A 56435-nucleotide genomic window follows, 5' to 3' on the forward strand; every position below is an offset into this window, starting at 1 on the left:
CGCGCCGATGATCGAGGATTCCATGCCCTGCGTAATGCCTTCAGCAGTCATCGGATCGACAAATGCCCCGGCATCCCCAACCAGCAATCCGCCAGCAAAGTGGTTGCGCTGAATTCCCCCATACATATGCACAGCGCCGCCCAATGGCTTGGTCATCATCGTGGCGTTGGCGCATTGCGGGTGGCGGTACTTCAACCGATCCATACTTTCGCGGAAACATTGCTGGACCGAGATATCAAAGCGTTCGCACGTCTCGCTAAGCATGCCCATTCCGGCATTGGCGCGGCCGCCGCCCGTGGGGAACACCCAGCCATAACCGGGGTAATGATCATCATCGAACCAGATACAGGCCTCATCCTCATCCATCTCGACACCTTCGAGATAGACCCGCTGCGAGACACCAATATGCCGTTTATCATCGCGGCGGAGGCCGAAGGCATTGCCGACAACAGACTGAACACCATCGGCACCAACGACGACTGGCGCAACGAGCTCTCCAGCGCCCTTTTTGGTCTTTGTCTCAACATAGACCAATCCGTCCTCGCGCTGGACCGATTTGACCGACGTGCCATAGAATACCGTTGCGCCCATCTTCGCCGCATTCTCAAGCAAGCCATGATCGAGCTGATCACGCGGCACGATATGTCCGTGCGGCGGCATACCCGCTTCGCCTTCATAATAGGCTACATCGTTTTGATAGGCGATATGCGGGCCGTAATAGGTGCGCACCTTATCAATAGCCGGGCGATCTTTTAGACCCAGCGCATCAGCGCAGCCCATCCGATCAATGATCCGGAGGCCAGCGGGCTCGACAAAATCGCCGCACACTTTCTCACGCGGGAAGACGCTGCGTTCGATCACCGCGACCTTGATGCCGCGCTTCGCAAGAGCCCATGCCATCGCCGCGCCCGAAGGGCCGCCACCCACTACGATGACATCAAACCTGCCCAAAGCTTTCATCGATTGTCCCCACTCGGCAGTTGACCTGTCGAATTTTTTACAATGCTGACTTGGAGGCTCGACGAATGCAAGTGCTGATCGCTGCAAGCGCGCACTTTATTTGGGAGAACCCCCCATTACTCGAAGTTTCTCGCTTAGTACTTGAAGGCGATGCTCGGAGAGCGCCGTGCTAGCCAACGGCAAATCTGTTTGGCACAAGGTCTCGATTTCTCAGAGATTCCGCGTCCTAACCAGCAAATAAGGAACTTTATGTCCGACCCGATCAGGCAACAGGGCGAGTACGAGGAATTTCCAAAGTCACATACGAGTGCTGGCCGTTCCGCGGGAATGATCTGGGCGCTCAGGGCAGCGGGCCCAATTGGCGCGCTGCTCGTATGGCTCGCACTCGGCAATTCGTCCGACCTTTCTAACGATGCGCGCTTTGTCGCCGCCATCGGCACGCTGATGGCCATTTGGTGGATCAGCGAAGCCATTCCGCTTGCCGCCACATCACTGCTGCCAATCGTGCTGATCCCTGCGCTGACAGAACGCACTGTCGGCGAGGCTACCGCGCCCTATGCCAGTTCCATCGTATTCCTGTTCTTGGGCGGATTTCTAATCGCGATTGCGATGGAGAAATGGAATCTCCACCGCCGCGTCGCGCTAATCACCTTGAAGCAGGTCGGCGTTGCGCCTCGCCGGATTGTGTTGGGCATGATGATCGCGACTGGCTTCCTTTCGATGTGGGTTTCCAACACCGCGACGACGCTGATGATGCTACCGATTGGCTTCTCTGTCTTGGCGCTCGTCACGGGCAAAATGCGCGCTGGCGGACCCAATATTTCGGGAGAGATGGCCGCACATAGTGACGAGCCACTTGATCCCAATATCGCGCGTTTCGGCACATGTTTGGTTTTGGCGATTGCTTGGTCGGCCAGCGTGGGCGGGCTTGGCACTTTGCTTGGCAGTCCGCCCAATGCGATCATCGCAGGCTATGCGGCTGATGAGCTAGGCCGTGACATCGGCTTTCTCGAATGGATGCTGCTGGGCGTTCCACTGGCAGTGACATTCATCATCATCGGCTGGCTGCTGATGACGCGTGTGCTTTACCGTTTCGAGATCGACGAAATCCCCGGCGGCGAGACAATGATCCAAGGCGAAATCGCCAAATTGGGCAATCCTAGCCAAGGCGAGAAGATGGTCGCGCTGGTATTCGGCGGCGCAGCGTTCATGTGGGTCGTACCCGGTTTGCTGGCGACAATCCCCAGCGTAAATGCGCAGTTCGGCTGGCTCGGTGAACTCAATGACACTGCCATCGCCATCGCCGCAGGTCTCGCCATGTTTATACTGCCCGGCAAAGGCCGGACCGAAATGGTGCTGAATTGGAAAGATGCCGAGGACGGTTTGCCATGGGGCGTGTTGCTGCTTTTCGGCGGCGGTCTCAGCCTGGCCAGTGCGGTGGCATCGACCGGTCTCGACAGCTGGTTCGGTCAGCAAGTCTCCGGCCTTGCTTCGCTACCGGCCATCCTGATCGTCGCCAGCGTCGTGATGTTGATACTGTTCCTGACCGAAGTAACCAGCAATACTGCCACGGCCGCCACTTTTATTCCGATCTTGGGCGGGGTTGCGGTTGGTATCGGGATGGACCCGATGACGCTGCTGATACCCGCGGCGTTCGCCGCAACCTGCGCCTTTATGCTGCCAGTGGGCACACCGCCCAATGCGATTGTGTTCAGCACAGGGCGCGTAACCATCGCGCAGATGGCGCGCGGCGGGTTCGTGCTCAACATTGTCGGCGTGATGCTGATTACGCTGTTCGTTTATGCGCTGGGCGGCTGGGCGCTAGGCCTCGTCCTTTAACACAGTGGACTAAAATGCAGCGAGTATTCATAGAGCGCTGCTTACGGAGCAGCATTCCGCACACCTTATCCGGAGCACATAATGGCCGATAGCCCCCCAGCGACCACCGCACCAAAGCGCAATGCCTTCACGCGGTTTCTGGACGGCGTCGAATGGTTGGGGAATTTGCTGCCCCATCCGGTGACATTGTTTGCGTTGCTGGCGGTCGGAATCGTCTTCTTGTCCGGCCTGTTTGGCTATCTTGAAGTCGCCGTTCCCGACCCCCGCCCAGCGGGAGCAAAGGGCGTAGCAGAGGATGGCATGATCCGCGCGGTTAGTCTGATGGATGGCGACGGGGTGCGGCGAATTTTCACCGGGCTGGTCGGCAACTTTACGGGATTTGCCCCGCTTGGCGTGGTGCTGGTCGCTATGCTCGGCGTCGGTGTTGCGGAGAAATCTGGGCTACTATCTGCCGCTGTCCGTAGCATGGTTCTGGGCGCGCCAAAGCATCTCGTGACGGTCGCCATCGTCTTCGCGGGGATCATTTCAAACACAGCATCCGAGGTCGGATATGTCGTGTTGATCCCGCTTGCAGCAGCGATCTTCTATGCGCTGGGAAGGCATCCACTGGCCGGTATGGCCGCGGCCTTTGCCGGAGTGTCGGGTGGCTATAGCGCCAATCTGTTGATCGGAACTATCGATCCGCTGCTGGCTGGGATCACGCAGGAGGCAGCGCGTCTACTCAATCCAGATTATGTCGTGGTGGCCACAGCCAATTGGTACTTCATGGTCGCGTCGACCTTCCTGATCACGCTGATCGGTTCGCTGGTGACGATCTATATCGTCGAGCCGAAACTGGGTGAATATGATGCGTCCCGCGCGGACCCTACTGTTCTCGACGATTCGATGATGAACCAGATCGAAGATCGCGAGCGCAAAGGTCTTCGCTGGGCCGGTATCGCGCTCCTTGGTGTGCTGGCGCTGATGGCATTGACGCTGCTGCCTGAATGGGGCGTCCTGCGAAATCCTGAAACCGGCGACCGGATCAACGCGCCCTTCTTCAAAGGGTTCGTGGTGTGGATCTTGATCTTCTTTATCGCCACCGGTTACGCCTATGGCCGCGCGGCGGGTACGATGAAGTCGGACCGCGATGTGATTGATGCGATGGCTGCGGCGCTGTCTTCGCTGGGTCTTTATATCGTGCTGGTGTTCTTCGCGGCGCAGTTCGTGGCGTTTTTTGGCTGGACGAACCTGGGCGCGATTACTGCGGTCACCGGCGCGACATTCTTGCAAGAAACCGGGCTAACCGGCCCAGCGCTGTTCTTCCTGTTCATTCTGGTGTGTGCAGTGATCAATCTGTCGCTTGGCTCTGCCTCCGCGCAATGGGCGGTGACCGCCCCGATCTTTGTGCCGATGCTGATGCTGATCGGTTATTCGCCCGAGGTTATTCAAGCGGCCTACCGCATCGGCGACTCTACCACCAATATCATCACGCCGATGATGAGCTATTTCGGGCTGATCCTTGCGTGGGCGACGCGTTACGATAAAAATTTGGGAGTGGGTACGCTGATTGCGATGATGCTGCCTTACACCATCTTTTTCCTGACGCTGTGGTCGCTGTTCTTCTTCCTGTGGACCTTTGTGCTGGGTATTCCGGTGGGACCAGGATCGCCAACTTATTATACGAGTTAGCGGGCAGGTCGGGATCGGCGGAGGGATTGTTTTGCGCTTCGCTTCAAACGCCTTTGGCTCGGCCGCAGCTTCGCTCTGGCCGTCTACGGCGCAGTGCGCCTTCGACTCCGAACCCTAGGGTTCTCAGCCCAGCCATCGCGACCATAAAAAGGGGCCGCTTAAGCGACCCATTTTAATGGCGGAGACGGAGGGATTCGAACCCTCGATAGGTTGCCCTATACACGCTTTCCAAGCGAGCGCGATCGACCACTCTGCCACGTCTCCGCATCGCCGTCTGGCCTGAGCCTTGGGCGAAGCAGCGCCTCTAGCTTTGTAGGGGGGCTTTCGCAAGACGGTTTCGGGTGGCAGAGTACGGACATGAAGAAACAACTCCTGCTGGCCGCAACAACGTTCGCCCTTACCCTCCCCGTAACTGCCCAAGAAACCGAGCCAGCAGGCGCACCATCACCCAGCCAGATCGTTGATGCCGCACCGGAAGAAGAGTGGGTGAGTATACCCGCTGAAGACCTGCTCATCATGGAGCTCTCGCCCGATGCGAATGACGAGCCTCGCTACGTCACCATCCAACTGATGCCAGCGCCGTTCAGCCAAGGCTGGGTAGAGAACATTCGGACCTTCGCCCGCGCCAAATGGTACGACGGCATCACCGTCAACCGCGTTCAAGACAATTACGTCGTCCAATGGGGCGATCCGAATTACGACAATCCCGAGGCTGAGGGTGAGGCGAAACCGTTGCCCGAGGGGCTGAAGGTTATGGATGAAAGTGAGTACGTGACAAGCAAACTCCTCTCTATCCCCGATCCTCGCGGACGCCCACGTATCAACTATACGCTGGGCGCTATTATGATCCGCAATGCAATGATCTCGAAGTCGGGTACGACTGATCCGTCGCCTGCCTTTATCACTGCAATGGAGGAGGCGCTAGAGAATCCAGAAGCACCACCGCCAGACTTGCCAGAACCTGATTTTAGTGACCGATACTCAGGTTTGACTTCCCTTGTTTTGGGATGGCCGATCGCTGGCAATGAGGGCGGGGAAACAAAGGCTGAGTTTTGGCCCGTCCACTGCTACGGCATGGTTGGCGTAGGTCGGAATTACTCACCTGATACCGGCTCAGGCGCAGAACTCTACACCGTGATCGGCCACGCCCCCCGCCACCTGGATCGCAATATTGCGCTTGTCGGACGTATTATCGAAGGCATGGAGCATCTTTCCAGCCTACCGCGCGGTTCAGGCGCTCTCGGCTTCTACACCAAGGAAGAAGAGGGCAAGCGCACACCGATCCTGTCGGTTCGCGTAGCGAGCGATTTGCCCGAGGACGAACAGCCGCTATTTGAATATCTCTCCACCGAGGGCGAAACTTTCGCCAAATATGCTGAGGCACGCGCCAACCGCCGCGATCCGTTCTTTCTCGTGCCTGCTGGCGGGGCGGATATCTGCAACATTCCAGTACCAGTACGGCACACACCGAATGGCTGAAACACTGAACTGCACACTGCCGCTCACCCGTTGGGAAGGTGATCGCGGCACGTATCATCTCGTGTCAATCAAAGGCGACGATGCCGAAACAATCGCCATGCACGCGCGCATTGAGAAGCTGGAAATGGGATCGCGGCGCGGCTTCGGATCGGTCAAAGTGATGGCGCGTATTGGCGATACGATATGGAAAAGCTCTGTCTTCCCGCAGAACAAATCCAGCGAGTGGATCTTGCTCGTCAGCAAGAAAGTGATGAAGGCTGAAAATATCGTCAAAGGCGACGATGTGAACCTAGAGCTAGAACTTCTCTAAATCCGCTCCGCATGCGCCACCGCATCGCTCGCTCTCAATGCGCTGAGAATGCGGGTTAGATGCGCAATATCCTGCACGTCCAGATCGACTTCATAGATACCGAAGGGATGTTCATTCTGTGACAATGTGAGCATGCGGATATTCGCTACGTTTTGCGCAAAAATACCGGCCATTTCGGCGAGTGCCCCTGGCCGATCATATAGCGTCGCCCTGATCCGCCCAACCGCACCTTTGGATTTCTGGCCCCATGACAGGTCGAGCCAATCAGCATCGACCCCGCTCGCGAGTTCGAAGCAATCGATTGCATGAACCAACACGCCCGGACCTTGCTTGCGTAGCCCCACGATCCGGTCGCCAGGCACAGGGTGACAGCATTCGGCAAGCTGGAAGCCCACGCCCGGTGTCAGACCTTTGATCGAAATCGCCCGCTCTTGGCGGGACCATTTCTCCGGCTCTTCCATATCGGAAGTGCAACCGGGCACCAACGCCTCCATGACATCGCGATCTTCGATCTTCGCTGCGCCGATCGCGTACATCAGCGCTTCCTCATCCTCGAGTTCAAGCCGCTTCACCGCTGCTTTTATGGCTTTCTTGCCGATCTTCGCCGGAACGCGCCCCGATATCTCTTCGAACAGCTTGCTGCCAATCTCGGCGACTTCGGCCCGCTCTTTCAATCGCACCGAACGGCGGATCGCCGCACGCGCTTTCCCCGTCACCACAAAACCGAGCCAGCTCAGTTGCGGCACGGCTTTCTTACCTTTGATGATCTCCACCACATCACCATTATTCAGCGGCGTACGCAGCGGCATGTGACGCCCATTGATCTTTGCGCCAACGGTCTGCGCGCCCAAATCGGTATGCACTGCAAAGGCAAAATCGACCGGCGTCGATCCCTTTGGCAGTTGGTGCAACGCGCCCTTGGGGCTGAAAGCAAATATCCGATCCTGATAGATCGCCATGCGCGTATGTTCGAGCAACTCCTCCGCATCGTGGCTGGCATCGACAATCTCGATCAAATCGCGCAGCCATCCAACTGCACCGTCCGGTCGGTCGCCTTGCTTATAGGCCCAATGCGCCGCCAGCCCGAACTCGTTGGTCTGGTGCATATTGCGCGTACGGATCTGCACCTCGACCCGCATCGAATTCTCATAAATCAGCGAAGTGTGAAGCGAACGGTATCCATTGTTCTTCGGCGTCGAGAGGTAGTCTTTGAATTTGCCGGGAATGAACTGCCACGTCGTATGTAAATTACCGAGTGCGGCATAGCAATCTGCCTCACTCTCGGTGATCACGCGAAAGGCCATGATGTCGGTCACCTGCTCGAACGATACATGCCTTTCGGCCATCTTCTTCCAGATGGAGAACGGGTGTTTCTCCCGCCCGGACACCTCGACTTGCAGCCCTGCCTCGGCCAGCGATTGCTTGATCGCAAGCGCAATAGCATCGACTTGGCCACCATCCTGTTTGCGGATTTGCTCCAGCCGCCCAGTAATGGTCTTAAACGCTTCCGGCTCTAACTGCTCAAACGCCAGAAACTGCATCTCACGCATATATTCATACATGCCCACGCGCTCTGCCAGCGGGGCGTAAATATCCATCGTTTCGCGCGCGATCCGCCGGCGTTTCTCCGGATTCTTGATGAAATGCAACGTGCGCATATTGTGCAGGCGGTCAGCAAGCTTGACCAACAACACGCGGATATCTTCGGACATGGCCAGCAGGAATTTGCGCAAATTCTCCGCCGCGCGCTCATCCTCCGGCATCGCTTCGATCTTGCTGAGCTTGGTCACACCATCGACCAGCCGCGCCACGTCTCCGCCGAAATTGGCTTCGATATCCTCAATGGTGGCGAGGGTGTCTTCGACCGTATCGTGAAGCAGCGCAGTGATGATCGTTTCCTGATCAAGCTGCAAATCGGTCATCAGCCCGGCGACTTCTACCGGATGGCTGAAATACGGATCACCGCTGGCGCGCTTCTGGCTGCCGTGCTTCTGCACCGTATAGACATAGGCTCGGTTGAGCAGCGCCTCATCAGCGTCAGGGTCGTAATCAAGGACCCGCTCTACAAGTTCATACTGGCGCAGCATCAGTCGCGAGTGTGCGTGTTAGTTCGACCAACCGCAAGAAAAATAGACGATATACCTACGCTGTCCGCTCATTTTGCTCACAATCTCGAAACGATCCAAAACGACTGAAGAACGATGTAGCCGATGAACAGCCAACCCAACCAGCTTATTCCATCTGCTTCTTGAATATCAGATGCCGGTTCAATGGGCGCATAGGGAAGCCAACTTGCCACAACCCGCGGATCGAATTCATCTTCAACTCCGGGATTGAAGCGCCTGAGGCTCCTGACCAAAACTCCAACAGGTCCGCCTTTTTTTACGCGCTCATGATAGGGCAGATCATCCGCAGGGCCCGCCTTCAGTGTCTGAAATGCCTCGTGCCACTGATGACTGGGTTTCGATAATCGCGCCAAACATTCGACATCACTCAAACGTTGCGCAGCGCCCAGTGCGAACCATTTGGGGTTTGCCTTCTCCAATTCGTCTCGCCATGCAAATTCATCATCCGCCAGTTTTATGACGCTATCTGATCGCGGAATTGCAGCGCTCAAAATGCCAGCCAAGAATTCCTCTGCTGCTGCGGCATGACTGAGCTCGTGCATCTTTTCGTCATCGAGAATATCACGCACAATCGCGTTCGCGCCGTTCTCTTCTGTTTCACCGTATTCATTCCCGAAAAGCAATTTATGCAAAGCAATGGCTCGCGGCGAAACCTCAGCCCGATCAAATTCGGGGAGATCCACATGACCAGAGGATTGCAGCGCGCTGGCGGCAAAGTCAGCGTGCAATATGCCGCTCTGACCCGCTTTCACATCGTCCTGATCGAGAGTTGCCTGCTGATCTCGGACATCAGATTGCGCGACGTTCAGAGCCAATCGCAGTTGCTGGAAACTTTCAATGTCTTCATCAGGAACAATGGCTTTAAGCTGGATTGCGTACGCGCGCTTGATGGCAGCCACATCATCGCATGGCGTAAGTCCAAGAATTTCCCATGCTTGGTCAGGCGACATCCTCAGCATTCTACACGCCTAACCTATGCGATTATGCTTAGAACCGTACCGCACGCGATGATGAACAGGCGGTCAACCCGCGCGCGACCGGATTACGTGTCCGCGCCGGCAGAATCCTTGTATCCCAGCGTTTCATCGACATTGCCGCGCGTATAGGCATGATATCCGCCGCGCGTTTTGGCGTAGATACGCTGTGCTATCGGCTTGCCCCATGCAGTTTCATTGAGCGCGGTGAATAGCGGGCTGACGAACTTGTTACGCCCGACCCGCGCAAGAAACTGCTCAGCCTGCGGGACCGCCGAGGCGTATTGATTGCGCAGCGCCGCTTCCAACCACAGGAACAGCACTTCGTTGTTGCCCGTCTTGGACAGGCCCAATGTGTTGTCGAGCGCAGTAAGCTGCTCTGCCGTAAGGGCCTGCGGAAGCTCCTCGAGGAAACGGCGTTGCTCTGCCGCCGTCCAGCCGGACCAAGCTTCAGTATCCGGCAAAGTCGCATCGCGTGCGTATGCAGCCACTGCACTGTCCACCGCAGCAAATGCCTTGGCGTCGGGCTTGGAGGCATTGTCCGGCAGGCCAGTGCCATAGACCCATTCGTCCAGCATCAAGCGCTGTTCCAGCTTCTCGTCACCATCGACCAGCTTTTCCCGCAGATCGGCGAGGAACATTTCCGATGTAACCGCCTCGAACGCATGATTGTCGAACCACTGGGTCAGCCAGGTATCGAAGGTCTCGCGTCCAATGATGTTCTCCACCGTGCGCAGGAATACAGTGCCCTTGTCATAAATCGCGACGCCCTTTGTATCGAATGGGTTGATTTCATCGGGCGAGCGCATGGCAGTAGCGGGACTGTCAGCCCCGGCTTCCTCGATGCCCTTGACCAGTGAGGCATAGCTAAGCGCATATTCCTGCTCGGCCCGGTCCTTGCCATAGACTTCCTCGACGATGCGATTTTCGAAATAGGATGTCACGCCCTCGTTCAGCCAGCCATCGCGCCAGCTGGAATATGTCGTAAGATTGCCCGACCAGCTATGCGCCAGCTCATGCGCGATGAGCCCGTTATTCGAACGGTCTCCCGCGATGAAAGTTGGAGTGAGGAAAGTCATCACCGGGTTTTCCATACCGCCATAGGGGAAGGCTGGCGGCAGTACGATCATGTCGTAGCGGCCCCAGCGATAATCGCCGAACAGCTCGATACCTGCATCGATCATCTCTTCGGTATCACCCACTTCCTGCGCGGCAGCGTCGATCACTTCGGGTTCAGCCCATACGCCGGACCGCGGGCCGAGTTCGCGGAATTCAATATCGCCCGCCGCGATGGCGACCAGATAGGGAGCAACCGGCTTGTCCATCTCGAAGGTAAAGGCACGCTTGCCCTCTTCAACGACCTCCGGATCCCCTTGCGACAGTCCGGACATAACCACTGTCAGCGCTTCTGGCGCAGTGATGCGCGCCGACCAGGTCTGGCGAACACCGGGGCTGTCCTGCGTAGGAATCCACGTGCGGTTGTTGATCGCCTGTCCCTGACTAAACAGGAAGGGATACTCGCCGCCTGAAGTCTGTTCGGGTGTCAGCCATTGCATCGCCTCGGCGTCTTTGGCCGAGTAGGTAATGGTGATTTCACGCGCATCGCCCATCTCGACGGAAAGCGGTGCGCCCTTGCCGTCCTCGACTTCGCCGATCTCGTACTCAAGCGATTTGCCCTCGCCATCAGTGATCGCATCGATCATCAACCCGTTATTGTCGAGAATGACAGTGTCGACCCCCTTTTCGGCGATAATATCCAGCATAGCAGTGCCAGTGACGGTTTGTGTTTCGAAATCGAGGTCCAGATCGAGATCAAAATGGTTCACTCGCGCTTCCAGTGGTTTGGCGAATGTCTGATCGTCGAACGCTTCGGCGCTATCGAGTATCGGCGCGACTTTAGGAGCATTGGTATCGCCGCTTTCGGACAATCCGCAGGCGGAAAGAAATAGCAGGCTAGCAGCAGCGAGAAAACGCATTGGAGAACTCCGAGGTCGGTATTTGAATGTTGGCCTTCGAATGGCCGATCATTCACCAATGAACAAGTGCCCATCGACCAACCGAATGGCTGGAGGTGTAGGTAAGTTGCCGCAGCGGCCCTCTTGCTCGACTCCATCAGACAGGGCGAAACGATAGGCATGCCATGGGCAGGCAATCACTCCGTACTCATCGATATCGGCATCACCCAGCGGCCCCAACATATGCGGACACACTGCCGCATGGGCGATCCATTCGCCTTTGTGGTGGCGTACGACAAAACGGCCCGTGGACAGTTCGACCGGTTGGGATTTATCACGATGCAACTCTGCCTCGGGTCCGAGATCGACAGTTTGCGGCGCGGCTTTACTTGGAGCTTTGCGCAAGTCCAGCGCATCTTGACGCGCCGACATCAGCGCTTCGTCCTCATCATACAACGTCTTATACTGCGCCTGTAGATAGCCGAGGATTATCGCTGATTGCTCATCCGTTTCAGGTGCTTGCGGCAAATAGAACCGCACATCGACCTCGATGGCACGAGAGTCATCGGCGCCTTTCTGAGTCGCTTGCGTATGGATTTGCACGCCCTCGCCGGTGCCCTCCAGCACAGTCGTCGCCCAATAATGATTGGGCCGGTCGACCAACAGTTCCACAACTTGCTCTCCGCCGCCAGCAGCGGGCGGCAGCGTAGTCTTGCACCGCCAACCCCACCCGCCTTCGTCGATCAGCTCAATCGATGCAAAGGAAGACGGATGGACGAAAGGAAGATGCTCCCAATCATAGGCGTTCTCCATCATCCGGTTGAGGGAAACGGGAATGTCGCGAGTGTAGTTGCCGAGGAAATGGAGGTCAGTCGGCTCGTTGATCACGTCCAAACCGCTTCAGGCGGCAGGCTCATCAAAATTGCGTCGATATTGCCGCCCGTTTTCAGGCCGAACAACGTCCCGCGATCATACACCAAGTTGAACTCGGCATAGCGACCGCGCCACTCCAACTGTTGTAGCTTGTCCGCATCGGTGAAATCGGATTCCATCCGGCGGCGGACAAGTTTGGGGTAGATGTCGAGGAAGGTCTTGCCGACATCCTGTGTGAAGGCGAAATTACGCTCAAACGCTGCATCATCGTCGCACTCGAGATGGTCGTAGAAAATCCCACCTACACCGCGATGGCATTGGCGGTGCGGGATGTAGAAATACTCATCCGCCCATTTCTTGAAGCGGTCGTAATAGGTCGGGTTATGCCCGGCGCAGGCTGCGCGGAAGGCAGCGTGAAAATCGTCCGTGTCCTCATCATATGGAAGTGGCGGATTGAGGTCAGCGCCTCCACCGAACCATGCTTTCTCGGTCGTCAGGAAACGCGTGTTCATGTGAACGGCGGGCACATGCGGGTTGGCCATATGTGCGACCAGACTGATACCCGTTGCCGTGAAGCCCGGGTTCTCCGCACTCGCTCCGTTCACGCTTGCCGCAAACTCGGGCGAGAAACTGCCGCTTACGGTCGAGACATTGACGCCGACTTTCTCGAACACTTTGCCTTTCATCAGGCCTTGGACACCGCCGCCAGGATCATCATTGCCCTCTTCTTCCCGGTCCCATGGCGTGAACTCGAATGAGGCATCGCTGCCTGCCTCGCGTTCAACCGCCTCAAACTCGTTGCAAATATCGGTGCGCAGAGTTTCGAACCATTCTTTGGCGCGGGCTGTGTGGTCGGTGTGATCGGTCATATTTCTCAATCTATTGTGGAGCGAAAAGAAGCGCCGCTCTCGCGACAGGATGTCCTGCGCTTACCATGACTGAGTGCCGCATAGTTTGATGCAAATCAACTGTTTCAAATGGCCTTGCAAAGCGTGCGTCGCTGCTGCACACGCATCGCATGGTTCCCCTTTCGTTCGCCAATCAAGAATTTGCACTGACAACCAGTGGCGCGCTGTTTTGGCGTGCGGAATCGGCATTGCTGGTGGCTGATTTGCATCTGGAGAAAGCCAGCTTCTACGCGAAGCACGGCCAGATGTTACCGCCCTATGATAGCCGCGAGACGCTGGAGCGGGTGGCCGAAGCTATTCGCGAGACCGGTGCGCGGCGGGTCTTCACTTTGGGTGACAATTTCCACGATAGCGAAGGATCAACGCGTTTGGAGCCGCACGCAGCCGGGATGCTGTCGGCGCTGACTCGCGCTGTCGACTGGGTGTGGATCACCGGCAATCACGATCCACATATGGATACGCCCAAAGGATCAGCGACGTCTGGCGGCGCGATCGCTGAGGAGCTTGAAGTGGCAGGCATGATCCTTCGCCACCAAGCCAAGGCGGGAGAAACTCGGCCCGAATTTTCCGGCCACTATCATCCACGCCTGCAACTTCATGTTCGTAAACGCTTCATCCGTCGCCCCTGCGCTGTGGTTAGCCAAGGCGGAGGCGGCGGAAGAATGATTCTGCCAGCGTTCGGTGCGCTCACCGGTGGAATGGATGCGAAAGATCCGGTGATCCTAGACGCGATGCAGCCCGCTGACCGGATCGACGCTGTGCTGCCTGCCGCTGGAAAGCTCGCGCAGTTTCCTTTGTGGCGGAAGGCGGCGTAGTTTTTTGTTTAACCTCAATCGCCGGGTGCCGACATCCGTCGTCTTGGCTACCTCGCATACGCCCGATCGGCCTTGCGGTCAGCTAGACGCTGACCGGACCATTCTAAGCCATCATTTTTTGTGCTGAAACTTGGTCGCGGCTGCCAGAGGGCGACCGCGCGACGCGCGGTCAGCGCGAAAGCCAAGTGTCCGGATGGACACGCTGGCGCTTGAAGCCGAACAAAAGACTCTTCCTCCCCCTAGCGCTCGCGGCGATTCCTCCCTAGGTAACCCTCGCAACAAAGACTGACCAAGGAGAACACCCCATAGCCCGTCCACCTCGGCGCATGAACACCCCGCCCACCAAGAGCGGCCCGCGCTACGATAATTTCATCCAAAGCGAAAAAGTTCGCGTAATTGACGACCAAGGCGAGAACCTTGGCGTTATGTACACCAGAGAAGCGATCGAGCAGGCGGCAGAAGTCGGCCTGAATCTCGTTGAGGTCAGCCCCAACGCGGACCCGCCAGTGTGTAAGTTCCTCGATGTCGGCAAGTACCGCTTTGAAGCGCAGAAGAAAGCGAATCTCGCGCGCAAAAGCCAGAAAACGCAGGACATCAAAGAAGTCAAAATGCGCCCCAATATCGACACGCATGATTATGACGTGAAGATGCGCAATGTCTTCAAATTCATCGACAATGGCGACAAGGTGAAAGTTACCCTGCGCTTCCGTGGACGTGAAATGGCACACCAAAACTTGGGCATGGATCTGCTCAAGCGCGTTCAAGACGATACGGCTGAAGTCGCCAAGATCGAAGCATTCCCGCGCCTCGAAGGCCGCCAAATGCTGATGGTGCTCTCGCCTAAATAGGCTCAGTTCAGATCGAACAATCAGAAAGGGCGCGGTGAAAACTGCGCCCTTTTTTGCAAATAGAGGCGGATATTTTTCACTGATTTGCGCAAATCGGCATTTCATGGCATGTTATATCCTATGAAAAACAAATTGATACTCTCATCGGCGGTCATTGCTCTTCTGAGTTCTGGCAGCGCTACGGCGCAAAACACACCCGCAACTGCAGCGGTGGCAATGTCCCAACAGACGGAACCGCAATTTGCAAAATTTGCGCCTCGTGAAGCCACCGACTCGACCCGGATCGATTACGCATTCTGGGATGAAGCGCTTGAGTATTTCGTGTTCCGCATGGGCCGATCGATTAGAGAAGGCGCACCGCGCGTCGATGCCAGCACCGGGACTCGTATGGTTTATGGCCACGACTCGCGCTACCGACTGGAAGGCAATCGGGTCATCTTCTCTTATTTGAATGATGACATTGTCAGTTCGCTCACAGCCTATCGTGAAGATCTGGAGCGTACCGCAGAGCAAGTCGATATTGCAGCGCTTTCACGCAACGAGCAACTCGCCTTCTGGATGAACCTGCATAATGTCGCAGTGATCGAACAGATCGCTATCAACTATCCGCTCAGCCAACCTTCGAAGCTCAAGCTTGGTACTAAGGGTGCGCCATTGGATGAAGCCAAGATCATCACAATTGATGGCGTTGCAATGAGCCCAAGCGACATTCGGACCAAGATCGTCTACCCCAATTGGCGGGATCCGCGCGTGATGTATGGCTTCTTCCGCGGAGAAATCGGTGGACCTTCGATCCAGCCTGATGCGTTCAACAGTCAGAACTTGAGCCAGCTCTTGAACAAATCGGCGCTGGATTTCGTAAACTCGCTGCGCGGGACTGAAAAGCGCGGGAAGACGCTCCACGTTTCGAAAATCTACGAAGAAGGGCGGCCGTTCTATTTCAACACGTGGCCGACCTCTATCCAACAGCATCTGCGCAAATACAGCACCAATGATGTGCGCGAGCTGGTTGACCGTACACAGACCGTGAGCGCGACGATTTACGAACCTGATTTATCGGACTTGGCCAAGGGCGAAGTTGATCCGGAATATGGCCATCTTGAATCTACCAACGATCTATCCCTGTACGGCACCGGCGCGAGAACGGCGCATCAGGCGATCACCCCGCCGCGCGGTGTACCACGCGCCATTGGCCGTCTGATCAAGGAACAGTACGAGAAGTTCCAGAAAATCAACCGCCGCGCTGATCGCAGCGGTGAGGTCTTCATGCTCGATGAAGAGCAGCTCGAAGAGCTCCAGAAAGATAGCGAGATTATAGAATAGGCTTTCCCTCTCCGCCGGTCTGTGGTTCTAGTCACGACCGGAAAGGGAGAGGTTTGTGACAGCGCGCCGCATTGGGTTTGTTCTCGGCTTAGCCGCCTTCGCGCTTACCCTGATTGTCCCTGCTCCTGCTGGAATGCCGCGAGAGGCATGGCTAGTTGCCGGTCTCGTTGTGTGGATGGCCGCATGGTGGATGACTGAAGTAATTCCGCTGACCGCCACTGCGCTGCTTCCCTTTATAGTCCTACCTTTTTCTGGCGTTCTCACGGCCAAGGAAACCGCGAGCGCATATTACGCTCCGATCCTGTTTCTAATTCTGGGCGGTGCGTTTATCGCGCTGGCTATCGAGCGGACCGGACTGCACCGGCGCTTGTCCCTAGCAATCTTGAGCACCGTTGGCGGAGGGCAAGCACTACCTGCCAGAACGTCACGATGGTTGCTGGCGATTATAATCAGCACGTCACTGCTCTCTATGCTGATCTTCAATGCACCGATCAGCTTGCTGGTCATGGTACTCGCGATAGCGATCATTGCCGGATTGATGTTGGCCAATGCAGAGAAACTGCTGCTCGCCTTTATGGTCAGCGCGGCGGTTCTCTCGATGTTGATTTCCAACACCTCCACCACGCTGATTATGATGCCGATGGCGCTTGCGGTGCTTGCAGGGGGCGGATTGGCTGACGAGGATCGTAGTGGTTTGGCAGGCGCATTGCCGATGGGAATCGCCTTTGCAGCATCGATCGGCGGACTGGGCACGATCGTAGGATCACCCACCAACGGTATTGCAGTAGCGCTCCTCGACAGCATGATCGGTGTGCAAATCGGCTTCGCGGAATGGGCTGCCTTCGGGATACCTATCGTTATTGTCGGCGTGCCGATTGCAGCCATGATAATTGCGCGGGTCCAGAAGGTGTCGGCATATCACTTCGACGTCGACGCAGCCCGCGAGGCCATTGCCACCAATGTGAAATGGAGCGCGCCCGAACGCCGCCTGCTGCCGATCATCGCCATTACATTCCTGCTTTGGATGTCAGGGCCGTGGCTGAAACCGATGCTGCCAGCCGGCGCACTAACCGACGGCACTATCGCTATCGCAGCAGGCATCGCGCTGTTTATCCTACCCGATGGCACAGGTCGCCCTCTACTGACATGGCAAGAGGCCGACCGCGCGCCATGGGGTGTCATTATGATGTTCGGTGGAGGCTTGGCGCTTGCTGCGGGCATGGGCGCATCGGGACTTGCCGAATGGCTCGGCAATGCGTTGCTGCCGCTCACCACAGTTCCGTTAATCCTAGTCGCACTCGCGCTGGTCGCGATGGTCGTGCTGATCACGGAATTCGCTAGTAATGTCGCGACCGCCAGCGCTATCATTCCCGTGGTCGCTAGCCTGACCGTGGCAATGGGCGTCGATCCCATCCTTCTTGCAATGCCTGCCGCGCTTGCCGCCAGCTGGGGCTTTATGCTGCCTGCCGGAACCGGGCCAAATGCGATTGCGTGGTCAACCGGACGGATCAAACTGCCGCGCATGGTGGGCGCAGGAATCATCCTCGATATCGTCGGGATATTCCTGATTGTCGGGCTCGTGTGGACAGTTGCCGCGCTCTTCGCTTGAACAGCTTAGTTACAAATGATACCGGATTCGTCATTGAGGTGAGTCCGGCAATGCGTTCCTGCGGAGGTTAGGGACACGGCCCAAATAGGGCCAAACCGGATTGCCCGTCTGGCTCCTGCCTTCCTGGGAGCGTTTGATTAGGAAGAACATCGCATGAGTGATGCAACCGACGCCGTCGATACCCCAACCCCGCGCCGCAATCCCAAGCCAGAGGCCAAGACCATTGGTGGGCGCGAGATGAAGCCCAGCACGCTAATGATGGGACACGGCTATGATCCGGCTCTCTCCGAAGGCTCGTTGAAGGCTCCGATCTTTCTGACATCGACCTTCGCGTTCGAAAATTCGGCAGCGGGCAAGCGCCACTTTGAAGGTATTACCGGCAAGCGTCCGGGCGGCGCTGAAGGTCTCGTCTATTCGCGCTTCAATGGACCCAATCAGGAAATCCTTGAGGACCGTCTGAGCATCTGGGACGGTGCGGAAGACGCCCTGTCATTCTCAAGCGGCATGACCGCCATTACTGTGATGATGCTGGCCTATTGCAATGCAGGCGATGTCATCGTTCACTCCGGCCCGCTTTATGCTGCTACCGAAGGCTTCGTTGCCAAAGTCATGAGCAAATACGGCGTGACCTATGTCGATTTCCCAGCCGGTGCGACCCGCGAAGAGATCGACGCCGTGCTGACCAAAGCCAAAGCGCAAGCTGCCGAACAGGGTGGCAAGGTTGCAATGGTCTATCTAGAAAGCCCGGCCAACCCAACCAATGCGTTGGTGGATGTAGAGGCCGTGCGCGACTCCCGCGACGCAATCCTCAAAGCTGACGAAACACCGATCACTATCGACAACACATTCCTCGGCCCGCTGTGGTCGCGCCCGCTAGAGCATGGCGCAGATGTGGTGATCTACTCGCTGACAAAGTATGTCGGGGGCCATTCGGATCTGGTGGCTGGGAGCATTGCCGGCGCGAAAAAGTGGATGGACCCCGTCCGCGCGCTGCGCAACACTATGGGCGGTATCGCCGATCCCAACACCGCTTGGATGCTGTTGCGCTCGCTCGAAACCGTGGAGTTGCGGATGCAGCGCGCGGGCGAAAACGCTGAGAAGGTTTGCGCTTTCCTGAAGGATCACCCGAAAGTCGAAGGCGTTGGCTATCTCGGCTTCATCGAGGACGAGCGTCAACTGGATATCTTCAACCGGCACTATAGTGGCGCTGGCAGCACGTTCTCTTTGTTCGTCAAAGGCGGCGAGGCTGAGGCCTTCCGCTTCCTTGACAGCATGAAGATCGCCAAACTCGCGGTCAGCCTTGGCGGCACCGAAACGCTAGCCAGCCTGCCCGCTGCGATGACTCACTTGTCGGTGCCCGACGAGCGCAAAGCGCAGCTCGGCATCACTGACAATCTGGTTCGCATCTCCATCGGGATCGAAGATCCGGATGACCTGATCGCAGACTTCGATCAGGCATTGGCTCAAGTCTAGTACGTCGTGAATGTTTTGGGGCAGGCAACTATGAAAATCGGATTTCTCGCTTGCCCTGAAACCATGCCGGCAGCTGGGACATCATCAGGCGTCGAGCGCCGCGGTGATGCTTTTGAGCACGACCTGCAAGTCGATGCTCTACGTCCGGCTTTCGCAGCAGCAGGGTTAGAACTGATCGAAATTGAGTGGCGTGCGCCGCTCGATCAGTTCGCAGACATCCGATTGGTGTTGATCGGCACATCATGGGATTATCAGGACTATCCAGACGAATTTCTAATCAAGCTTGAGGCGCTACAATCGGTGGGTGTGATTGTTTGCAATTCGCCCGAGCTGATCCGTTGGAACATCGACAAATCCTATCTGAAGGAACTGGAGCGACGTGGTACGCGAACCATTCCCACCCTTTGGTCTGACGATCCTGATTATGGCGATGTGACCAGAGCGCTGGCCCACTTCAAAAGTGATAAAGTCGTAGTGAAACGCCAGACTGGTGCAGGCGCACTAGGGCAGCATATCTTCGATAAAGAATCGCTGCCCGATGAAGATTGGCAGATGGGCCACAAAGCTATGATCCAGCCGTTCCTTGCTGCAATCCAAGACGAGGGCGAACTGTCTTTCGTGTTCATTGATGGCGCATTTTCCCATGCGATCCAGAAAACGACCGCGAAGGACGAGTACCGCATCCAATCGCTCTATGGCGGGCAGGAAACGGCGATCACACCCTCTGACGACGACATCGCGGCGGCACTTTCAGTGCTTCAGGCTTTGCCCGGCGACACGCCGCTTTATGCGCGGATTGATATGTTGCGCGCCGATACCGAAGACAGCGATGGCGCGTTGGTGGTCATGGAAGCTGAAGCGATTGAGCCGTTCCTCTACCCGGTCCAAGGCCCTGAATTGGGCAAACGCATGGCCGATGCTATCATCGCACGATTGTAAGCGAACAAAGGAATAGATGATGACCGACCGCAAGCCCGTGTTTCTCGTGATCGGTGCAGGGGCAGGTATTGGCGGCCATGTCGCAAAGCGTTTTGCCGAAGGTGGCTATCACGTGGTGCTCGCGCGCCGATCGGACGAAGCGGGATTGCAGAGACTGGTCGATCAAATCGGCGATACAGGCGGCGAAGCAAGCGGACGCTTGCTGGATGCGGCGGAAGATGGTTCAATCGAAGATCTGGTCGAACAGGTTGAACGCGATATCGGGCCAATCGAATGCGCCCTGTATAATCTCGGCGCGCAGATCGGGAACCGCACGCTGGCAAATACGCCGCATAAGACATTCGAACTGGGCTGGAGACTCGGCACCTTCGGACTATTCCGCCTAGCTTCGGCACTTACACCACATATGGTTCAGCGGGGCTCGGGCACAATCCTTGTAACATCAGCGACAGCCGCCGTTCGCGGCAATACCGGCCAACACAGCCATGCCGCAGCGATGGGCGGGCGGCGGATGCTGTGCCAAACGCTCAACGCCGAATTCGCCTCGCAAGGTATCCATATCGCACATATTGTCGTCGATGGGTCGGTCAACGCGCCTGATACGCTGGGCAAATTACTGGGCGACAAGTTTGATGCCTACAAAGCCAGCAAAGGTGACGATGGAGTAATCGAACCCACCGCCATTGCGGAGACATATTGGCACATCGCGCAACAATCCAGGAATTGCTGGACGCATGAAATTGATATTCGGCCATGGACCGACGTTCCGTGGTGGAACGACAATCCAATCACCGCGATTGATAGATAGGCTTACAGCTTCGCCAGCAAGGCCCGCAGGTCGGCGTCCAGACTAGCATTGGTGAGAACGCCCTCTTCACTATCAAAATTCTCGTCGAATTTCGGCACAGCGAGTGTCCCGAGCACATTACCACCAAAATGCGGCGCAGCGGTTTCCGCCATCGCGAGTACGCGGCCGGCGGCACCTGGCCCCGGTGACGTCGATAACAGTACCATCGGTTTGTTCTGCCAGACCTCACGACCAACGCGTGAGCACCAGTCGAAGATGTTCTTGAACGCAGCAGCATAAGAACCGTTATGCTCTGCTACGGAAACAACCAACGCATCGACTACCGCTATCCGCGCGAGGAAATCATGCGCGAGCTGCGGGATGCCATCTGCTTCTTCGCGGTCGTGGCGGTAGATCGGCATTTCATAATCGTGAATGTCGAGCGTTTCGATATCCGCGCCGTCAATCAAAGACGCAGCGTAATTCACCAATTGGCGATTGATAGAAACCGACGAATTGCTCGCCGCAAATGCCAGAATTGTCTTCGCCATCAGCAATTTCCCTCAATACCTAGGAGTTTGCACCCATCCATTGCCGCCGCTCTTCGGCCTGTTTCAGCACTTCGTATGCCACTTGAATCTTCTGGAATTCCTTAGCGGCCTCTTCATCGCCCGGCTTCACATCAGGATGGACTGACTTGGCCTTAATCCGGAAACTCTTTTTGATCGCCGCGAAATCGGCATCGGTCTCGAGTTCCAGAATTTCCAGTGCCAGCAACTCATCGCCAGAGCGCGTGCCATCGCCTGATCCGGCCCAACCGTAGTGCGATGCTTCAGTATAGGCATTGGCGTCGCGCTGTTCGGTGCGTTGGCGTTCCGCAGCCTCTTCTTTGTCCAGGCCTTCGAAATAGTCCCAGCCGCGATTATACTCGGCGGCATGTTTCTGGCAGAAATACCAGCGCTCCGGGCTGTTGGGTGTTTTGGGTGCGGGGCATAGCCCGGCCTCCTCGCAACCATGCCGGTCGCATTCTTTCTGCGTCACCGCATCCTGCGACTTTTCATAGCCACCCCAATTGGGGAAACCCCAACTGTCTTTACGGCGCTTACCCGCCATAGCGGTGCGTCCCATTTGCTGGGTGTGAAGTCATTTGTCCTGCTGGCATAGCTGTCTATCTAGCGATGATTGCTAATTTTTGGAAGAGCGGGAACTAAGTTGCGATTGAAAATGTTGTATTGCAGCATATAGAGCAACAAAGCGTTCATACCTGACGGTTAAAGCGCCTCGGACTGACAGAGCACAAAGAGACTATGAGCAAGCAACTTTCCATTTCTGCACATGCATCGGCGCTGGCGCTGGTTCTGCTTGCCTTGGTTGGTGCGGCGAGTGATCTGCACGACACGCCGATGGCTAGCGGCGCTGAGCTTACGCCCTTTTCTGTCGCTACTGTAATCAACTAGTTCCAAACATTGAGAGGCGGCCTGCCAAGCAGCACCGCGTCTCAACAATTCAGAAACTCAATTGGTAACCGATCAGCTGATAACAACCGTCACAGCGCGGCGGTTTTGCGACCATGCGCGCTCGTTAGAGCCAGTCGCTGTCGGGCGTTCTTTGCCATAGCTGACGGTGCGGATACGGTTCGATGGAACGCCTAGACTGACGAGATAGTTCTTTGCCGCATTGGCGCGGCGCTCACCCAGTGCAAGGTTGTAGTCACGCGTACCGCGCTCATCGCAGTGGCCTTCGACGGTCACATTCACGCCGGGGTTCTGCATCAGATATTGCGCCTGCGATTGCAGTGCGGGAATATCGGCGCTGTCGATGTTGTACCGGTCGGTATCGAAGAAAATGATGTTCTGACCGTTCACAGCATTCACGAAGTGCTCTTGCGAGCCTACTTGCGGACCAACCGGACGGGTTGCCGTGCCCGTATTATCCGTCTGCGTGGTTGTCGCGCCCGGATCGGGCGGCAGAATTTCCGGTGCTTTTGGCTTACACCCGGCAATGGCTACAGCGCTGGTGAGCAGAACGATTGTTGCGAAACGTGTATTCATCATGCGTCTCCTTACGCTGGCTTCTGGCCCAGCTTACCCAATTAGAATGCGTTTAGGGGAGAATAGGTCCCCATGCCGGGTCCGATGCATCCACCGGAGTTGGCAACTTCCTTTCATTTCGGCCGGTTAAATCAACCTGCCACAAAGCGGTTGTCCCAGAATTGCGCGCTGTGCGGAAAAACTGGATGATCCGGCCATTCGGCGCCCAAGTGGGTGCCTCATCCTGCCAGCTATTGGTCAAATGGGTGAGCTTGCCGCCAGCCGGGCTCATGACCGCAATACGGAAATTGCCGGCGATATGCGTAAACGCAATCTGGTCACCACGCGGGCTCCATTCGGGTGTCGCCGCGCGCCCGCCGAAGAAGCTGAGGCGTTTTTGGCTCTGCCCATTTGCGTCCATCACATAGATCTGTTGGCTGCCCGAACGATCACTTTCGAACACGATCTTACTGCCATCGGGAGAGTACGACCCGCCAATATCGATACCCGGCGTATTAGTCAGGCGAATGCTTGGTCCGCCATCGGCGGATACGCGGTAGATATCGGTATTGCCCGATACTGCCATCGAATAGAGTATCCACTTGCCATCAGGCGACCAGCGCGGGGCAAAGGTTGGATTGGTGCTCTGCGTCACCAGTGTCTGGCGGCCTGTCCCAATATCGTAGATGTAAATCCGCGGATTGCCGTCGACATAACTAAGGTAAAGCAGCTTGCGGTAATCAGGTGAATAACGCGGTGTCAGCGCAGTCGAGCGTCCCGTGGTGATAAAGCGGTGGTTCGCACCATCACTATCCATAATAGCCAGGCGCTTCGTACGGTTATCCTTCGGCCCAGTCTCGGCAATATAGGCGATCCGGCTATCAAGGAACGGGCTTTCGCCGCTAAGCCGCGAATAGACCAGGTCGGCACATTTATGTGCTGCCCGGCGCCAGTCACGCGGCGGGACGACCCAGCCAGCACGCGCCAACTCGTCCTGCAGCACGACGTCGTAGAGATAGCACCCCACGGTCAAGCGACCGTCTGGCCGCCCACGCACATAACCGTGAACAAGCATTTCGGTGCTGCGGTTGCTCCAGCTTGGCCAATTCGGAGAAGTGATTTGACCGTAGCTTGGTTGCGGCAACGAATCCGGGCCCGTTGGCTTGAACAACCCGTTATTCCGCAAGTCGTTGAATACGACGCGGGCAAGCTCCTTACCGAGCGATGCCGTTCCGCCGCTATTTGCAGGCGTGTCAACATCACGGTCCGTCGCGAAGCCAGCAATCGCAATGCCCAGATCTTCCCACGCGCTATCGTCGGTTACCGTGAGCGTCAGCCCTTCTTCTTCGACCGTTTCCACCTCCGTTACCGGGGGAGGTGCTTCTCCCAAATCCTGCGCAGCCACAGGCGCGGCCAACAAAAAGAATGCGAGGAAGGCGAGTTTTTTCATCGAGACGTGTTCCTATCGAAGCGCACACCGCTGATGTACTTCCACTTGTCGTAAAATTCAGGGGGCAAATTGTCGAATGGTGCGGCATTTAGGACCGCGCGTACGGCACGCTCCGCATGGATTGATTTTTGAGCGCGATTGGAAGCAGTCTCACCCGATTGGCGAACAACACGCGGCCTACCGTTCAAACTACCATCCCGGTTCAGCCGAAACGATACAACAGTGACTAACCGTTCCGCATCAAGCCCCTGAGGAGCGTTCCATTTCGGTTTAATCTTCCGATTGATCGCTTGAACCAACGAAGCTTGCTCGCGCGGGCCAAAAGTTGCAGCCGTTGCATCGGTTTCTTGTGAGTTCGCAGCGCTACCCGCCCCGTTTTCAAACGCCTTGCCAAATTTGCTCGCGCCGCCTTGCGACGGAGTTGGCTTGGCTTTGGGCGTAGAAGAGGTATTCGAATTGGGTTTCGCAGGCGGCTTGGATGTTGGCTTCGCTACGGGCCGATCCACAGGAACAGGCGACTTCTCAGGATCGGTGGCCTCAGGCGGAACGACCATCTCGGATAGTTCCGGCGCAACCGCCTCTCGGCTCTCCTCATTGATTTCCGGAGCGGCCGATTCGAGTGACACATCTTCTGCCAGACTTACGGTTACACGCTCGCCCGCAAATTCTGCTCCCCCTTTGTCCGGCTGCAGCAACAGAACACCCAACAGTGCGACATGCAGAAATGCCGCGACGCCAAGGCCGATTATCTCTTCATCTCTGAACCGTATGGTTGCCATAGGTGCCTAGAGCTATTGCTCCCCATCTGAACCGATGATGTCCGAACCGCTGCTATCTGGCGCATCAATCGCTGCAGGCGCAGCGGCGCTGCCATTGGTGACCAGTGCGATGGAATTGAAGCCTGCGCGGTTCAGTTCGCCCATCACCGCCATCACACGGCCATAATCAATCGCCCTGTCACCGCGCAGAGTGATTTGCGGCAGCGAACCATCCGGATTTGGTCTGATGTTGGAGAGACGCCCGGGAAGTTCGCCCGGTTCAAGCGGATCATTATCGAGATAGATTAGACCCGTAGCGCCGATGGACAGTGTAATCGGATCCTGCTCGGTCGGAAGAGCGTTCGCGCGGCTATCGGGCAGCTCCACAGGTACACCCGATGTAAGCAGCGGCGCTGTGACCATGAAGATAATCAGCAGCACCAGCATCACATCGACAAAGGGCGTGACATTGATTTCCGCCATCGGCGCACGGCGGCCCCGGCGGCGCCCTCCGCTTCTGCCGGAAGAGGCTAAACCCATGGCCATTATTGGCGCTCCAGCTCGCGGCTAAGGCTGGCATGGAAGCGGTCGGCAAAGCGCTGCATCTTCGCCTCCAGCGAATTCACGCCATGGCTGAAGCGGTTGTAAGCAATGACAGCAGGAATAGCTGCAAACAGGCCGATAGCGGTTGCAAACAAGGCTTCGGAAATACCCGGCGCAACCACCGCGAGCGAGCTGTTCTCCTGCACGCCGATCTGGAAAAAGCTGTTCATGATGCCCCACACAGTGCCGAATAGCCCCACGAAAGGGGCTACCGAGCCGGTTGTTGCGAGGAAGTTGAGCCGGTCTGCCAGCGTATCCGCCTCTTGCGCAACCTGACTTTCCATCGCACCTGCCAGTCGTTGACGCATCCCGTCACGGTCTGATTTGCCGCCATTGACCTTCATCGAGCGGCGCCATTCGGACATGCCCGCCGCCGCAACACGCGCCGAGGGAATATTCTTCTTGGAGCGTTCTTTCACGAGCGCGTCGAAATCATCCGCTTTCCAGAACTCGTTTTCAAAGTCGGCGCAGCGCTTCTTCACCCCGGCCAGGCGCAGGCTGAAGCTGATAATGATCATCCACACCCAAATCGAGGCGAGGATCAGACCTGCCATCACCGCCTGCACAACGATATCGGCATCCATGAACAGGTCGAGCGGATTGAGCCGTGTCGGTGCCTCAGCAGCGACAGTCAGGATTGAAAGAGCGTTCATGAAGAGCTTTCTTGGGAAATGATCGGCGCAAAGGCTGCGCGCCATGCTTCTGGTTGGCGGCGCGGACGGCCATCGGGGGCAACAAAGCCGACCCGGAAGGTTGCTTCGCACAGCAATTCTGAACCCCGCATGGCCTTTTGATGCATATTAACGCTTGCGGCTTTGAGCTGGGGACAGCGGGTATGGATCACGACATCATCATCCAGCTTGGCTGGGCGGACATATTTGAGCTGGAGATCGGCGACTGCATAGGCTCCTTCGCCAGCCTCGATGGCGGCACGCTGGTCAATTTCCAGCATCCGCAGCACATCAGACCGGGCGCGTTCAAACCAGCGCAGATAATTGGCGTGATAGACGATGCCTGACAGGTCAGTATCCTCGTAATAGACCCGCACTGCATAGAGATGAAGTGGGCCATCGAAGACGCCGCCGGGAGGGTTTGGTTCTACTGTCATCGTTAACGGGGCTGTAGCGCACCGCGGAATCGCGGGGCAAGCCTTTGTTGCATGTGGCGCAATACTATCGACGAACGGTGCCTAAACCGCGATTACCGCGCGATCATCGGCCCCAAAATCTGCCCGCCAAACAGGTGAACATGCAAATGCGGTACTTCCTGCCCGCCATGTGCGCCGATATTGGCGAGCAGCCGATACCCGGGCTCAACCAGATTATGCTCGCGCGCGACTTTGCCGACGGCGCGGATAAAGCCGCCAATCTCCTCATCAGACGCTTTGGCTGAAAAGTCGTCCCAGCTGACATAGGGGCCTTTTGGGATCACCAGCACATGCAATTCCGCCTGCGGATTGATGTCGGGAAAGGCGTAGGCCCACTCGTCCTCGTACAATTTGGTCGAGGGTATCTCTCCGCGCAGGATCTTCGCGAAGATGTTTTGATCATCATAGGGAAGCGTTGCGTCGATTGGCATCAGGAACCTCTGCTGGCTTTTTCATCGAGACCCGACACACCCTCGCGTCGGTCCAACTCTGCCATCACATCGGACAGCGGAATATCCTTCGCCGAGAGCAGCACCATCAGGTGAAAAAGGACATCTGCGGCTTCCTCGACTAAATCGCCCGGTTCTTCGCCAAGAGCCGCTACGACCGCCTCGACTGCCTCTTCGCCAAGTTTACGCGCCATGATAGGCAAACCGAGCGAATTCAGCTTGGCGACATAGCTTGAGTCCGGATCGGCCTCTTTGCGATTTGCGATAGTGTGTTCGAGACGTGTGAGCGTGTGCATGCACGCTCAATGGCGTGTCGCACTTTGCGGGTCAATCAGTCGTCAGATTTTTGATTTTTCCGCTTTGCCATCAGGCGGCCCACAATCAGTCCAGTCAGACCAAGGCCAAAAAGGGCCAGATTGCTAGGCTCGGGTACCTGTGTGCCGCCTGAGGCATATGCGGGGCTCGCCACCACAGCGAGCATTATGTAGAAAGGAGACTTCAACACGAGAAATGGAAAGCCCGATTTCCGGCGATTCCTCAAGCGCGGTAAATGCGCAGTCCCGTTTTGGTACTGCGTTTCGGGAAAGTCTTAACGGCGAGCGGAACTAGGCTCTGGCAGGCAATCCGGCAGCGCGAAGTGCTTGATGCGCCTCGGCAATTGTGTGTTCGCCGAAATGGAAGATCGACGCGGCGAGGACCGCGCTGGCGTGACCTCGCGTTACGCCTTCAACGAGGTGATCAAGGTTTCCTACGCCGCCGCTGGCGATCACCGGGATTCCGACAGAATCGGCGATGGTGCGGGTAAGATCGAGATCGTAGCCCGCTTTGGTCCCGTCGCCATCCATGGAGGTGACAAGCAGCTCCCCTGCGCCGAGTTCGGCTAAGCGTTTTGCGTGCTCGATCGCGTCGATTCCGGTCGGTTTGCGCCCGCCATGGGTGAAGATTTCCCAACCGCTTGCAGATTTCCGCGCATCGACGGAAGCCACAACGCATTGACTGCCGAAGCGCGCGGCAATCTCCGAGACGACTTCGGGTCGTTTTACTGCAGCGCTATTGATCGCAACCTTGTCCGCGCCCGCGAGCAGAAGCGCCCGCGCATCCTCGACCGATGCGACCCCGCCACCAACTGTCAGCGGCATAAAGCACACCTCTGCCGTGCGTTTCACCACATCGAGCAACGTCCCGCGCCCTTCATGCGTGGCAGAGATATCGAGGAAACACAGCTCGTCCGCGCCCGCGGCATCATAGGCCTGCGCCTGTTCAACCGGATCACCAGCGTCGCGCAGATCGACGAAGTTCACGCCTTTGACAACGCGCCCGTCGGCGACGTCGAGGCAGGGGATAACGCGGATACGAACGGTCATGTACTCACAGCCGATACAAAAGAATGGTAACTGCGATGGACACGACGCAAGCAACGCCTGCGAGAATGAACGGCGATTGGATTCGATCCGCCGATTTTCGACCAAGCATCATGATCGATGCAAGAAACATGAACCCGACTCCAGCAGTTGCTCCGTCATAACCGCTACCGGTTGCTAACACCGACAAAACGACGGTCACCGCTAGCCCGACGAATAGAGCAACTACATATTTCACACCCGCGCACCCATCGCTATCGCCGCGCCCAAGTCCAATCGGCCATCATAGAGCGCACGTCCGGTAATCACGCCTTCAATTCCCAAATGCGCTTGCATCGACAGGATGTGAATGTCGTCGAGGCCCTTTACACCGCCGCTCGCAATTACCGGCAAATCGGTGCGCTGTGCCAACTCTACCGTCGCATCGATATTGCAACCTTTGAGCATTCCGTCGCGCCCGATATCGGTGAAGAGGAGACTGGCAACGCCCGCATCCTCGAACCGCCGCGCCATGTCTTCGATCCGCACATCGGAAACTTCGGCCCAACCGTCGGTCGCGACCATCCCGTCGCGCGCATCGACCGCAACGACAATGCCGCCTTCAAATTCGCGGGCCATTTCCTTGACGAATTCAGGATCTTTGAGCGCTGCCGTGCCAATCACGATCCGCGCGACACCAGCATCGAACCAGCCTTCAACATCGGCACGCGTGCGGATACCACCGCCGAGCTGCACATAACCCGGAAACGCTGCGACAATTGCCTCTACCGCTTCGCGATTCTGCGCACTGCCAGCAAATGATCCGTCGAGATCGACAACATGCAAATGCTCTGCGCCTGCCTCGGCGAACAACATCGCTTGTGCCGCAGGGTCATCGCCATAAACAGTCGCGCGATCCATATCGCCCTCGGCAAGTCGCACGACTTGGCCTTGTTTCAGGTCAATTGCTGGGAAAACTATCATGCGCACTCCCTAACCACTTCGCCATTCCCGCGAAAGCGGGAACCCAGAGTGGCTTGGTGCTCTGTTACACTGGATCCCCGCTTTCGCGGGGATGACGGGAAGGGTCGGGTTAGGGGCGCCACGCCAAAAACCTCTTTAGCAAACCGAGACCATAGGCCTGACTTTTCTCAGGGTGAAATTGTACGCCGACAATTGTATCGCGCGCCACCGCTGCGACCAAACCGCCGCCATGGTCGGTCATCGCAGCAATATGCGCAGGATTATCGACCGCAAAGTGATAGGAGTGGAGGAAATAAGCCTCTCCATCTTCGATCAAACCGGCTTCGGGCGCGTGATGAGATAAGGCGACGTCGTTCCACCCCATATGCGGAACTTTGATTGCCGGATCTGTGACTTCGATCGCGCGGACTTCTCCGGACACCCATCCAAGACCTGGCGTGACACCATGCTCCAGCCCTTGCGTGGCGAGCAATTGCATGCCCACGCAAATGCCCAGAAACGGCGCAGCGCCTACCTGCACCCGTTCGGTCATCGCTTCGGTCAATCCATCAATACCCGACAGGCCCTCCGCGCAGGCTTTGAACGAGCCGACACCTGGAAGCACAATACGATCCGCAGCGCGCACGACATCAGGATCAGCGGTAATCGCGACACCTTCTGCCCCGACCGCTTTTAGCGCATTGTGAACCGAATGGAGATTGCCCGCGCCGTAATCAATCAGCGCGACTACTTCACCCACCGAGTTGCCCCTTAGTACTAGGAATCGCACCACCTTTGCGCGGGTCCAGCTCCACACCGGAGCGCATCGCGCGGGCGAAACCTTTATAGATCGCTTCGCAAATATGGTGATTATTGGTGCCGTAAAGCAGTTCGACATGCAGCGTGATACCCGCTGTTTGCGATACCGAATGGAACCAGTGTTCGATCAGCTCGGTATCCCACTCGCCCAGCTTTTCCTGACTGAAACCAGCCTTCCACACCAAGTATGGCCGGCCCGAGATATCAAGCGAAACCCGTGCCAATGTCTCGTCCATCGGCGAATAGGCGGTGCCATAGCGGCCAATGCCGGCCTTATCGCCCATTGCCTCAACCAATGCTTGACCCAACGCCAGCGCGCTGTCTTCGGTCGTATGGTGTTGGTCGACATGCAAATCGCCATCGACTTTCATTGTCACATCGATCAGCGAATGGCGGCTGAATTGCTCGACCATATGGTCCAGAAATCCGATCCCGGTGGACACATCATAGGTGCCTGTCCCGTCGAGATTGACCTCGACAAGAATCTTGGTTTCGGTGGTGTTTCGTTCAATTCGGCCAGTGCGCATACGCCGCGCTATACATTTGGTTGGGGGCGACGCAAGCTTTCGCGCTTGACCGCACGCAATCCCGTCGCCACCTAACAAGCCGATATGACTGACGAAACGCCCGATAGCCTGATCCCTTATGACGACATTGTGCAGGAGGCCCTGCGCGCCGTTGTTGGCCGTGTTTTGGGTCAGATTATCGACAATGGCAGCGAACTGCCGGGCAATCACCACTTCTACATCACATTCAAAACCGGGGCTGAAGGCGTCGATATTCCGCAGGCTTTACGCGAGCGTTTCCCCGATGAAATGACCATCGTGCTGCAGAACAAGTTCTGGGATTTGGGCGTCGATGAGGAAGGCTTCACTGTGGGCCTCAGCTTCAATGCCGTGCCGTCAAAGCTGGATATTCCATTCTCCGCGATCACAGCATTCGTTGATCCTGCGGTCGATTTCGGCCTGCAATTCCAGGCGACCGTCGCCGATATGGCGCCAGAACCGCATGATGATGCAGAAAATGACGGCTCGGAACGCGATGACACGCCAGTCGTTAATACCGAAGACGGCTCCAACGTCGTTACAGTCGATTTCGGCAAGAAGAACTAATCACGCTGCGCCTTTCCGGCGGAGCCCCACCCTCACAAGGCCAGCACCCGCAAGGATCAACACCATCGCTAACGAAACCGCCGATACTCCAGAACTGGAACCGGAAAACCCGGAAGCGAACGTTCCTGGCCCCAGCGATGTGCCCACGGCCAATTTGTTAATGGCGGGTATTGCCGTGAAAGCGGGCTCCTATCTTATCAGTGATTTCGTCCAGAAAAGAATGCTCAAGGGCCGCTACGGCATAGAAGACGCTGATGCGATTATCCAAAGCCGCGGAGTCAAATACAAAGCCGCATCATTGGTGGCCGCCAAACTGGCGACCAAATCTGTGCCTGGCGCAGCTCTGATTACCGGAGGCATGCTGGCGAAGGCGTTGTTTGATCGCGGCGGCAAAAAGCGCAAAGCCAAACGCGAAGCGGATCGCAAACTGCTCCAAAAGGCAGAAGACAGCTGAGCAAGCGCGAATTCTTGGGCGTGCATCGCCTACTGCTCTTGATTCTTTAACCCCCTCTGCCCCATGAGCAGGCATGGCCAACCAGAATGCTCTTGAGCGCCCGGACCTTGAACGCAGAGGTATGCTCTTCATCCTTTCCTCGCCATCGGGCGCGGGAAAGACCACCATGTCGCAAATGCTGCTGACTGCGGATGAGGAGATCAAGCTCTCCGTCTCGGTCACCACACGCCCGCCTCGCCCGGGCGAGATGGACGGGATTGATTACCACTTCGTCGACGATGCAGAATTCGATGCGATGATCGAGAAGGACGATTTCTACGAATGGGCGCATGTCTTCAACCATCGCTATGGCACGCCCAAGGGCTATATCCGCAAGGGATTGAAGGAAGGGCAGGATTTCCTGTTCGATATCGACTGGCAAGGCACGCAGCAGCTCTACCAAAAAGACCAGCAAGACGTGGTCAGCGTATTCCTGCTGCCCCCCAGCCTACCCGAACTCCGCCGCCGCCTTGAAAGCCGCGCACAAGACAGCGCCGCCGTAATCGACGACCGCATGGACCGCGCCAAAGGCGAAATCAGCCACTGGGCTGAATATGACTATGTCGTGATCAATGACGACGTCGACGAATGCTTTGTGAAGGTGCGGGAGATATTGCACGCTGAACGCAGGAAGCGGACTAGGCAAACAGGACTAATCCCGTTTGTGCGGGAGTTGATGGGGTAGGGGTGAGAGCGGCGCTCTCGCTTGCGACTCAATTGCGAATGCTTCGGTCAATTTTTGGCATGTCTGCTTTGCGTCCCAGTTTTAGCCGTAGATTGCCAGTTCCTAGCCGTATTTAGCGGACGTTCATCTCCACCTCTCGACCGAGCAGTCCTCATCGGTAAACTTTGGCAGCCACTCTTCAGCCGGGAGGTTGCCCAAGGATACACGTTAGAACCGGAACGATATTCCGACGCTTACACCGGCAGCCTCGAAATTGCTTTCGCCGATACCATCGTAGAAGCCGGTCAGGTTGAGCCTCACTCCATCGGGCGATCCGGCATCGATCCCGGCGGTTGCCCTGCCGCGCAGGCCGTTATCAACGACAGTGTTGGCAGTTGCGCCGAAAGTCAGGATGCCTTCGAACTCGGTATAAGGGCGGATGTTCCAGCCGCTTTCTGTATCGATCCGGTAGTCGAAGCGCGGACTGAACGCTATTTCGCCTTGGTCAAGGCTTTGCCCTGGTATCGTCACGTTGAGACTGTCGACATAGGTCTCCTGCTCCTCGCGGATATAGCGAACCGACAGCTCGGGCCACAATGTCGCTTTCTCTCCCAGATCAACGTCGCCGACGAGTGTGCCGCTGAACAGCAGCCGTTCAGTATCGAAGCCGTCGACGAATGTTCCCAATGGAGAAATCGAGTTGTCCGACTTGCCGTAGGCAACGCGCGCGTCGGCATAAAGCCGCGGTGAGAGTTTGGCGGTGACATAAGGCCCGGCCATCCAGCCATTACCCTCGACCGATCCAGCGGCTCCGACACCGCCATCGCGGTTAAACTCGTCGATCTGGACCAGCGCGCCAACCAAGACATCGGAGCCGACGAGGTAGTCCAGTCCAAGGTAGCCTATCAGGAAGCTGCCTTCATTCTGCCCCAGTGTGACATTGGCGTAGGTCACATCGGCCCAAATATCGAGCTTGCGCTCACGATTTACATCACCGGTAGAGCTCGCGGTCATTGCCAGACTGGTATTGGCACGCACCGCCCCTCCGACCGCCTGCATTGCGAAAGGCAGGCCACCGCTGCCCGGTATGCCGATGCCAGCGACCGATGCCGAGCCACCAACAGCGGGTCCGCGTTGCAAACGGTCAATGCGGCGCTGCAAATTGGGCTGGTTCGACAAAAGCAGCGCGTTGCGTCCGGAGAGGAAATCGCGGATCGCGGCCGAGGCAGCACTGCGCGTGTCAGCGAGTGTAACCGAGCATACGAGATCTTCATTGGGCGACAGCGCCAGCGCTACCGAACCGTTGGCTATGCTCACAGTACTATCGCTGTCGTTACAGCTCAGCCCGGTCAGTGCATATCCTTGCGCTGTCAGATCTTGGACCGAGAATGTATAATTTCCGGCTGCGACAGATGCTGCTGATACAATCCCTGTTCCGCCCGATGTGCTCACGTTGGTGTTCAATGTGGGTATGTTGGAAGTGAACGCCACGGTAGTGTCATCGCCAACAACGCGTTGGACGATCGTAACTGAGCCGATTGCCCGAACCGCGATCACCACTCTGTCTGGCGGAGAATCGACAGTCTCATCATTCACGATCAATTCGAAGACCAGGTCTTCGTTGCCATTGACCAAGGGCGCAACGAATGTTGGGGAGGCGCTGTTGCCCCCGGTCAATGACACGGGTGTACCTGAAACCTGAGTCCATACATAAGTCAGTGGATCACCATCCGGATCGCTTGATGCTGCCCCGTTGAGCGTAACCGTGTCTCCGCTATTGATAGGGCCTTGGTCGGCACCGGCATCAGCTATAGGCGGACTGTTCGGTTCCACTGTAATGACTACGTCGTCGACATCGGGCCGACCGATGCCGTCGCTGACTGTTACGGAAAATGTAAGGGTCTGGCTCGTGGTCGTGGCACTCGGCGCGGTGAATGTCGGCGTCGCACTATTTGGATCGGACAGCGTAACTGTCGGGCCGCCAGTCTGTGACCAGGCATATGTCAAAGGATCGCCATCTCCGTCGGTCGAGCCGCTGGCGTCGAGAGCTACCAAGGAGCCTGCGTTTACCGTTTGATCGGCGCCTGCATCGGCATCCTCGGGAAGGTTTGCCGGGATCGTCACGTCAACAGTGTCAGGTGCAGAACTTGTGGTGCCGTCATTCGCAACAAGGCTGAAAGTCAGAATCTGATCAGCGGCTGCTTTTGGCGGGGCGGTAAAACTGGGGTTGAGCGTAGTGTCATTGTTCAGCGTGACTGTCGGTCCAGAAACTTGAGTCCACTGATAGGTTAGCGGGTCATTTTCCGGATCCGTTGCAGTCCCTTCAAGCGTTACCAAACTGCCACCAGGGAATGTCACATCATTTCCCGCGTCCGCGGTAGGCGACGCGTTTGATGGAATGGTAATGTCCACGGTGTCGGGCGCAGAGCTGACAAAGCCGTCATTAACGACGAGGCTGAAAGTCAGCAGCTGGTTGGCCGCCGCGCTGGAGGGCGCTGTAAATGTCGGGTTGGACGAAGTCGGGTCGGACAAAGTCACACTCGGGCCAGCAGTTTGCGTCCACTGATAGGTCAAATTGTCACCGTCACCATCAATCGAGTCGATCCCGCTCAGCATCACGGTGCTTCCACCGACCGGCATTTGGTCCGAGCCGGCATTGGCAGTTGGGCCAACATTGCCGAGAATCGTGTATTCCACGGTGTCTGGCGTAGAGTTGGTCGTGCCATCATTGGCAACCAGGCTGAAAGTGAGGGTCTGCGTGGCGGCGGTCTTGGCAGGAGCGGTGAAGCTCGGCGTCAGTGTCGTGGCGTCGTTGAGCGTAACAGAAGGCCCGCCGGTTTGCGTCCACTGATAGGTTAGAGGATCGTTCTCGGGATCACTGGCAGCGCCATTGATTGTGACATTTGCACCGCCACTGATAGCCAAATCGGGTCCGGCATTGACGATTGGCGGCGCATTGGACGGGATTGTAATCTCGACGGTGTCGGGCGCAGAACTCGTAAGGCCGTCGTCCACGACAAGGTTGAACGATAGAACCTGATTGGATGAGGCAATCGCAGGAGCTGTGAAGGTTGGGTTTGCGGAGTTAGCACCGTTCAAGGTCACAACTGGACCGCTGGTTTGGCTCCATTGGTAGCTGATCGCGTCACCGTCGCCGTCGACTGAGCTACTGCCATCAAGCGCAACGATTGCACCACCACCTACGTTGGCATCCGTACCAGCATCAGCTGTCGGGCCAATGTTTGCTGACAGGGTAAATGTAACGGTACTCGACAGAGTACCCCTGGCTGAGTCCTCCAATCCATCGTTGGCAACGAGCTCAAACTGGAAAACTTGAGCAGAATTTGTTTTGCTGGGCGCAACAAAGCTCGGCCCCAAGCTCGTGGGATTGTTCAATGTCACCGAAGGGCCAGACAGCTGCAACCACGAAAATGTCATCGGATCGCCCTCGTTGTCAACAGCCCCGCCATTCAAAACCACATTGCTACCCTCGGAAATGATCCGATCAGGACCTGCATTGACAAACGGAGCAGTGTTTTCGACGACGCTCCGACAAGCGGCACCACCATTGAGAAACGCACTGCGAGGAACTGTTCCGACTTCTCGGCTTGATCCTGGGGTCGTTGCAGTTGGGTCAAACACTACATAAGTATACCGATCTCTAGATAGCCCAACTGTCGGTACGGTAACTGTTATTGGAACAGTTGCTGTTTGCCCAACCGTGATCTGAGAATTTGCAGAGGTGTAATTTGCGCCAGGCCGACGAATTGAAAGTGCGACTAAATCTTGATCTGGAAGTACATCAATCGTCGTGCCGGTCGCGGTAATTTGCCCAGTGAGGTTACAGTTCCCCCCGGAACTTGAAGCGGTAAATGTGGTTGACGATCCAGTGATTGCAAGCGCTTCTTGCGAGCCTGTCATCAAGATCAGACCCGCCCCAACGATGGCGGTTGAATGCAAGAGCTGCTGTTTGGAGAAATTTGACATCGGATGATCCCTCAAAGTCGGATTGACGTTTGAAGGATGGGATGCCGTATCGCCGTTTGGTCCGGTATGCCACGTCTATGATGCCATAGGCATGGTGCGGCGCATCGCGATGGCAGCCCATAACATCCCTCCACAGCGACTACTCGGTCGTCAGATCAACGGGAGGCCAATCCATGAAGAACATCACGTCACTTGCCATAAGTATCGCCGCTCTATCACTGACAGCTTGCGGCGGTGGCGCATCGGAAAGCAGGGAAGAACTGTCTGCCAACGCCGAGGAGCAGGAGGCAGTCATGACAGAAAGCGAAAAGAGGCAGGCCAAAACCCAATGCAGACTTGAAGCCATGACGCAAGGAGCCCCCGACGACAAAGCCAAGGAGCTATGTGAATGCGTGGTCGAAACCTTAGCGATTGGCCGGACAGGCACTGAATTTGAAGATATCGCTGAAGGTCCCGCAAACGAAGCGTTGAATAAATGCGCAGAACAAGCCGGACTTGTACCGGCCGAGTAGTTCAAAACCTGACTACTGCGTTCCGGTGCCAGCGTTTAAGCATAAAAGGGTGGGGCCAACCGCAATTGGTGGCCCCACCTTGAAGCCGGTGATCGATCACAAGTTTGAAGGGGAGATCGATGGGCCGGAGAGAGAAATGAAAGTTTACCGCGGAACATTCTCGCACAGCATCTCGCTGGTATCACCAGAACGGTAATAGGTTCCGCCCCAGCCGCCACCAGCATATTTCTGCTCGTACAGACCCTGATCCATATAGCATTTCCCGTCGGGCGTCTGGAACGCCAGACTAGCACCTTGGTCGCGAGTTACCGGACGTCCCGAAACGGGGTGATGCTGCACACTCCAACTGCGCGATGTCAGGTTAATTTTCAGCGTTTTGCTACCGCGATATTTCTTCTGCCATGGGCTTCCCCAAAAAGCGCGCGTGAAGTCCCGTTCTTGAGCCGCACTTCTACGAACTGCAGGATACATTCGTGTTGCTGCAATCTTGGCGGCCAGATTGGCCTCTGCCTGCTGCTCGACCTGATCGAACGTGCCGAGCTGTGCCAGCACGCCAGTTGCTGTTTGATTGGCCTCACGGATCGCGGTGCTCTCCGGATATAGCCGCTGGAGTTGGAGCAGCTTCTCCCTATGTGAAAGCGGAACCCCGTAGCGAGAGAACATTGTCGCAGGGCGCGACGCCGCAAGAGTACGATCTACATTCACTTCGCTGATCCGCGCAGCCATGCTCGTCGCTCTATCTTCGGCCTTTTTCAACAAACGCTGCGTAGGACGCGTCGAGAGGTTGTTGGCGCGGGCAATCAGATCAGGCGTCACCAGAGTGTCCATTCTCGTCCGATAGGCGCTCACATCTTGCTTCGCTTCGTCCCACGCACCGTCCTCAGCCCGGATCAGCGCACTGATGTCGAGCATGAAGCTGAGTATCTCGGTAAGCGTCTCATCAACGGGTTTCGCCGCCTCGCGATCCGCTCGCGTATTGCTTGGGCGCGACGTCGGCGCACTCCTTTGCGAAGTTGTCGTCGAACTTGGTGCGGAAACCTTGGGTACTTTCGGTAGCCGCTCCTTAATCTGGTCGAAAGGCCCGCTGGCAGCGAGAGATGGTTGGGTCATCGAAGGTGCGCCGATGAGCAGGGCTGCTGCGCCTAACAAGGCAGATCGTGACAAAGGCTTGCGGTAAAAATGTTTCATATCGGGTATCCCAAGGCTAACGTGCGTTGGGGTAAGGCTAACAAGCGCGCAAAATACTCGGCATGCCATGGAAATGGCAGTCGGGCGCAGAAGAGCAGCTCAACTAGTCGATCGTCAGCTGCCCACTTTTTACCGCCTCGTAAACGGCCTCGCCGCGCGAATGAACGGCCAGTTTCCGGTATATCGATTTTACGTGATTTCCGACCGTCAATGGCGATATTCCCAATCCCCTCGCCGCTTCTTTGTAGCTTTGACCCTTGGCAAAAAGTTCGAGCAGCTCGATCTCGCGAGTCGTCAGCGGGCCTGCATCCGGATAATCTTTCGGTGCGGTCAGTAGGCCTTGGCCCTTGAGTTTTTCGAGCAAGTAAATTGCTGCTGAGGGACTAATTGGTGCACCGCCCTCAAGGGTTGCTGCGATCCCGTCCAAAATCGCTTCCGGCGTACTATCCTTCAATAAATAGCCATCCGCACCGGCATTGATCGCGCTGACCACAGTTTCACGGTCACCAAAGCTCGTCACCATCAAGACCTTCGCATCGCATTGCTGCTTTACGAACGGAATGAAATCGATCCCGCTGCCATCTGGCAGGCCGACATCGACCAAAACTAGATCGGGGTTCTTGCGGACAACAAGATCGCGTGCGCGTGCTATGTTCGGCGCGCTGCCGCATAAATCGTAATCAGGACCGGAGGTAACAATCTCGGTGAAGTGTTCGCGAATCGCCGGATCGTCATCGAGTAACGCTATCCTGTACGTTTTCTTCTGAGTCTCGTCATTCATGAGGATAGCCCTTTTCGGCTGCGGAGTATCGACCGTTATCTCTTTCCGATATGCCATGGAGATGGTTCTAATCGCTATCGGGTAGATCTATCGTTGCCACGGTAGCGCCACCTGTATGGGAAATCCCGAATTTCCCGCCAATGGATTGCGCCCTTGCGGCCATATTTTCTAGCCCTCGACCGCCCGAACGAGGCCCGACAAAAGAACTGCCATTGTCGGACACGTGGATCGTTTCCGGTGTCACGGTCACGTCAATTTTATTTCCGTCGCTATGCTTGAGAGCATTGGTGATCGCTTCTTGCAATATACGAAACACCTGAAGCGCAGTGCGCGGAGACAATTGAGGTAGCCTTCCATCCGCATTGTCATGCCACTCGAATTCAAAGCCAGCATCGGTAACGCGCGATTGCGCTCGTTCACGGAAAAGGACGAGCGCCGATCCGAGCGACTCGCCAACTGAGTCCATTGAGTCGATCATCAACCGCATTTCGTCGATTACGGTCTGTAATCCGCGCGCGACCGTTTCGGGCTCCGATTTGCCGCGGCGAGCAGCGAGCAGAATGGACATGAGATTGGATCCCATCCCGTCATGCATGTCGCGCATGATCCGTCGCCGTTCGTCATCGTGTGCCTTTTTCTGCAGCAGCTCTTTTTCTCGATCGTGCGCCTCTTCCAGCTCAGCCGTGCGTACGTCCAACCGCGTCTCCAACTCTGCATTGAGTTGATCCCTGGACTGGAAGAGCTGAAAGTTACGCGAGAAGAAAGCCCCGGCCAGCCCGAGCAGGATTAACGGCTGGGTCAGTGCGAGATAAGGTTTGTTCAGCCCCTCTGTAGCGAGAGCGTAGAGGTAAAAGGCCATGAGCGAGGCAAGCAGGATAAGCAGCGCGGCTTCCCAATAACGCTGTTCTGACCTGTCTGTAAAAAAATGTCCGATCAAACGAAGGACGGTTGCGGACGTCAGGATGAAGCCCACCCATTCGACGATCGTTTGGACTTCGCCGAAGCTTCCGCTTTCCGCGCCGGTCGCGAGCAAGTAGCCAGACCATGTGGCCCCGACCACGAAGACAAACCAAGCGGCCCAACGAAACCACATCACTCGCTTTCGAGACCACGCATCTGCAAAATTGGCCCAGGCAAGCGGAAGAAACATTGTCACCAAGGCATAAAGAAAGCCGCGGGCCGCACCGTGTATCGGCATTGCTGCCCACTGGAAAAATACACTGTGAGCGGTCCAGCTCGCGGCTGCCAGAAACAACCATAGCGGTAAGTCGCGTCGGCGAGCGCGAACGGCCGCCAAACCGGCGAATACGGTCACAACAAACGTCATCGCGGCCGTGATTGATCGATAATCGGTCAGCAAAAATGCCTTCCAGCCGAACGCCTCGGAAGTTGCTCGATATTCGCCAAGAATGGGTGGGAGCAGAACAACATCACGCGGCAGACCTACGGCATAGACACTGGTGATGGTGTTCTGGCCGTTCCTGAGATTGCCGGGCGATATGTGCACGATACCCTCTTGAAGCGAATGATAGGTTAGCTCCCCGATCGCCATTGATCCTGGAGCATGGACCAACGCACCATTGACGAAATGGCGACTGTTATCACCGCCGCTATTATCGAGCAGGGCAAGCCCTCCTTTCGGAATGCTTTCGAGCGTGAAAGTTGTCCGCACAGCGAAATAACCCGACTTGGACACCGTGTACCCCGGCGGGTGCTCTGTGAAGGTCGCTGCCCTTATATCCGTCATCTCCAGCGCTTCTATTTCGGCAACAGCAAAACCATCGACGCCAACAAACTCCGGTCGATCAATTTCAGGCTCGACAAAATGCGGCACAAATAAGAGCCAAAACGCCAGTTGCAGGGCAATAGCCGCGCCAATGACCTTTACGGTTCTGGAAAGTGAGATATTTTCAATCATATATTCACGCCTCCATACCGGCCGCCGCACGATCGTCGACGAAACCGGGATAATTGACCACCCTAAATATGGTGTGCGCTGCTCGCCGGTATGCCATGGACGTGGTGGGCACGCACTTTGTGACAAAGGCGCTCAGCTTGGGAAAACGATGTCAAACTCCCGTAACACAAGGGCGGAATACCGCACTCATCGACCAATTGTTTGCATCCGTGCAGAAGCGCGAGAGACAATATTTCGCGCCAAGCGATTAGGCGGCATCTTCTCACCATAGTACCGAAAGCAGAAAGTCCGCTTACGGCCCATTTGTCGTCGCAAACTGAGGATTTTGCATGTTTGCTTTCCAACCAAAGGCAAGCAATCCGATTTTCCTACACCGTGCCTTTGCGTTAGATCCGAACCAGCTCTTTCACATCGTCGTTAGAATCGATCACAATTTGCGAAAAAATTTCGCTGCAATTCGTGCAACACCAACTCCCAAATCTCCACATCCCGAAGAGTAAGCCGCTGCTTCCTGTCCGTCCGCCTGCTCTGACTTAGATCATATATCTGACATCATTGAATTATTGCTCAAGCCGCGAAAGTTACACGGTGTAACCTTTGTCCGCCTTTTTCTCCCCTTGGACCCTGTTCCATGTGTTCCATCGTGTAGGGTTTGCGCAGGAAAAAGGGCCGCCGGATCGCTCTGGCAGCCCCTCCTCATCTAGCTCTTGAAGAACTTATTGGCCCGATGGATCGACGAAGTTTCCTGCGCCGATATTTGCGTTTACCACGCCGCCATCAATAGGGATTGTCGTGCCGACTACGTAATCGCCCGCACGGCTGAGCAGGTAGATTGCGCCTGCTGCCATATCCTCGGTCACGCCCACGCGGCGCGAGGGGATGCCGCGTTTGACCATTTCTTCCTGGTCGCGGGCAGCTTTGTTCATTTCGCTCGGGAAAGCGCCGGGGCCGATGCCGTTGACGATGATATTGTCGCCGACCAATTCCGCCGCCATCCGGCGGGTCAGGTGGATCAGACCAGCCTTTGACGCTTGGTAGGGGTAGGTTGGCCACGGATTGCTCTTCATCCCGTCGATCGACGCGATCATCAGAACCTTGGCTGGGCGCTCAGGCGTACCAGCGGCTTTGAGCAAGCCGTGCAGTTTTTGCGTCAGGAAGAACGGAGTTTTGACGTTGAGGTCCATCGTCCGGTCCCAACCGGCTTCGGTGAAGTCCTTGAACGGTTGGCCCCAAGCGGCGCCCGCATTGTTGACCAGCAGATCGAGCTTGTCTTCGCGGCTCGCCAATTCGTCAGCCAGCGCTTGAATGCCGTCAATCTGTGAGAGGTCACCAACCAGGCCGATCACCTTGTCGCCAAGCTCCTCAGCTGTGGCATCAACCTGCTCTTTCTTGCGCGCAACGATGTAGATTTTCGCGCAGCCTGCCTCAAGCAAACCCTCAACGATCATTTTACCGATACCGCGCGAACCGCCGGTGACCAGCGCCACTTTGCCTTCGAGACCGAAGAGATCTTTCAAATTCATCATATCGCTGTTCCTTAGTAGCCGCTGAGCCGCGCAACGCGGTCTGCGTGGTAATAGGCATCGCCGAGGAACTCGTTGAGAGCCCGGTCGCGCTTCATATAGAGGCCGATGTCATATTCGTCGGTCATGCCGATGCCGCCATGCATTTGCACGCCTTCGCGCACCGAAAGGCCAGCGGTTTGGCCAGCTTTCGCTTTGGCGACGGAGACCATCAGATCGGCTTTCTCGCTGCCGCCATCGAGCAATTGTCCGGCCTTGATCGTCACTGCACGAGCAATTTCAACTTCGGAATAAAGATGCGCGGCGCGGTGTTGGAGCGCTTGGAATTCACCAATCAGCTTACCGAATTGCTTGCGCTGCTTGAGGTAATCGACGGTCATATCCATCGCTGCACCGGCAACGCCGCAACCCTCTGCTGCCGAACCGATGCGGCCTGCATTGAGGACTTTGTTGAGTATCTCGCGACCGCCATCGACTTCGCCAATTACTGCATCGCCATCCAACTCTACGCCGTCGAACTTGGTGTGCGTTGCCATCGAGCTATCGACCAAACGAACCGAGTCATGCTCCATGCCTGCTGCATCTTTCGGTACAGCAAACAGGGTGATGCCGTCTTCATCGTCATCGCTGCCCGATGTCCGCGCAGCGACGACAATCATGTCGGCACTCGCGCCTTGAATCACGAAACTCTTCTGACCCGAGAGTTTGAAACCATTGCCCGATTTCTCGGCCTTGGTTCTGATCCGCTCCGGACGGTGCTTAGCGCTTTCATCAATCGCAACGGCAAACACGCTGTCGCCTGAAATCAGCCCGGGCATATAGCGGCCACGCATATCCGCGCTGCCTTCGTTCAGAGCCGTTGCTGCTAGGACAGAGCTGGCCAGGAAAGGGGACGGCGTGAGGTTGCGGCCAATCTGCTCAAGGACGATTCCCGCCTCGACATTGCCCATACCCATGCCGCCATCTTCTTCGCCAACAAGAATACCGGTGAAGCCCATTTCAGCGAACTGCTTCCACAAAGCGTGCCCAAAACCGTCCGGGCAATCGCGGTCGCGCCAATGGCGTAGCTGTTTATTGATCGCGCCTTCCTCAGCCATAAATTGGGCTGCGGTGTCGGCCAGCATTGTCTGATCTTCATCATGGAATAAAGGCATGGATCAAGCTCCCGGCAGATCGAGGATGCGTTTGGAAACGACGTTCAGCATCACTTCGCTGGTACCGCCTTCGATCGAGTTGGCTTTTGTGCGCAGCCAGTTGCGCGATGGCTTGCCGCCTTTGGTCTCGTCGCTGTCCCACTCGAGACTGCGCGAACCGCCGGCCGACATCATCAATTCGTGACGACGCTTGTTCAGCTCGGTCCCGACATATTTCATCATATTGGGCTGCGCCGGATGACCTTTGCCGTTCTTCATTTCGTCGAGGAACTTCTCCCCCATTGCCGCATAGGCCAACGCGTCCACATCGAACATCGCCAGCTCACCGCGCAGCACAGGGTCAAGCTCATCCCCATTCTTTGCAGCGTGGCGAGTCATCGCCGCGCCAATTGCAGACGTTAGGCCGCCTCCGCCAGCACCCGAGATCATCTCGCGCTCGTGGCCGAGCAGATATTTCGCGACGTCCCAGCCGCGATTTACTTCACCGACAAACTGATCCTTCGGCACTTTCACATTGTCAAAGAACGTCTCGCAAAACGGACTGTTGCCGCTGATGAGCAGGATCGGCTTGGTCGACACACCTTCGCTGGCCATGTCGAACAGCATGAACGTGATGCCTTGGTATTTGTCATTCTTATCCGTGCGGACGAGGCAGAAAATCCAATCAGCTTTGTCGGCATAGGACGTCCAGATTTTCTGGCCGTTCACTTCCCAGTGATCGCCTTTGTCCTCGCCGAATGTTTGCATCGAAACGAGGTCCGAACCCGACCCCGGCTCCGAATAACCCTGACACCAGCGGATTTCACCGCGAGCAATCTGGTTGAGATAATGCAGTTTCTGCTCTTCGGTGCCGAATTTCAGAAGTGCGGGGCCGAGCATCCAAATGCCGAAACTCGACAAGGGCGAACGGGCATTGATGGCTGCCATTTCCTGACGAAGTATTTTCGCTTCTGCGGCGTTCAATCCGGCGCCGCCATATTCTTTCGGCCATGCCGGAACCGTGTAGCCCTTTTCAACACAGGCTTCGAACCACGCCTTTTGCGCGTCGCTGGTAAATTCAGCGTTGCGACCACCCCAATAGGTATCGTCCTCGTCGCGCGGTGGTGTGCGCATTTCAGCGGGGCAATTTGCCTCCAGCCAACTCCGTGTTTCTGCGCGGAAAGTATCCAGATCGGCCATTTTGTTCCTCTCGATTCGCTTCTAGCGAGGTAAAAAACCTCGTCCGATTGCCGTTTACGTTAAGGGCAAAAGGGGGAGGGTCGCAAGCACCGAAATGATGAGCCCGCCCAAAGCATACAATGCCGTAGCGTCAGGTAGAGTAGCGTTGACGCGCCGCCTCCCTCGCCTAAGTTGGTTGCAAAGAAAAACCTTGGGAGAGGTATATGCGATTCTCCGGCAAAACCGCCGTCGTCACAGGTGCAGCATCAGGAATTGGCAAGGCTTCGGTGCTGCTGCTTGCCGCAGAAGGCGCGCATGTTTTCGCTGCAGATATTGATGAAGCAGGTGGTGCCGAATTGGCCGCCGGATCCAATGGGAAGATTACGTTCCAGCGCTGTGACGTGACCTCAACCGAAGACATCAAAGCGCTTATGGACCGCGCCGCGGCGGAAACCGGCGGGATCGACATTGTGTTCAACAATGCCGGTGCAGGCGGTGATGGCGCACCGATTGACGAGATCGAGCCTGAGGGCTGGGATCTGACGATGGATCTGCTTTTGCGCTCGGTTGCCTTCGGTATCCGCTATGCCGTACCGCATATGAAAGGGCGTTCTGGCGCGTCGATCATTAACACATCCAGCGTGGCGGCGGTTGGCCCGGGCTACTCACCCAATGCCTACGCCGTGGCCAAGGCCGGCGTGCTGCACCTTACGAAGATGGCAGCGGCCGATTTGGCCAAGCATCAAATTCGTGTGAATGCGGTTCAACCAGGCTTTATCAACACCAACATCTTCACCTCTGCGCTCGAACTGAGCGAGGAAAAAGAAGAAGTGGGCAAAGCGATGATCGCGCATATGTCCGCTGGTGCACAGCCCGTGGCCCGCGGCGGGCAGTCAGAGGACATAGCCAATGCGATGGCATATTTGGCCAGCGAAGACGCGTCCTTTGTCAATGGAACCTCAATCGTGGTCGATGGCGGAATCACAATCGGCCCGAAATATTCGTGGGACGATACCGAACCTGATATGTTTGAAGCGTTACGCGCATTGGCGGAGGCTGACCAAGCATGACCGCACTTTCCGGACACACACCGCTTCCGCAAAGGATCAAGCTATTTCATGGCTTTGGCGCGGTTGCGTTCGGGATCAAGGATAATGGTTTCTCCGTCTTTCTGCTGATTTTCTACAACCAAGTGCTGGGTATGGACGCCGCCCTTGTTAGCCTGGCGTTGGCACTGGCGCTGATTATCGACGCGTTTATCGATCCGTTGCTCGGCAACCTTTCCGACCGGACATACACACGCTGGGGCCGCAGGTTACCTTGGCTGTATGCTGCGCCGCTCCCACTCGCTATTGCATGGGTGGTCATGTGGCAGCCACCAATAGGCGGCGAACCGACTTTCTTTGGCTTGCTAGGACTGGCGGTCGTCGTGCGGTTGTTGCTGTCAGCTTGCGAGGTTCCTTCGACTTCGCTCGTTCCCGAACTGACCAGCGATTATGACGAGCGCACCACTCTGTTCCGTTACCGCTTCCTGTCAGGGTGGACGGGCGGCTTGATCATGCTGTTTCTTGCATATCAGGTATTCCTCGCTGGCCGCCTGCTGGAGCCGGAAGGCTACGCGATCTACGGCTATTTCGGCGCTGCGGTGATCTTCATTTCAGTGATCGGTTCAGCACTGGGACAGCACAGCCGTGTAGCGCGCCTGCCGAAGGACAAGCCCCCGCCGTTCAAGCTGCGCGTAGCATTCTCGGAAATTATCCAAGCGCTGTCCGAACGCTCATTCTTGATCCTCGCTGGCGGCGCCCTAGGCGCATATGTAAGTCAGGGCATGACCTTCGCGCTGTCGAACTATCTGTATCTGTATATCTGGCAGTTCTCCGAAGCCGTCTTTGCGTTCTATCCGATCGTATTGTTTCTCAGCGTCGTTTTGACATTTATCACGCTTGGTCCGGCTCACAAGAAATGGGGCAAGCCCAAAGTGGCTGCCGTGGCGACACTGATATCGATGGTGATTTATCTGATCCCATACGGATTTTACTGGGCAGGCTTGTGGCCTGAAATCGGCAGTACGATGTCATCGGCGTTGGTTCTCGGCTTCCTGCTCCTCAGCAACACATTCGGTGTGATGGTGATGATTTCAGCCTCATCAATGGTTGCCGAAATCGTTGAAGCGTTCGAGGAGCGGACCGAGCGTCGCGCAGAAGGCTCCTTCTATTCAGGCTATTGGTTCATCCAGAAATGCGCGACCGGCATCGGCATCTTCTTGACCGGTTTGATTGTCGCCATCGCGGGCCTACCGGAACAGGCAGTTCCGGGCGAAGTAGCAGAACCCGTAATCGACAGTATGATCTTGCAATATTGCATCGCAATCGTCGTACTTGGCGTTGTCTCAGCATGGTTCATGAACCGCTTCCCCATCGACCGCGCCGAGCATGAGGCACGCGTTGCCGCACTTGCCGCAAAAACCGTATTCGGGGATGTCGACGACACTCCCGCAAACTCCTAAGCAATTATCGACTCGTAAAAAGGATATACTCCATGGATTTTGATCTTACCGACCGGCAGACCCATTGGCGCGACCGCGTTCGCGACTTTATCGAGGCGAATATTCGCCCGAATGTCCAAACCTATATCGACCAAGATAATGAGGGTGAGCGCTGGAAAGTTATCCAGATCATCGAAGACATGAAGGTGAAGGCCAAGGCCCAAGGCATTTGGAACCTGTTTATGCCGCCGCAGGGTCAGCTGAGCCATGTCGATGACAGCTACGAGTTCGAAGGCCCCGGCCTGACCAACCTCGAATATGCTCTGTGCGCAGAAGAAATGGGCCGCATCGGCTGGTCTAGCGAAGTGTTTAATTGCTCCGCGCCAGACACCGGGAATATGGAAGTGTTCCACCGTTATGGCACCCGTGAGCAGAAAGATCAGTGGTTAACCCCGCTAATGAACGGCGAAATCCGCTCAGCCTTCCTGATGACCGAACCAGCCGTTGCCTCTTCGGATGCGACCAACATCGAAACCCGCATCGACCGTGATGGCGACGATTACGTGATCAACGGCCGTAAATGGTGGTCTTCGGGGCTTGGCGATCCGCGCTGCAAAGTCGCGATCACCATGGGCAAGACCAATTTCGAAGCGAAACGCCACCAGCAGCAGTCGCAGGTCATCGTTCCGATGGACGCGCCGGGCGTGAACATCATCCGTCACTTGCCAGTGTTTGGTTATGACGATGCACCGCACGGCCATATGGAAGTCGAACTAAAGGACGTCCGCGTTCCGGCTTCGAACTTGCTGCTTGGCGAAGGGCGCGGGTTCGAGATCGCACAAGGCCGCCTCGGCCCTGGCCGCATCCACCACTGCATGCGCACCATCGGTGTCGCCGAAGAAGCCCTGGAGAAGATGTGCAAACGCCTTCAAGCCCGCGAAGCCTTCGGAAAGCCGATCTACAAGCATTCGGTCTGGGAAGAGCGCGTTGCCCGTGCCCGCATCGATATCGAAATGACACGTCTGCTGTGCCTCAAGGCTGCCGACATGATGGACAAGGTCGGCAACAAATCTGCCAAGCAAGAAATTGCGATGATCAAGGTTCAGGCACCAAATATGGCGCTGTCGATCATTGATGATGCGATCCAGGCCCATGGCGGCGGCGGTGTGTCGAACGACTTCGGTCTCGCCAGTGCTTACGCGCATCAACGCACATTGCGCCTCGCCGATGGTCCTGATGAAGTGCACGCACGCTCCATCGCCCGGATCGAATTCTCCAAGCATACTGATCTGCCCAACGATGCAGGCGTAAGCTCGGGCGACTTGGCGGCAACCCGCTAAGCGCGTTTGCGATAGCTAAACCGTTCGTGTCGAGCGAAGTCGAGACACTGTAAGCAAAGGTTCTCAACTGGGCTCGAACCGAACGGGATTTGAGAGACGATACTAATGGCAAAAGCAGCAATCCTGGAGCAGCCCGGCGAAGGCCTCACCATTGGTGAGGTCGAGTTGGCTGATCCGGCTCCGCATGAGGTTCTGATTGACACCAAGGCCTGCGGCCTGTGTCATTCGGACCTCCACTTCATCGATGGCACCTATCCGCATGCGCTGCCCGCAATTCCAGGCCACGAAGCGGCGGGTGTTGTCCGTGCGGTGGGCAGCGAGGTTCGCTCGGTCCAGCCGGGTGACCATGTCGTTTCGTGCCTTTCGGCGTTTTGCGGTCAATGCGAATTCTGTGTCACAGGCCGCTTGGCATTGTGCATGGGTGCGGCAACACGTCGCGGCAAAGATGCTGCTGCGCGTATCTCCCGCAACGGCGGAGAGACAGTCAATCAGATGCTCAACCTGTCCGCATTTAGCGAGCAGATGTTGATTCATGAAAATGCCTGCGTCTCCATCGACAAAGAAATGCCGTTGGACCGTGCTGCCCTGATCGGCTGTGCAGTGACAACGGGTGCTGGCACTATTTTCAACGCGGCTAATATCACTCCAGGCGAAACAGTGGTTGTGGTCGGTTGTGGCGGTGTCGGCCTTGCAGCGATTAACGCAGCCAAGATTGCCGGTGCCGGCATGGTTATTGCTGCCGATCCGATTCCGGAGAAACGGGAATTGGCTACAGTTCTCGGTGCGACACACACCGTTGATGCGATGGCCGAAGACGCTGCCAAACAGATCATCAAAATGACCGGTGGCGGCGTGCACTACGCCATTGAAGCTGTCGGGCGTCAGGCGTCCGCTGACCTAGCCGTAGCTTCGCTGCGGCGCGGCGGTACGGCAATCATTCTCGGTATGATGCCGCTTGATTGCAAAGTCGGACTTGGCGCAATGGACCTGCTTGGCGGCAAGAAACTGCAAGGTGCGATCATGGGCGAGAACCACTTCCCAGTGGACCTGCCGCGTCTCGTGGATTTCTATATGCGCGGATTGCTCGATCTCGACACGCTGATTGCCGAGCGCATCAATCTCGACGAGATCAACCAAGGCTTTGACAAGATGCGCGACGGACATTTCGCGCGCTCTGTAATTGTATTCGATTGAGTGAATTATGGCTGACGAACAGACAATGGATTACGAAGCTGAAATGGTCGGCACGGTCGAAGTGCCCGATGCGGACAAGCTCGACGAAGGCAAGCTGACCGAATGGATGGCGGCCAATGTCGAGGGCTTTTCGGGCCCGTTATCGATGACCAAATTCAAAGGCGGGCAATCGAACCCGACGTACCGGATCGACACGCCAAATCAGTCCTATGTCCTGCGCCGCCAGCCGTTCGGTAAATTACTGCCAAGCGCACATGCTGTAGACCGCGAATACAAAGCCATGGCCAGTCTCGGCCCGACCGGCTTTCCCGTGCCAAAGGCCTACGGTCTATGCGAGGATAAGGACGTCGTCGGATCGATGTTCTTCGTGATGAGCATGGCCGACGGACGTAGCCTGTGGGACGGCGCTCTACCGGCATCAGACAATGCTGAACGGACTAGTATTTACAACGCCATGATCGACACAATGGCCGATCTGCACACCACCGATGTGGCGGCGATCGGAATGGACGATTTCGGCAAGCCTACGGATTATTGTGCGCGCCAAATCTCGCGCTGGTCGAAGCAGTACAAGCTGTCCGAAACCGAAGTGATCCCCGAAATGGACCAGCTCATCGAATGGCTCCCGACCACCATCCCCGATCAACATGCCAGCAGCATTGTCCATGGCGATTACCGCCTCGACAATATGATTTTCCATAAGACCGAGCCGCGCGTAATTGCCGTGCTCGATTGGGAGCTTTCAACGCTCGGCGATCCGGTCAGTGACTTCTCGTACCTGATGCTCAACTGGATCAGTCCGGTTGATGGCCGCGCAGGAATTGGCGGCCTCGATCACAAGACTCTTGGCATTCCGACGATGGAAGAAGCCGTAGAGCGCTACGTAAAGCGGACCGGATATCCTGTCCCGCCAATGGATTGGTATTTCGCGTTCAACTTGTTCCGCCTCGCCGGGATCATACAGGGCATCAAGAAGCGCGTGATCGACGGCACCGCGTCAAGCGCGCACGCCAAGAAGATGTCTGACCGCGTGGTTCCGCTGGTCGAGCGGGCCTATCAGTATGCGAAGAAGGCTGGGCTCTAGGCCTTCACTCTGGCGCCGCAAACTAGAAGCTCTTACTCCATTTGACCGCAACGCCTGCATCGTCCGGTGATGCGGCCACATGCCCCGGTTGTTGGCGGTAGAACATGCTGGCCGATGCGGTCCCGCCTGCCCATGGCCCGCGCCATGCCATCTCACTCAAGAGCTCACGGCCATTGGGCGACAATGAAACGCGGCGATTACCAAAAATCGCGCTTTCGGTGCTGTAGTCATGAGCCACCGGCAGATTGAGTGTCAGCCCGCCGCTTTCTACACGCAGCGGTTGGGAGACGCGAAACCCGAAACTGTCTCGACCTGAAAATACGCCGCGCCTCGTCACATCAAACGACCACGCACGGCTGGTGAAATCAGACCCGCCTGCGATCAAGCCGATCCGGTTCGCGCGGGTAAAGCCTTGTCGGAATGATCCGCCCATACGCCAGTCGCGACCCAACGCGATGGCGGCAGAGGCATCGAGGAACATCGTATCTGCTCCGCCTGCTCCGAAGGACTCATGGAAGAACGCCCCGAGCACGGTTTCATCTTCCTGCATCCATGTTAAACCGAGTGCGGTTTCGAGCGATCCAAGCCTGCGATCCGCCGACAGAGCAAAGCTGTTCACACCGCGCTGCTCGCGTCGGCGATCAACGAGACTGGAAGAATTGCGGAAATTCCCGAAATAGGCATCGCCGGTTTCAGCGCTCAGAGTGACGCCCCAAGCACCCACCTTCTGGCGCAACGCGAAAGATGCATCGTTACGGCGAAAGAAGCCGGTGTCGCCAGCAGCAGACTGCGCGATTAAGAATGCAGGACGGCTTTGTCCTTGCAATTGCCCAACCAGCCCTTGCGCACCCTCGGCAAATGCAAATGCCAGATCGGTTTTGGGCGCAATCTTGAGCGCGATCCGCGCAACCAACACACGGGCCTGCTCCGCCTGATCGGGCGACAAACGCAGCTGCCCAACCGGCGCGATTCCATTTGTGTCGCCAACGGTGAAAGCCAGAGAAACTGCTTCGCTTCCAATCGCCACTTGTCGACCGCGCGTTTCAACCGCCCCCTGTAAGCGTGGTCGGACCGAGGCGCTGCGCAACCGGCTCCCAAGATCGTAATTATACGCGCGATCAAAACTGTCAGTCACGACCGTTTCCAGCGGCACGTTGACCAGCGCATCGCCCATCGGCGAAGATCCAACGCCTGTGTCGTCACTCAATGCCAGCGAGACGGTCGAGCCGGCTAAGGTCGTTGTACCCAGCGGAGCAAGAGCGGCGCCGATATCGAGTACTCCGCGCCCGAAGATCGCGTCGGGCCCTGCATCGCCAGCTTCGCGTGCGGAGCTAAGCAGTATCTCGACTATCTCCGCGCCAGTCAGATTGGGGAATGCCTGCGCGAGCAACGCCACCGCACCCGCTACTTGCGGTGCCGAAAAGCTTGTGCCCGAAAACAGCGTTACGAAGCGGCTACCATTCTCCTCGGTAACGCGCAGCACGCCGTCCTCGTAGATGCAGCAAATGCGCTGGCCGCGCGCGCTAATATACGACGCAGACAGGTCGCCCGCACGATTGGCAAAGTCCGAAATCTCTCCATTGTCATCAACCGAACCGACGATGATCACATTGGCACCGCCTGCTGCCAGCGCGCCTGCAGCAAACGGATCCGGCTGATCAGGGTCAATTCCAGGCTCGGTCGAGTCCCCATCATTTCCAGCAGAGACCACGATGACAATCCCCGCATCAGCCGCCCGGCGAATGGCATTGCTCAATTGGGTCGTCGGGAGGCTTCCGCCGAGGCTCAAATTGATGACCGTCGCGCCCGATGTAATCGCTTGATCTACGCCGTCGGCAATATCCCGGTCGCGGAAAGAGCAGCCATCCAATGCTTCGTCGGTATCCGTGTTACAAGTACCGGGGCGGTCCCCACGCAAAGCAAGGATGTCCGCATCGAAGGCGATTCCGACTACGCCCGTGCCGTCGCGCGCGGCCGCCGCAACCAGAGCCACGTTGGTTCCGTGATCATCCTCTGCTTCAACCGTCGGATTGCCCGCCACGTCTCGTGAATCGGGATGTATCCGCCCGGTGAATTCCGGACTGTCTGTATCGATGCCCGTATCGATAATCGCAATAATCTCGTTCGCGCCAGTTATGCCGTCCTGCCACGCTGTGACCGCGGCATGAAAATCAGGGCCGTCAGATCGCCGGAATTCGGCTGTGTTAAAATTTGTCGCAGTTGGTGTCGGAGTAGGTGTGGGCGTTGGGGTTGGAGTGGGGGTCGGCGTGGGGGTCGGAGTGGGTGTAGGCGTCGGCACTGGAGCCGGTGTGCTGATCGGTCCGGCACCGCCTCCTCCACCGCCGCAACCCGACAGCAGAGCAAGTGCAGCAAAAGCGCTTCCCCAACGGTACTGGGCCAAGCAATATTGAGCTTTGGTTCGATGGATTGAGGGCATAGTCCGACCTTGTTCTTATCCCCTCTACCTCAATGATTAGCCTGAATTATCGCTCAAGGTAAAGGGTTAGCAGGAAGTAAGATTTGCCGCATCGCAACGCTATGTCTCTTGCTGGTCCCTCGCCCTAGCGCTAGCAGCACCAGCGAACCTTGTATCTGGAGCCACATAATGACCGCAACCCTCGAAACCGCCATCGAAGCTGCATGGGAAGACCGTGCCAACGTGACGCCGGATAGCAGCGACGTTCGCACGCATGTCGATACGGCTCTGGCGATGCTCGATAGCGGAGAGGGCCGCGTGGCAGAGCCCGATGGCAATGGTGGCTGGACGGTCAATCAGTGGCTGAAGAAAGCCGTGCTGCTATCCTTCCGCCTCAACGATAATGTCGTGATGGATGGCGGATCAGCCGGTACGCCTGCCTATGACAAGGTGCCTTCGAAATTCGCCGGATGGGATGATGCGCGTTTCCGTGATGCGGGCTTCCGCGTTGTACCTGGAGCCATAGCACGGCAGGGATCTCATATCGGCAAAAACGTCGTGCTGATGCCGAGCTTCGTGAACATCGGCGCCTATGTCGATGACGGCACGATGATCGATACCTGGGCCTCCGTCGGCAGCTGCGCGCAGGTCGGTAAGAACTGCCATATATCGGCAGGTACTGGCATTGGAGGCGTGCTTGAGCCGATGCAGGCCAACCCAACTATCATCGGCGATAATTGCTTTATCGGTGCCCGTTCGGAAATCGTTGAAGGCGTGATTGTCGGCGAAGGTTGCGTGGTCGCGATGGGTGTATTCATCACACAATCGACCAAAATCGTAAACCGCGAAACGGGTGAGATTATCACCGGCCATATCCCCCCTTACAGCGTGGTCGTTCCTGGTGCATTGCCGGGCAAGCCGCTGCCTGACGGTACGCCGGGACCATCCCTCGCCTGCGCTGTGATCGTCAAAACAGTCGATGCGCAAACCCGCTCCAAAACGGGAATCAACGAGTTGCTGCGCGATTAGTTTTTTGCCGACCCGGAACCGCTGATTGGACTGACCGTTCAAACCCTGTCACATTGAAGTAAGATACGGGATGGAACGAATTTATGCATAAGCACGGCGACGAAGTTCATGTTAACGACACTGAAGCCAGCGGCGGTCGCAAAACCGGTGCGATGCGCTGGGTCCTGGGTGTCAGCTTGCTGTTGGCGATTATCGCGATGTCGGCGGTCTGGATCATTCCAGCGCTGTTTTCGTGATCACCTAGTGATCAATCGGGCACGGGCGTCTCAATTGGCGCCATGCCTGACACGCTGGCCTTATACGCCTCGGCAGCGCGCATGACGCGCATCATATTACCGAAAGATATCTTCTCCAACTCGCTCTGGGTGTAGCCTCTACGCGCCAATTCAGTGAACAGGGCGGGATAAGTGGAGACGTCTTCTAGCCCGTCAGGCGCGAAGGGGATGCCATCATAGTCGCCGCCAATGCCGATACTGTCGATGCCTGCAACCGCGCGCACATGAACGATATGGTCGGCGGTGTCACTAACGCCCGCTTTGGGTAGCGGGTTAGCTGCATCCCAATCGTCCAGTCGCTTGCTGACTTGTTCGGGCTGACCTTGCCACAGTGCCTTCAGACGAGCCTGTTCAGCGGACCGATTGGCATTCCATTCACGCGCTGGCTCGCTAAGAAAGCCGGGAACGAACGTCACCATGATAATCCCGCCATTTTCGGGTAAGCGCCGCAGCACCCCATCGGGCACATTGCGTGCATGGCCGTTGATTGCGCGCGCGGATGAGTGGCTGAAAATCACAGGCGCTTTCGCTGCGTCAAGCGCGTCATGCATTGCAGCTTCGCTGACATGGCTAAGATCGACCAGCATCCCGATCCGGTTCATTTCGCGAACCACATCTTTACCGAAGTCGGTCAGACCATCGTGCTCGGGTGTATCGGTAGCGCTGTCGGCCCACGGCGTATTTTTAGAATGCGTTAGCGTCATGTAACGGGCACCGATTGCATAAGTCTGGCGCAGAATGGCCAGGCTGGACCCAATCGAATGACCACCTTCCATTCCCATCAGCGAAGCAATCTTGCCGTCCTTCATCGCCGCTTCGACATCATCAGCGGTGAGCGCCAATTGCAGATCATCGGGATATTTGGCGATCAGTCGCTTGGTCACGTCAATCTGCTCGACCACAGCCTGCACAGCTTGTGGTTCGCTCAGCGAGGCGGAAACATAGACCGACCACCACTGCGCACCGACTTTGCCCGCGCGCAAACGCTCCAAATCGGTATGCATGGTGCGGCCCGAAGAATGCTCCGGTCCCGTGTCGGTCGTATCTTCAAAGTCGAATTCGCCAATCACGTTGCGGAACCGGCCGCGCAATTGGATCGGGACGTCATTATGCCCGTCCCAGATCGGCGCATTCTCCAAGGCTTCCTCCGCAACCTCTTCGGGCGTTTGCGCCGCAAGCGGTGTTGCCATCAGCGCGATCAAGGGAAGCAGTGCGAGCTTTTTCATTTACGGTCTCCGAATGCGGGCTCTATGAGTATGTCAGGGTTCTACCGCAAACAGACGCGGTTGGAAGGGGGATGACGCAGTATGAGTACCGCACGCGCGATCATCGCCGAGCTTGGTCTGGAGCCTCATCCTGAAGGAGGATGGTACCGCGAGACATGGCGTGCCCCGGTTGCCGATGGTGAGCGCGCAGCATCCACAGCCATTCACTTTCTGCTTGAGGCAGGTCAATCATCGCATTGGCACAAGGTTGATGCGGCAGAGTTCTGGCTCTGGCATGCTGGTGACCCTCTGCGACTGTCGATGGCTGAAGGCGATGACGGGCCAGCACATTCGATCACTTTGGGGCCTGACGTTCTGAACGGACAGCACGCTCAACAAATAATCGAGCCCGATGCGTGGCAAGCTGCTGGACCGGCACAAGGACCAGAGGGCTATACGCTTGTGTCCT

54 protein-coding genes and 1 tRNA gene (2 of these 55 running past the window's edge) are annotated in these 56435 nt (G+C 56.8%); 24 read left to right on the forward strand and 31 right to left on the reverse strand.

Annotated elements, in window-relative coordinates:
* Positions 1–960, reverse strand: the 5' portion of a protein-coding gene (locus J9777_RS08955; protein ID WP_209348362.1) for an NAD(P)/FAD-dependent oxidoreductase. It extends 537 nt beyond the left edge of the window; 960 of the gene's 1497 nt are visible here — the first part of the coding sequence; it begins with the start codon at positions 958–960; its stop codon lies off the left edge, out of view.
* Between the two features lie 249 nt (positions 961–1209).
* Here J9777_RS08955 and J9777_RS08960 point away from each other — a divergent pair, with 249 nt between their 5' ends.
* Both J9777_RS08960 and J9777_RS08965 read left to right on the forward strand, forming a co-directional pair.
* Positions 1210–2799, forward strand: a complete 1590-nt coding sequence (locus J9777_RS08960; RefSeq protein ID WP_209348363.1) for a DASS family sodium-coupled anion symporter — start codon at positions 1210–1212, stop codon at positions 2797–2799.
* Positions 2800–2880: 81 nt separating this feature from the next.
* Positions 2881–4470: an AbgT family transporter gene (locus tag J9777_RS08965; protein ID WP_209348364.1), complete on the forward strand. Its 1590-nt coding sequence runs from the start codon at positions 2881–2883 to the stop codon at positions 4468–4470.
* Between the two features lie 176 nt (positions 4471–4646).
* Here J9777_RS08965 and J9777_RS08970 read toward each other — a convergent pair.
* Positions 4647–4734 (reverse strand) — tRNA-Ser (locus J9777_RS08970).
* 93 nt (positions 4735–4827) lie between these two features.
* Between J9777_RS08970 and J9777_RS08975 the strand changes: the two genes are divergently transcribed.
* Both J9777_RS08975 and J9777_RS08980 read left to right on the forward strand, forming a co-directional pair.
* The gene (locus J9777_RS08975) at positions 4828–5949 is read left to right on the forward strand and encodes a peptidylprolyl isomerase (RefSeq protein WP_209348365.1); all 1122 of its coding nucleotides are present in this window, start codon (positions 4828–4830) and stop codon (positions 5947–5949) included.
* Positions 5942–6259: a DUF1905 domain-containing protein gene (locus tag J9777_RS08980; protein ID WP_209348366.1), complete on the forward strand. Its 318-nt coding sequence runs from the start codon at positions 5942–5944 to the stop codon at positions 6257–6259. Before J9777_RS08975 ends, J9777_RS08980 begins: the two co-directional genes overlap by 8 nt.
* On the opposite strand, the gene J9777_RS08985 is transcribed toward J9777_RS08980, so the two are convergent.
* From J9777_RS08985 to hemF, 5 genes are all read right to left on the reverse strand, one after another.
* Positions 6256–8346: a bifunctional (p)ppGpp synthetase/guanosine-3',5'-bis(diphosphate) 3'-pyrophosphohydrolase gene (locus J9777_RS08985; RefSeq protein WP_209348367.1), complete on the reverse strand. Its 2091-nt coding sequence runs from the start codon at positions 8344–8346 to the stop codon at positions 6256–6258. The two genes, J9777_RS08980 and J9777_RS08985, sit on opposite strands and share 4 nt — an antisense overlap.
* A 77-nt stretch (positions 8347–8423) precedes the next feature.
* Positions 8424–9344 carry a hypothetical protein gene (locus J9777_RS08990; RefSeq protein WP_209348368.1) on the reverse strand — a complete coding sequence of 307 codons (921 nt, stop codon included), beginning with the start codon at positions 9342–9344 and terminating at the stop codon, positions 8424–8426.
* An 83-nt stretch (positions 9345–9427) separates the two neighbouring features.
* Positions 9428–11335, reverse strand: coding sequence for a M1 family metallopeptidase (locus tag J9777_RS08995; RefSeq protein WP_209348369.1), 1908 nt, complete (start codon positions 11333–11335; stop codon positions 9428–9430).
* Positions 11336–11383: 48 nt separating this feature from the next.
* Positions 11384–12202, reverse strand: coding sequence for a Rieske 2Fe-2S domain-containing protein (locus tag J9777_RS14820; RefSeq protein ID WP_209348370.1), 819 nt, complete (start codon positions 12200–12202; stop codon positions 11384–11386).
* The gene (gene hemF, locus J9777_RS09005; protein ID WP_209348371.1) at positions 12199–13056 is read right to left on the reverse strand and encodes an oxygen-dependent coproporphyrinogen oxidase; all 858 of its coding nucleotides are present in this window, start codon (positions 13054–13056) and stop codon (positions 12199–12201) included. The genes J9777_RS14820 and hemF overlap by 4 nt, the downstream gene beginning before the upstream one ends.
* 149 nt (positions 13057–13205) lie before the next feature.
* On the opposite strand from hemF, the gene pdeM reads away from it, so the two are divergent.
* The 7 genes from pdeM to J9777_RS09040 all read left to right on the forward strand — a co-directional run bounded on the left by pdeM (position 13206) and on the right by J9777_RS09040 (position 20910).
* Positions 13206–13910, forward strand: a complete 705-nt coding sequence (gene pdeM, locus J9777_RS09010) for a ligase-associated DNA damage response endonuclease PdeM (RefSeq protein WP_209348372.1) — start codon at positions 13206–13208, stop codon at positions 13908–13910.
* 326 nt (positions 13911–14236) lie between these two features.
* A complete protein-coding gene (gene infC, locus J9777_RS09015; protein WP_209348373.1) occupies positions 14237–14758 on the forward strand; it encodes a translation initiation factor IF-3 in 522 nt (173 codons plus the stop codon).
* A 216-nt stretch (positions 14759–14974) separates the two neighbouring features.
* Positions 14975–16081: a DUF547 domain-containing protein gene (locus J9777_RS09020; protein WP_245228554.1), complete on the forward strand. Its 1107-nt coding sequence runs from the start codon at positions 14975–14977 to the stop codon at positions 16079–16081.
* A 55-nt stretch (positions 16082–16136) separates the two neighbouring features.
* Positions 16137–17690, forward strand: coding sequence for an SLC13 family permease (locus tag J9777_RS09025; protein ID WP_209348375.1), 1554 nt, complete (start codon positions 16137–16139; stop codon positions 17688–17690).
* Positions 17691–17843: 153 nt separating this feature from the next.
* Complete coding sequence (locus J9777_RS09030; protein ID WP_209348376.1) at positions 17844–19163, forward strand: cystathionine gamma-synthase family protein; 1320 nt, start codon at positions 17844–17846, stop codon at positions 19161–19163.
* Between the two features lie 30 nt (positions 19164–19193).
* Positions 19194–20102, forward strand: a complete 909-nt coding sequence (locus tag J9777_RS09035) for a hypothetical protein (RefSeq protein WP_209348377.1) — start codon at positions 19194–19196, stop codon at positions 20100–20102.
* 16 nt (positions 20103–20118) lie between these two features.
* Positions 20119–20910 carry an SDR family NAD(P)-dependent oxidoreductase gene (locus J9777_RS09040; RefSeq protein ID WP_245228555.1) on the forward strand — a complete coding sequence of 264 codons (792 nt, stop codon included), beginning with the start codon at positions 20119–20121 and terminating at the stop codon, positions 20908–20910.
* 2 nt (positions 20911–20912) lie between these two features.
* Here the strand turns inward: J9777_RS09040 and J9777_RS09045 are convergent, their stop codons facing one another.
* Complete coding sequence (locus J9777_RS09045) at positions 20913–21440, reverse strand: NAD(P)H-dependent oxidoreductase (protein ID WP_209348378.1); 528 nt, start codon at positions 21438–21440, stop codon at positions 20913–20915.
* Positions 21441–21459: 19 nt separating this feature from the next.
* The gene (locus tag J9777_RS09050; protein ID WP_209348379.1) at positions 21460–22002 is read right to left on the reverse strand and encodes a J domain-containing protein; all 543 of its coding nucleotides are present in this window, start codon (positions 22000–22002) and stop codon (positions 21460–21462) included.
* 194 nt (positions 22003–22196) lie between these two features.
* On the opposite strand from J9777_RS09050, the gene J9777_RS09055 reads away from it, so the two are divergent.
* Complete coding sequence (locus J9777_RS09055) at positions 22197–22346, forward strand: hypothetical protein (RefSeq protein WP_209348380.1); 150 nt, start codon at positions 22197–22199, stop codon at positions 22344–22346.
* A gap of 72 nt (positions 22347–22418) precedes the next feature.
* Here the strand turns inward: J9777_RS09055 and pal are convergent, their stop codons facing one another.
* The 13 genes from pal to hisB all read right to left on the reverse strand — a co-directional run bounded on the left by pal (position 22419) and on the right by hisB (position 30975).
* Positions 22419–22940, reverse strand: a complete 522-nt coding sequence (pal, locus tag J9777_RS09060) for a peptidoglycan-associated lipoprotein Pal (protein WP_209348670.1) — start codon at positions 22938–22940, stop codon at positions 22419–22421.
* Between the two features lie 52 nt (positions 22941–22992).
* On the reverse strand, positions 22993–24369 hold the full coding sequence (tolB, locus tag J9777_RS09065; protein ID WP_209348381.1) for a Tol-Pal system beta propeller repeat protein TolB: 1377 nt from the start codon (positions 24367–24369) through the stop codon (positions 22993–22995).
* On the reverse strand, positions 24366–25148 hold the full coding sequence (locus J9777_RS09070) for a TonB C-terminal domain-containing protein (RefSeq protein ID WP_209348382.1): 783 nt from the start codon (positions 25146–25148) through the stop codon (positions 24366–24368). Before J9777_RS09070 ends, tolB begins: the two co-directional genes overlap by 4 nt.
* 12 nt (positions 25149–25160) lie before the next feature.
* A complete protein-coding gene (locus J9777_RS09075) occupies positions 25161–25673 on the reverse strand; it encodes an ExbD/TolR family protein (protein WP_209348383.1) in 513 nt (170 codons plus the stop codon).
* Positions 25673–26383 carry a protein TolQ gene (gene tolQ, locus J9777_RS09080; protein WP_209348384.1) on the reverse strand — a complete coding sequence of 237 codons (711 nt, stop codon included), beginning with the start codon at positions 26381–26383 and terminating at the stop codon, positions 25673–25675. Before tolQ ends, J9777_RS09075 begins: the two co-directional genes overlap by 1 nt.
* On the reverse strand, positions 26380–26838 hold the full coding sequence (locus J9777_RS09085) for a YbgC/FadM family acyl-CoA thioesterase (protein ID WP_209348385.1): 459 nt from the start codon (positions 26836–26838) through the stop codon (positions 26380–26382). The genes tolQ and J9777_RS09085 overlap by 4 nt, the downstream gene beginning before the upstream one ends.
* A 92-nt stretch (positions 26839–26930) precedes the next feature.
* Positions 26931–27308: a histidine triad nucleotide-binding protein gene (locus tag J9777_RS09090; RefSeq protein ID WP_209348386.1), complete on the reverse strand. Its 378-nt coding sequence runs from the start codon at positions 27306–27308 to the stop codon at positions 26931–26933.
* A complete protein-coding gene (locus tag J9777_RS09095; protein ID WP_209348387.1) occupies positions 27308–27622 on the reverse strand; it encodes a phosphoribosyl-ATP diphosphatase in 315 nt (104 codons plus the stop codon). The genes J9777_RS09090 and J9777_RS09095 overlap by 1 nt, the downstream gene beginning before the upstream one ends.
* Before the next feature lie 35 nt (positions 27623–27657).
* Positions 27658–27807: a PEP-CTERM sorting domain-containing protein gene (locus tag J9777_RS09100; protein ID WP_209348671.1), complete on the reverse strand. Its 150-nt coding sequence runs from the start codon at positions 27805–27807 to the stop codon at positions 27658–27660.
* 124 nt (positions 27808–27931) lie between these two features.
* A complete protein-coding gene (gene hisF / locus J9777_RS09105; RefSeq protein WP_209348388.1) occupies positions 27932–28690 on the reverse strand; it encodes an imidazole glycerol phosphate synthase subunit HisF in 759 nt (252 codons plus the stop codon).
* Positions 28691–28921: 231 nt separating this feature from the next.
* Entirely contained in the window at positions 28922–29650 is a 729-nt protein-coding gene (hisA, locus tag J9777_RS09110) for a 1-(5-phosphoribosyl)-5-[(5-phosphoribosylamino)methylideneamino]imidazole-4-carboxamide isomerase (RefSeq protein WP_209348389.1), read from the reverse strand.
* Between the two features lie 109 nt (positions 29651–29759).
* Positions 29760–30389, reverse strand: a complete 630-nt coding sequence (hisH, locus tag J9777_RS09115) for an imidazole glycerol phosphate synthase subunit HisH (protein WP_209348390.1) — start codon at positions 30387–30389, stop codon at positions 29760–29762.
* Complete coding sequence (gene hisB / locus J9777_RS09120; protein ID WP_209348391.1) at positions 30382–30975, reverse strand: imidazoleglycerol-phosphate dehydratase HisB; 594 nt, start codon at positions 30973–30975, stop codon at positions 30382–30384. The genes hisH and hisB overlap by 8 nt, the downstream gene beginning before the upstream one ends.
* A gap of 84 nt (positions 30976–31059) precedes the next feature.
* On the opposite strand from hisB, the gene J9777_RS09125 reads away from it, so the two are divergent.
* From J9777_RS09125 to gmk, 3 genes are all read left to right on the forward strand, one after another.
* Positions 31060–31560 carry a ClpXP protease specificity-enhancing factor SspB gene (locus tag J9777_RS09125; protein WP_209348392.1) on the forward strand — a complete coding sequence of 167 codons (501 nt, stop codon included), beginning with the start codon at positions 31060–31062 and terminating at the stop codon, positions 31558–31560.
* 160 nt (positions 31561–31720) lie between these two features.
* A complete protein-coding gene (locus J9777_RS09130; protein ID WP_209348393.1) occupies positions 31721–32014 on the forward strand; it encodes a hypothetical protein in 294 nt (97 codons plus the stop codon).
* A 73-nt stretch (positions 32015–32087) separates the two neighbouring features.
* Positions 32088–32738, forward strand: coding sequence for a guanylate kinase (gene gmk, locus J9777_RS09135; protein ID WP_209348394.1), 651 nt, complete (start codon positions 32088–32090; stop codon positions 32736–32738).
* A 207-nt stretch (positions 32739–32945) separates the two neighbouring features.
* Here the strand turns inward: gmk and J9777_RS09140 are convergent, their stop codons facing one another.
* Complete coding sequence (locus J9777_RS09140; protein ID WP_209348395.1) at positions 32946–36359, reverse strand: autotransporter domain-containing protein; 3414 nt, start codon at positions 36357–36359, stop codon at positions 32946–32948.
* Positions 36360–36877: 518 nt separating this feature from the next.
* Here J9777_RS09140 and J9777_RS09145 point away from each other — a divergent pair.
* Entirely contained in the window at positions 36878–37216 is a 339-nt protein-coding gene (locus J9777_RS09145; RefSeq protein WP_209348396.1) for a hypothetical protein, read from the forward strand.
* A 144-nt stretch (positions 37217–37360) separates the two neighbouring features.
* Here the strand turns inward: J9777_RS09145 and J9777_RS09150 are convergent, their stop codons facing one another.
* From J9777_RS09150 to J9777_RS09175, 6 genes are all read right to left on the reverse strand, one after another.
* Positions 37361–38404 carry a hypothetical protein gene (locus J9777_RS09150; protein ID WP_209348397.1) on the reverse strand — a complete coding sequence of 348 codons (1044 nt, stop codon included), beginning with the start codon at positions 38402–38404 and terminating at the stop codon, positions 37361–37363.
* 103 nt (positions 38405–38507) lie between these two features.
* A complete protein-coding gene (locus tag J9777_RS09155; RefSeq protein ID WP_209348398.1) occupies positions 38508–39185 on the reverse strand; it encodes a response regulator transcription factor in 678 nt (225 codons plus the stop codon).
* 67 nt (positions 39186–39252) lie between these two features.
* Positions 39253–41103: an ATP-binding protein gene (locus tag J9777_RS09160; protein ID WP_209348399.1), complete on the reverse strand. Its 1851-nt coding sequence runs from the start codon at positions 41101–41103 to the stop codon at positions 39253–39255.
* Between the two features lie 716 nt (positions 41104–41819).
* Positions 41820–42626 carry an SDR family NAD(P)-dependent oxidoreductase gene (locus J9777_RS09165; RefSeq protein ID WP_209348672.1) on the reverse strand — a complete coding sequence of 269 codons (807 nt, stop codon included), beginning with the start codon at positions 42624–42626 and terminating at the stop codon, positions 41820–41822.
* A 14-nt stretch (positions 42627–42640) separates the two neighbouring features.
* Positions 42641–43780 carry an acyl-CoA dehydrogenase gene (locus J9777_RS09170; RefSeq protein WP_209348400.1) on the reverse strand — a complete coding sequence of 380 codons (1140 nt, stop codon included), beginning with the start codon at positions 43778–43780 and terminating at the stop codon, positions 42641–42643.
* Between the two features lie 3 nt (positions 43781–43783).
* Positions 43784–44959: an acyl-CoA dehydrogenase family protein gene (locus J9777_RS09175; protein WP_209348401.1), complete on the reverse strand. Its 1176-nt coding sequence runs from the start codon at positions 44957–44959 to the stop codon at positions 43784–43786.
* A 203-nt stretch (positions 44960–45162) separates the two neighbouring features.
* Here J9777_RS09175 and J9777_RS09180 point away from each other — a divergent pair, with 203 nt between their 5' ends.
* The 5 genes from J9777_RS09180 to J9777_RS09200 all read left to right on the forward strand — a co-directional run bounded on the left by J9777_RS09180 (position 45163) and on the right by J9777_RS09200 (position 51041).
* Positions 45163–46008: an SDR family NAD(P)-dependent oxidoreductase gene (locus tag J9777_RS09180; RefSeq protein WP_209348402.1), complete on the forward strand. Its 846-nt coding sequence runs from the start codon at positions 45163–45165 to the stop codon at positions 46006–46008.
* Positions 46005–47444 carry an MFS transporter gene (locus tag J9777_RS09185; protein WP_209348403.1) on the forward strand — a complete coding sequence of 480 codons (1440 nt, stop codon included), beginning with the start codon at positions 46005–46007 and terminating at the stop codon, positions 47442–47444. Before J9777_RS09180 ends, J9777_RS09185 begins: the two co-directional genes overlap by 4 nt.
* Before the next feature lie 32 nt (positions 47445–47476).
* On the forward strand, positions 47477–48763 hold the full coding sequence (locus J9777_RS09190) for an acyl-CoA dehydrogenase family protein (protein WP_209348404.1): 1287 nt from the start codon (positions 47477–47479) through the stop codon (positions 48761–48763).
* 105 nt (positions 48764–48868) lie between these two features.
* Complete coding sequence (locus tag J9777_RS09195) at positions 48869–49957, forward strand: Zn-dependent alcohol dehydrogenase (protein ID WP_209348405.1); 1089 nt, start codon at positions 48869–48871, stop codon at positions 49955–49957.
* A 7-nt stretch (positions 49958–49964) separates the two neighbouring features.
* The gene (locus tag J9777_RS09200) at positions 49965–51041 is read left to right on the forward strand and encodes a phosphotransferase family protein (protein ID WP_209348406.1); all 1077 of its coding nucleotides are present in this window, start codon (positions 49965–49967) and stop codon (positions 51039–51041) included.
* 22 nt (positions 51042–51063) lie between these two features.
* Here the strand turns inward: J9777_RS09200 and J9777_RS09205 are convergent, their stop codons facing one another.
* A complete protein-coding gene (locus J9777_RS09205) occupies positions 51064–53442 on the reverse strand; it encodes a S8 family peptidase (protein WP_245228556.1) in 2379 nt (792 codons plus the stop codon).
* Positions 53443–53646: 204 nt separating this feature from the next.
* Between J9777_RS09205 and dapD the strand changes: the two genes are divergently transcribed.
* On the forward strand, positions 53647–54486 hold the full coding sequence (gene dapD / locus J9777_RS09210; protein ID WP_209348408.1) for a 2,3,4,5-tetrahydropyridine-2,6-dicarboxylate N-succinyltransferase: 840 nt from the start codon (positions 53647–53649) through the stop codon (positions 54484–54486).
* 83 nt (positions 54487–54569) lie between these two features.
* Positions 54570–54722 carry a hypothetical protein gene (locus J9777_RS09215; protein WP_209348409.1) on the forward strand — a complete coding sequence of 51 codons (153 nt, stop codon included), beginning with the start codon at positions 54570–54572 and terminating at the stop codon, positions 54720–54722.
* 11 nt (positions 54723–54733) lie between these two features.
* Here J9777_RS09215 and J9777_RS09220 read toward each other — a convergent pair whose 3' ends face one another.
* Complete coding sequence (locus tag J9777_RS09220) at positions 54734–55987, reverse strand: dipeptidase (protein WP_209348410.1); 1254 nt, start codon at positions 55985–55987, stop codon at positions 54734–54736.
* Positions 55988–56068: 81 nt separating this feature from the next.
* On the opposite strand from J9777_RS09220, the gene J9777_RS09225 reads away from it, so the two are divergent.
* On the forward strand, positions 56069–56435 hold the 5' portion of the coding sequence (locus J9777_RS09225; RefSeq protein WP_209348411.1) for a cupin domain-containing protein. It continues 77 nt past the right edge of the window; the window shows 367 of its 444 coding nt (coding positions 1–367); its start codon is at positions 56069–56071; the stop codon falls past the right edge of the window.

It is taken from the genome of Pontixanthobacter sp. CEM42, assembly GCF_017812015.1.
In the GTDB taxonomy this organism is placed as follows: Bacteria; Pseudomonadota; Alphaproteobacteria; order Sphingomonadales; family Sphingomonadaceae; genus Pontixanthobacter.

What these genes read in the sequence shown, in the direction of transcription:
- J9777_RS09155 (WP_209348398.1), bottom strand. Translation starts at nt 39,185, where the DNA reads ATGAATGACGAGACTCAGAAGAAAACGTACAGGATAGCGTTACTCGAT.
- dapD (WP_209348408.1), top strand. Translation starts at nt 53,647, where the DNA reads ATGACCGCAACCCTCGAAACCGCCATCGAAGCTGCATGGGAAGACCGT.
- J9777_RS09190 (WP_209348404.1), top strand. Translation starts at nt 47,477, where the DNA reads ATGGATTTTGATCTTACCGACCGGCAGACCCATTGGCGCGACCGCGTT.
- J9777_RS09100 (WP_209348671.1), bottom strand. Translation starts at nt 27,807, where the DNA reads ATGCTCGCTGTGGTGGCGAGCCCCGCATATGCCTCAGGCGGCACACAG.
- J9777_RS09170 (WP_209348400.1), bottom strand. Translation starts at nt 43,780, where the DNA reads ATGCCTTTATTCCATGATGAAGATCAGACAATGCTGGCCGACACCGCA.
- J9777_RS08975 (WP_209348365.1), top strand. Translation starts at nt 4,828, where the DNA reads ATGAAGAAACAACTCCTGCTGGCCGCAACAACGTTCGCCCTTACCCTC.
- J9777_RS09180 (WP_209348402.1), top strand. Translation starts at nt 45,163, where the DNA reads ATGCGATTCTCCGGCAAAACCGCCGTCGTCACAGGTGCAGCATCAGGA.
- J9777_RS09040 (WP_245228555.1), top strand. Translation starts at nt 20,119, where the DNA reads ATGATGACCGACCGCAAGCCCGTGTTTCTCGTGATCGGTGCAGGGGCA.
- J9777_RS08965 (WP_209348364.1), top strand. Translation starts at nt 2,881, where the DNA reads ATGGCCGATAGCCCCCCAGCGACCACCGCACCAAAGCGCAATGCCTTC.
- J9777_RS09165 (WP_209348672.1), bottom strand. Translation starts at nt 42,626, where the DNA reads ATGAATTTGAAAGATCTCTTCGGTCTCGAAGGCAAAGTGGCGCTGGTC.
- J9777_RS09020 (WP_245228554.1), top strand. Translation starts at nt 14,975, where the DNA reads ATGTCCCAACAGACGGAACCGCAATTTGCAAAATTTGCGCCTCGTGAA.
- pdeM (WP_209348372.1), top strand. Translation starts at nt 13,206, where the DNA reads ATGGTTCCCCTTTCGTTCGCCAATCAAGAATTTGCACTGACAACCAGT.
- J9777_RS09160 (WP_209348399.1), bottom strand. Translation starts at nt 41,103, where the DNA reads ATGATTGAAAATATCTCACTTTCCAGAACCGTAAAGGTCATTGGCGCG.
- tolQ (WP_209348384.1), bottom strand. Translation starts at nt 26,383, where the DNA reads ATGAACGCTCTTTCAATCCTGACTGTCGCTGCTGAGGCACCGACACGG.
- J9777_RS09185 (WP_209348403.1), top strand. Translation starts at nt 46,005, where the DNA reads ATGACCGCACTTTCCGGACACACACCGCTTCCGCAAAGGATCAAGCTA.
- J9777_RS09220 (WP_209348410.1), bottom strand. Translation starts at nt 55,987, where the DNA reads ATGAAAAAGCTCGCACTGCTTCCCTTGATCGCGCTGATGGCAACACCG.
- J9777_RS09085 (WP_209348385.1), bottom strand. Translation starts at nt 26,838, where the DNA reads ATGACAGTAGAACCAAACCCTCCCGGCGGCGTCTTCGATGGCCCACTT.
- J9777_RS09030 (WP_209348376.1), top strand. Translation starts at nt 17,844, where the DNA reads ATGAGTGATGCAACCGACGCCGTCGATACCCCAACCCCGCGCCGCAAT.
- J9777_RS09145 (WP_209348396.1), top strand. Translation starts at nt 36,878, where the DNA reads ATGAAGAACATCACGTCACTTGCCATAAGTATCGCCGCTCTATCACTG.
- J9777_RS09045 (WP_209348378.1), bottom strand. Translation starts at nt 21,440, where the DNA reads ATGGCGAAGACAATTCTGGCATTTGCGGCGAGCAATTCGTCGGTTTCT.
- J9777_RS08960 (WP_209348363.1), top strand. Translation starts at nt 1,210, where the DNA reads ATGTCCGACCCGATCAGGCAACAGGGCGAGTACGAGGAATTTCCAAAG.
- pal (WP_209348670.1), bottom strand. Translation starts at nt 22,940, where the DNA reads ATGAATACACGTTTCGCAACAATCGTTCTGCTCACCAGCGCTGTAGCC.
- J9777_RS08995 (WP_209348369.1), bottom strand. Translation starts at nt 11,335, where the DNA reads ATGCGTTTTCTCGCTGCTGCTAGCCTGCTATTTCTTTCCGCCTGCGGA.
- J9777_RS09175 (WP_209348401.1), bottom strand. Translation starts at nt 44,959, where the DNA reads ATGGCCGATCTGGATACTTTCCGCGCAGAAACACGGAGTTGGCTGGAG.
- hisB (WP_209348391.1), bottom strand. Translation starts at nt 30,975, where the DNA reads ATGCGCACTGGCCGAATTGAACGAAACACCACCGAAACCAAGATTCTT.
- J9777_RS09050 (WP_209348379.1), bottom strand. Translation starts at nt 22,002, where the DNA reads ATGGCGGGTAAGCGCCGTAAAGACAGTTGGGGTTTCCCCAATTGGGGT.
- J9777_RS09130 (WP_209348393.1), top strand. Translation starts at nt 31,721, where the DNA reads ATGGCGGGTATTGCCGTGAAAGCGGGCTCCTATCTTATCAGTGATTTC.
- J9777_RS09070 (WP_209348382.1), bottom strand. Translation starts at nt 25,148, where the DNA reads ATGGCAACCATACGGTTCAGAGATGAAGAGATAATCGGCCTTGGCGTC.
- gmk (WP_209348394.1), top strand. Translation starts at nt 32,088, where the DNA reads ATGGCCAACCAGAATGCTCTTGAGCGCCCGGACCTTGAACGCAGAGGT.
- J9777_RS09055 (WP_209348380.1), top strand. Translation starts at nt 22,197, where the DNA reads ATGAGCAAGCAACTTTCCATTTCTGCACATGCATCGGCGCTGGCGCTG.
- J9777_RS09150 (WP_209348397.1), bottom strand. Translation starts at nt 38,404, where the DNA reads ATGAAACATTTTTACCGCAAGCCTTTGTCACGATCTGCCTTGTTAGGC.
- hemF (WP_209348371.1), bottom strand. Translation starts at nt 13,056, where the DNA reads ATGACCGATCACACCGACCACACAGCCCGCGCCAAAGAATGGTTCGAA.
- J9777_RS08990 (WP_209348368.1), bottom strand. Translation starts at nt 9,344, where the DNA reads ATGCTGAGGATGTCGCCTGACCAAGCATGGGAAATTCTTGGACTTACG.
- J9777_RS09125 (WP_209348392.1), top strand. Translation starts at nt 31,060, where the DNA reads ATGACTGACGAAACGCCCGATAGCCTGATCCCTTATGACGACATTGTG.
- tolB (WP_209348381.1), bottom strand. Translation starts at nt 24,369, where the DNA reads ATGAAAAAACTCGCCTTCCTCGCATTCTTTTTGTTGGCCGCGCCTGTG.
- J9777_RS09075 (WP_209348383.1), bottom strand. Translation starts at nt 25,673, where the DNA reads ATGGCCATGGGTTTAGCCTCTTCCGGCAGAAGCGGAGGGCGCCGCCGG.
- J9777_RS09195 (WP_209348405.1), top strand. Translation starts at nt 48,869, where the DNA reads ATGGCAAAAGCAGCAATCCTGGAGCAGCCCGGCGAAGGCCTCACCATT.
- J9777_RS09200 (WP_209348406.1), top strand. Translation starts at nt 49,965, where the DNA reads ATGGCTGACGAACAGACAATGGATTACGAAGCTGAAATGGTCGGCACG.
- J9777_RS09090 (WP_209348386.1), bottom strand. Translation starts at nt 27,308, where the DNA reads ATGCCAATCGACGCAACGCTTCCCTATGATGATCAAAACATCTTCGCG.
- J9777_RS09215 (WP_209348409.1), top strand. Translation starts at nt 54,570, where the DNA reads ATGCATAAGCACGGCGACGAAGTTCATGTTAACGACACTGAAGCCAGC.
- hisA (WP_209348389.1), bottom strand. Translation starts at nt 29,650, where the DNA reads ATGATAGTTTTCCCAGCAATTGACCTGAAACAAGGCCAAGTCGTGCGA.
- J9777_RS08985 (WP_209348367.1), bottom strand. Translation starts at nt 8,346, where the DNA reads ATGCTGCGCCAGTATGAACTTGTAGAGCGGGTCCTTGATTACGACCCT.
- J9777_RS08980 (WP_209348366.1), top strand. Translation starts at nt 5,942, where the DNA reads ATGGCTGAAACACTGAACTGCACACTGCCGCTCACCCGTTGGGAAGGT.
- infC (WP_209348373.1), top strand. Translation starts at nt 14,237, where the DNA reads ATGAACACCCCGCCCACCAAGAGCGGCCCGCGCTACGATAATTTCATC.
- hisF (WP_209348388.1), bottom strand. Translation starts at nt 28,690, where the DNA reads ATGACCGTTCGTATCCGCGTTATCCCCTGCCTCGACGTCGCCGACGGG.
- J9777_RS09095 (WP_209348387.1), bottom strand. Translation starts at nt 27,622, where the DNA reads ATGCACACGCTCACACGTCTCGAACACACTATCGCAAATCGCAAAGAG.
- J9777_RS09035 (WP_209348377.1), top strand. Translation starts at nt 19,194, where the DNA reads ATGAAAATCGGATTTCTCGCTTGCCCTGAAACCATGCCGGCAGCTGGG.